The sequence below is a fragment of the Sphingomonas oleivorans genome (assembly GCF_003050615.1).
GTDB classification, from domain to species: Bacteria; Pseudomonadota; Alphaproteobacteria; order Sphingomonadales; family Sphingomonadaceae; genus Sphingomonas_H; species Sphingomonas_H oleivorans.
This window is the reverse complement of record NZ_NWBU01000010.1, coordinates 57,672-115,342: the sequence shown is the minus strand read 5'-3', so window position 1 is coordinate 115,342 and position 57,671 is coordinate 57,672. Positions and strand designations below refer to the sequence as shown.

Genomic DNA, 57,671 nt, shown 5'->3' with positions numbered 1-57,671 from the left:
GCTGGCCGATAATCTCCTCGCCATCGACCCGGATCGATCCCGCATCGGGCTGGATCAGGCCGAGTATGCATTTCAGCGTCACCGACTTGCCGCTGCCGGACTGGCCGATGATCGCGAGCGACTCGCCCGGATCGATCGAAAGATTCACGCCGTCGAGCACGCTGATCGGCCCGAAGCTCTTGGTCACACCGTCGAGGACGATCTTGGGGGCGGGGCTGGCCATCTGTCCCGCGCCTCAGCCGAATGCCATCACGGTGATGACGAGGTTCGCGATCAGGATCAGCACGAAGGCCGAAACGACCGCGTTGCGCGTGGCATTGCCCACGCCGGCTGCGCCCCCCTGCGTGTGATAGCCATGATAGCAGCCCATCAGCGCCATGAAGAAACCGAACACCCCCGCCTTCACCAGCGCCATCGCGAAATCGTCCGAATTGAGATAGCGCCGCGTCACGCCCAAATAGTTGGCCGCGTTGAAGCCCAGCTTATGCACCGAAATCAGATAGCCGCCGAAAATGCCGATCGCATTAGCGACCAGCACCATGATCGGCAGTGCGATCAACGAGGCGAACAGGCGCGGCGCGATCAGATAGCGGAAGGCATCGGTCCGGAGCGTCACCAGCGCATCGAGCTGCTCGGTCACGCGCATCGTGCCGATTTCCGCCGCCATGGCGGAGGAGACGCGGCCCGCCACCATCAGGCCGACGAGCACGGGCCCCAGCTCGCGCACCATGCCGATCACCACCACCGCCGGCACGGTCGATTGCGCGCTGAAGCGCGATCCGGCGACAAAGATCTGCTGCGCGAGCGCGGCGCCCGTGAAGATCGCGGTCAGGCCCACGACCGGCAGCGAGAACCAGCCGATATGGGCGAGCTGATCGAGCAGCCGCGCCGGATAATAAGGCGGCGTCAGCGCGCGCACGATCGTGCGGAAAGCAAAGATCGTCACCCGCCCCACCGCCGTCAGCGCAGCGAGAAAAGGCGTTCCGATCCAGACGAGCAGGCCGGCAATTGCGGCGGCGGGGCTTGAAACTGTCATGACCAGCAGCGCTGATAGCGGCGGCCGAGGCCGGTCAGCAACTCATATTGCGAGAGACCCGTTACGGCGGCGGCATGCGGCAGCTCGTAATCGACCGAAATGCGATCCCCCTCGCCGATCGGAAGCGCGCCGGGATCGACCGCGATCAGGTCCATCGAGATGCGGCCGACCAGCGGACGCGTCTCGCCCGCGATGCGCACGCTGCCCTGCTCCCCGAAGGCGCGCAGATAGCCATCCGCATAGCCGAGATTGAGGATCGCGAGGCGCATGTCGCGCTGCGCCGTGAAGCTCGCGCCATAGCCGACCGTGGCGCCCGCGGCCACGGTCCGCACCTGCAGCACCTGCGCCTCGATCATGGCGACCTGCGCCATCTCCACGCCCGGCGCAGGCGCGCCGCCATAGAGGGCAAGGCCCGGGCGCGTCAGATCATGGGCATAATCGCCGCCGAGGCAGATTCCCGCCGAATTTGCGAGGCTGTAGCGCTTCGCTGGAACCCGTGCGCGGACTGCGCGGAAGGCATCGCGCTGCCGGACGTTCAGCGGATGATCGGGCTCGTCGGCGCAGGCGAGATGGCTGAGCAGCGTCTCGACAACGAGCCCGTCGAACAGCCCCGACGCAGCTTCCTCCAGCGTCAGCCCCAGTCGGTTCATGCCCGTATCGACCATCACATCGCATGGCCGGCTCGACGCCTCCGCCTTCCAGCGCGCCACCTGCGTCGCGCTGTTGAGCACGGGTCGCGCGGGCGAGGCGAGCGCAGCCGCCATATCCTCCGCGCGCACACCATGGAATACGGAGAGCATAGCCCCTTCCGGCAGGGCGCCGAGCGCATCCGCCTCGGCCCATGTCGCGACGAAGAAATCCCGGCATCCCGCCTTGGCCAGCCGCGCCACCACCTCGCGCGCGCCCAGCCCATAGCCATCGGCCTTCACCGCCGCGCCGCAGGCCGCGGCTCCGCCCAGCCGCGCCAGATGGCGCCAGTTACGGATCAGCGCATCGCCATCGAGGAGCAGGCGCAGAGGCGGATCGGCGGGCAGCATCCGCGCCGCGATAGAGGGCGTAGCCCGTACAGGGCAAGAGGCGGACGCGCCTCCTCGCTCAATCCAGGTCGCGCCCGGCAGTCTCCGGCAGCCAGAAGAGCGTGACGAACAGCGCCATCACCACCACCCCCACCGTATACCAGAGCCCGGCAAAGGGATCGCCCGTGCGCGCCACTATATATTGGCTGATGAAGGGCAGGAATCCGCCGAAATAGCCCGTGCCGACATGATAGGGCACGGACATGGAGGTGTAGCGCACCCGTGCCGGGAAAAGCTCCACGAGCAGCGCCGCGACCGGCCCGTAGGTCAGCCCCGAAAGAAAGCCGATCACCACCAGCGCGAGCACGATGCGCGCCGCCTGGCCGAAGGAAGGCGTGCGTTTTTCAAGCGGATAGCCGGCCGCCTTCAGCGCCGTATCGAGCGCCACCGGATCGGCTGCGTCGACGGTACGCCCGCCGATCGTCACCACGGGCGCGCGCGCCTCCGGCCCCGCCACCTTGTTATAGGCGACGCCCTTCCGTGACAGCGCATCGAGCAGGCGCCCGCAGGCCGTTTCCTGCATCTTCGTCTCGAACGGATCATAGCGACATTCGCTGCCCGTCACGACCACCGGATTGCGCGCCATCGCGATCGCCAGCTCGGGATTGGCCGAGGCCGCCATCCAGTGGAACAGCGGGAACAACAGCAGGATCGTCAGCGCATAGCCGATCAGGATCGGCCTCTTGCGCCCCACCTTGTCGGACAGCCAGCCGAACAGGATGAACCAGAACAGGCTCACCACCGCGCCCGCGCCGACGATCAGCCGCGCCGAGACATCTTCGATCCTGAGCGCATTCTGGAGGAAATAGAGCGCCTGGAACTGCCCCGTATACCAGATCACGGTCAGCCCCGCCGCGATGCCGAACAGGGCGACGAACAGCAGCCGTACCTTGCCCCAGCTATCGAAGCTTTCCTTGAGCGGGTTGCGCGCCGTCTCGCCCGCTTCCTTGAGCGCCTTGAAGACCGGGCTTTCCTTCAGCTTCAGCCGGATCCACAGCGACACGCCAAGCAGTACGACCGAAAAGAGGAAGGGAATGCGCCAGCCCCATTCGGCGAAGGCCGCCTTGTCCACAAAGGCGTTGGCGACGAGCACGACGATCAGGCTGAGCAGGAAACCGCCAATCACGCCCGCCTGGATGAAGCTGGTGTAGAAACCCCGCCGCCCGCGCGGCGCATGTTCGGCGACATAGATGGCCGCCCCGCCATATTCGCCGCCGAGCGCGAGCCCCTGGAGCACGCGACACAGCACCAGCAATATCGGCGCCGCCACGCCGATCCGCTCATAGGTGGGCAGCAGGCCCACCGCGGCCGTCGCCCCGCCCATCAGCGCGATCGTCACCAGAAATGTATATTTGCGGCCCAACCTGTCGCCCAGCACGCCGAACAGCACGGCGCCGAGCGGGCGCATGCCGAAGCCCACGCCGAAACTCGCCAGGAAGATCAGCAGGCTGACGGCGGGATTGTCCGATGGGAAGAAATGGCTGGCGACGATGCTCGCCAGCGTGCCGTAGACGAAGAAATCATACCATTCGAAGATAGTGCCGAGCGTCGATGCGAGGATCACCAGCAGGTCGCGCCCCCGCCCGCCCGACTCGCCGCCGATCGCCACGATGCTTGCCATCCATCCTCTCCTGTTCTTTGGAGGGGATGTTACGCTTGGCCGCGCTCCGCCTGCAACCGCCTGGGCTACGGGATCAGAAAGGCAGCGGCGGCGCCTGGGCGGGCACGGCGACACCGCGCCAGCGCGCGACGGGGCGCACCGTCACGCCCTGCGCATCGCGCTGCCGCACGAGCAGGCTGGTGAGTTGCCGGCTGGTATCGCCGATCGTCACGCGGCTGCGCACCCAATAGATGTCGGAGGTGAAGCCCGCGATCGGCGGCAGCGGCGCCTGCTGTGCATCGAAATCGGCCTGGGTCAGCCAGCCGCGCCGCTTGCGCAGCTCGATCAGCCCATGCGCCGCCACCGGATTGTCAAGCATGATACCCAGCAGATCCTCGCTCACGCTGTTGACGTTGATCTTCGTGTCCCGATCCCGAGGCAGCGCGGTGACGAGGCCGGACAGGCGGGCGAGCAGCTCGGGCTTGAGCGCCGCCGCGCCACTCAGCGGGCCCAGATCGGAAATCGGACCGGACAGCCGAATATGAGTGATGGCCTGCGCGATCAGCTCGGGCTGGATGCCCAGCGCCGACCCGATCCGGCCGAACAGTTGCAACGCCGCCGGATCGTCCTTCATCAGCAGGTTCACGTTGAAGCGGCCCTGTGCATCGGCGATGGCGAGATCGAAGCTGCCGCCCTTGATCGGTGCCGCGCGCTCGGCAAGCGCGGCCCATGGCTCGCGGCTATTGTCGGTATCGAAGGCCACCAGCCCGTCGCGGCGCAGCGCCACGATCGCGGAAAGCTCGCCGCCATTCGCCGCCGCCTGCGCATGCGCCGCCTCGCTGAGCCGCGTCGCGCGCTGGAGCGCGCCATCCTCCGCCGTGATCATCAGCATCACGATCCCGCTCGCGATCGCGACGAACAGCAGCACATTGACGAGGATCATGCCGCGTTCGCCTTCCGGCCCGGCCGCTTTGCGCATGCCCCTCATGGCCGCGACGGCAAGGCAACGACACGGCGCAGCAGGCCGCTCGATCCCGGCCCGCCATCGAGCATGATGTCGACCGAGATGGCGGCGGGCCATGCCTGCGCCTGGTCCTGACCGGGCGGCCAGCGATCGAGCCAGCCCTGCCCCGGTTTATAATAGCGCCAATGCACCCCCGATACGTGCGTCAGCAGCCGCTGCGTGCCGCCCGTGCCGAGGCTGCGGCCGAGCGTGCCGCCGGCGAGCGCATAATGAACCGGCACGGGCAGGCCCGTCACCGACGCCATGTGCCGGCTGAAGGACAGCGTCTCGCTTGTCCCCACCACCGGCCCACGCGCGACCTGCTCGATATCGTTGGTCAGCACGAACATCGCCCGCTGCATGTCGCCCAGCCGTTCCAGCCGCCCGTCAGTGCGCGCACGGATGCCGAGCACGCTATCGACCAGCGCCACGCCTGCCAGCGCGATCAGGCCGAACAGGGCGAGCGAGATCATCAGTTCGATGAGCGTGAAGCCTGCCTCGCCCGCCCGCCTGCTCATGCCGAAGCACTGCGATCGACGGCGCTATAGCCCTCCGCGCCCGCAACGAGGATCGAAAGCTCGCGCACGCATGTCCCGTCCGCGCGGAAGCGCACCGCGCCCGTCACGCCCGGAAAGCCGGCACCGGCAAGCAGGCCCGCGCGATCGACCTGCCCTGCCGTCGCTAGCGACTTGGCGATGTTCGCCGCATCATAGGCAAGCGCCGCGATCGCGCCGGGCGCGCCGCCGTTGCGCGCCTGATGGTCGCGCGCGAACTGGGCGAAGGCGGCCGGATCGGGTGCCGCCAGCCATGCCCCCTCGATCGCGGCGAGCGATGCCGGCGCATGGTCCAGCGCCTGCATCGTGCCGAGCATCTGCACGCCGCTGCCCTTGAGCGCGCGGGCGGCGGCGATGAAGCCCGCCCCACCATCGGGCAGGAACAGCGCGTCGGGAAGCTCACCGCCATTGGCCTGGCTGAGCGCCGCCGCATCGGTCCCGGCGACGGTGATCAGGCTGATCCCGATCTCGCCCTGCAACCGCGTCGCCATTTCCGCCGCGGCGCGCGCCCAGTTCCCCTCGCCCGCCGGCATGGCGACGGTGCGGACACCGCGCTTGCGGGCATATTGGAGGATCGCGCCCGTCATCTGCGACGGCGTCAGCCCCAGCAGGAAGGCGCCGCTGTCGTGCAGCGAATCGTCATTGCTGAAGCTCAGCACGGGCACCCGCCCGCCGGCAGCGGCCAGCACCGGCCGCACTTCGGCAGCGAAGAGCGGCCCCAGGATCAGCTTCGCGCCGCGCCGGATCGCTTGCCGCGCGGCCGCCTGCGCGCCTTCCGCCGTGCCGCCCGTGTCAAACACGAAAAGCTGCGCGTCGCGCCCATCGATCGGTTGCGCAAGTGCGGCCGCCCGCTGCATGCTAAGGCCGAGTGCGGCGGATGCGCCGCTGAGCGGCACGAGCAAGGCAGCCGGCTGGCGCCGCTTCGACGCCGCCAAAGAGGGAACAGCGACGAGTGATGACATTGCGGACAGGAGAAGGCCCGACCCTGCAAGGCCCAGATATTGTCGCCGATCCATTTCCAATTCAGGCTCCTGTCGTCTCGCGCCGGCTGCAGCGCATCCTCATCTTCGCGTCGATCGGCCTCGGCACCTATCTGGCGGCGCTGGTCGCGACCGCGCCCGCCGCGCTCGTCCTGCCCCGCTCGGCCGGCTTCACCGATATTGGCGGCACGATCTGGAATGGCCAGGCCTCGGTGCCGGGCGGCGCCCGCCTCGGCTGGCGCTGGGCGCCGCTCCGCTCGATCGCCCGCCTCGGCTTCGCGCTCGATTGGCAGACAACCGGCCCCGGCAGCGATGTCGCGGGCCAGGCCCTTATCCGTGCCGATGGCGTGCTGCTCGAACAAGTGAGCGGCCAGGCCTCGGGCGCGCTGCTCGCCGCGATCGCGCCCGATCTGCCCTTCAGCTGCGATATGCCACTGAACATCGATCTGCGTCGCGCCGCGATCGGCGGTAAGGCGCAAGGCTTTACCGGCCAGATATTGAGCGATGCCGGCACTTGCGGGCTCAAGGCGGGCGGCGTCGCGACTGCGGTGGCGCCGCTCGTCGCGATCGCCGCGCAAGGGCCGGACCAAGGCAGCGAACTCACTCTCGCGCCGCAGGGCCAACGCCGGCGCAAGCTGATCGAGGGCAGCGTCTCGCCCGAAGGCCATCTCCGGCTGCGCGTCACGGCGGACGGCGCCGAAGCGCTGCCCTTCGCCTCCACGCCCGGCGGGCTGGTGCTGGAGACCAATCTGTAGGGCATCACATGCCCACCAGATTGTTGAGATTGATGATCGGCAGCAGGATGGCGAGCACCATCAGCAGCACCATGCCCCCCATCAGCAACAGCACCGCCGGCTCGACCAGCGAGACGAGCGTCGATACCAGCGCCTCCAGCTCGCGATCGAGCTCGGCGGCGGCGCGACCGAGCGCGGGGCCGAGCCGACCGCTGCTCTCCCCGCTCGCCACGATCGCGACCAACATCGACGGGAAGACCGCCGCCTCCGCCATCGCCGCCTGAAGACTGGCCCCTTCGCGCACGCGCATCGCCACCGTCTGCGCACGCGCGCGAATATGGCGGTTGGGGGTGACGGCGGCGGCGGCGTGGAGCGCATCCACCAGCGGCACGGAGCTTTGCACCAAAGTCGCGAGGCTGCTCGCGAAGCGCGCCGCATTATTCTGCCGGCTGAACCGCGCGATCGGCGGCGTGCGCGATAGGAAGGCATCCATCCTGAGGCGGTTGGCCGGCACGGCGAGCCAGCGTCCGCCGAAAAATCCACCGATGAACAGCAGGAGCAGGATGGCGAGGCCATAGCTTTGCGCGCCGGAGCTGAGCGCGATCAGCGCGCGCGTGAGGAAGGGCAGGTCCGCCCCGCGCGAAACGAACACCTTGACGATATCCGGCACCACATAGATCAGCAGCAGCACCATCATGCCCATCGAAACGACGCCCAGCAGCGCCGGATAGAGTAGAGCGAGCTGCACCTTCTGCTGGTTGCGATGCCGATTCTCGACGAAATCGGCGAGATGGGCGAGCACGTCCGCCAGCCTGCCCGAATGCTCGCCCGCCGCGACCGAGGCGCGGTAGAATTCGGGAAAGACCGAGGGATGATCGGCCAGCGCCCTCGCGAAGCTGCGCCCATCGAGAATCGCGCCCCGCACGTCGAGCAGCAGCGAATTGACCGCCGCCGCATCCGCCTGTGCCGCGACGAGACGCAACGCTTCCTCGATATTGATGTCGCTGCTCACCAGCGTCGAAATCTGCCGCGTCAGCGTCGCCAGCGCCCTGGCGCTCACCCTGGGACGGCGCAGCCTCGCCAGCGAGAAGGTCTTGCCAGTCGATACTGCCTTGCCCGCCGCCATCTCGACCGAGACGGGCAGCAGCGCGCGATCGCGGAGCGAGCGCCGCGCGGCGAGCGCGCTCGCCGCCTCGATCACGCCCTTGCGCTCGGCGCCCGCCGCATCGACCGCGCGATAGACAAAGGCGGGCATCAGCTATCGTCCCGCACGACGCGCGCCACTTCCTCGACCGAGCTGATCCCCTCGCGCAGCTTGGCGATGCCGTCATCGAGCAGGCTCGGTCCCAGTGCCCGCGCCGCCTGGGTCAGCGCCGCTTCGGACGCGCCGTCATGAATCAGTTCGCGGAAATGATCGTCGGCTGCGACCACCTCATAAAGCCCCGCGCGCCCGCGATAGCCCTCGCCATGGCAGGCCTCGCAGCCGACCGGCCGCCAGACCGGATCGCCCGCTGCCAGCGCGCGGCCGAGCAGCAGGCTGTCCGTCTCGCTCGCCCGGTCCGGCCGGCGGCAGGCGGGGCAGAGCCGGCGCACCAGCCGTTGCGCGATCAGCCCGACCACCATCGGCGCGAGCAGATAGCGTTCCACCCCCATGTCGATCAGCCGGGTGACGCTGCCGACCGCGCTGTTGGTGTGCAGCGTCGAAAGCACGAAATGGCCGGTCATGCTCGATCGGACGGCTACCTGCGCCGTCTCCTGATCGCGAATCTCGCCAACCATGATGACGTCCGGATCCTGGCGCAGGATCGCGCGCAGGCCGCGCGCGAAGGTGAGATCCGTCTTGGGATTGACCTGCGTCTGGCCGATCCCCTCCAGCTCATATTCGATCGGATCCTCGACCGTCATGATATTGCGCCGCCGGTCGTTCAGCCGGGTGAGCGCAGCATAGAGCGTCGTCGTCTTGCCCGATCCGGTGGGCCCGGTGACGAGCACGATGCCGTGCGGCCGTTCCAAAAGCTTGCCGAACAGCGCCACGTCGCGCGCCGACATGCCCAGACTCGAAAGGTCGAGCTGGGTCCCGCCTCGGTCGAGCAGGCGCAGCACGACGCGCTCGCCATATTGGGTCGGTATGGTGGAGACGCGCGCGTCGATATCATAGCCGCCGATGCGCAGCGTCACGCGCCCATCCTGCGGCACGCGCTTCTCGGCGATGTCGAGACGCGCCATCACCTTGATGCGGCTGACGAGCAGCGGCGCCAGCGCACGCCGGGGCTCCACCACGTCGCGCAGCACGCCATCGACGCGGAAGCGGACGATCAGCCGCTTCTCCTGCATCTCGACATGAATATCGGACGCGCCTTCCTTCACCGCCTCGAGCAGCAACGCGTTGATGAGGCGGATGACGGGCGAATCGTCGCGCTGGTCGAGCAGGTCGTCCACCTCCGCCACGCTGTCCGCCAGCGCCGCGAGATCGCTGTCGGCGGCGCCCGCAAGATCCGCCGCCTCGCTCGCGCTGTCGCGATATTCGGCGCGCAACGCCGCATCGAACGCCGCCTCGCCGACTTCCGCAAAGATCAGGCCCGGGCCGAACAGCCGCTGCACCTCCAGCATCGCCGGCAGCGCCATCGATGGCCTGTGCAGGCATTCATGCCCCCCGGCCACGGCCCGCACGACCAGCCCGTTCCGCTTGGCGAAACCATAAGGCAGCGTCGGCTGGGTGGCGGCGACGGCCGTGGCGTCCTCGATTACGTCCATTTCTTCCATCATTGGCTCAGCAGCAGTTCGGCGGTGACGAAGCCCGGCGCGGGCCGGCGATCGAGCCGCAGCGAGATCAGGCGCAGGCTGCTCGCCCGATCGAGCTCCGCCAGCCAGCGCATCAGCGACTCGTAGGAGGCATCGGCGATCACCAGCCGGGTCGCCCCATCCTCCTGCTCCATCTTCTGCACGGCAAGCCCGAACTGGCCGATGCTGGCATTGACGACGGTCGGAACGTCGCCCGTCAGCCGCCTGCCCTGATTTCCCAGATTGGGACCCGCGGCGCGCAGGCGGGTGGCGAGCGTCTCATAGGTGCGGATATCCGCCAGCGCCGTGGCGCGCGCCGCCAACACAGGGCGCACGACCAGTTGCATGATGAGGACGAGTGCTGCGACCGCACCGAGGATCGCCAGCAATCGCTGCTCGCGGCGGCTGCGTTCGCTCCACCACAAGGCGAGTCGCGCGAAATGGGGATCGAGCGCGGGCAGGCGCGGCGGCTTGAGCGGCTTCATCGCCCTGCTCCTTCCGGCTGGCGGACCATGATCCTGTCCCCCTCGCGCGTCGCGGCGAGGCCGGCTGCGGCGAGCGCCGCTTTCACCCGATCCGGATCCGCGCCCTCGCCTTCGGTCAGGTCCAGCATCAGCGAACCCTCGCTCTCGCCATAGGAAAGGCGGCGGACCGCTACCCCCCCGCCGACCGGTATAAGCGCCGCCGATGTCCGCGCGAGCAGCGGCAGGAAGCGCCCCGGCGCCGCCCCGCCCTCGGCCGGCAGCAAGTCGGTCGCGGCCGCGACCACATCCCCGTCGGGGGCAAGGCCGGGCGCCGCGGTCGCCAGCAGCGCGCGAACCTCCGCCTCGCGCTTCTGGGCGATATTAACGAGCGCGGCCGTATCGGCGGCCGCGATCGCGCCATGGGCGACCAGGCCGAGGGCCGCGACCGTGCCGATCCGCCGCCACGGTCCCTTCGCCCCGCCACGGCGCCGCGCATAGCCGCCCTGCCGCAGATCGAGCGGGAGATCGAGCGGCGACTCGGCCGGCCTCTCCGGCAGGGTGTCCGTTCCCTCGCCCATCATCTCCGGCGGCAGCGCCGCGCCATGCGCGATGCAGGTTGGGCGGCCGGCGGCGATCCATGCGGTCCTGAGCTGAGTCTCGGGCAGGGCAAAGCCGATGCCGTCGCCGGTGCGGACGCAGGCGCGCCCCTCGGCGAGGTCGACCAGCCACTGCCCCGCGCCGGGCCGTGGCAGGAGCAGCGCATCGGGCACCAGCGCGGCATGGCCAAGGCCCGCCGCCTCCAGCCGTTCCAGCCAGGCCGCCATCATCTCATGACGGATGATCCCCACCAGATAGCGCCGGGGCTCCAGCTCCGCGCCCATCGCGACATGCACCGCCTCGATCCGGTCGGCCAGCCTGTCCTCGATCGCGAAAGGCAGCGCCTCCACCCGCTTGCGCCGCGATACGATCGGCAGATCTACGGCCAGCATCAGCACATGTTCGGACGGGACGAGGACGGTCGGCCGCCCGCCCGGCGCCTCGCTTATGGCCACTATCCGCTCGCCCCGGAACGACCAGAGCCCGCCCGCGTTGCGCACCTTCGAGATTGTCGATGCGGCAAGGCGTGCATGCAATCGTGAATGCTGTAATATTAGTTTCATCGCAGCGCCCCAATAGCAGCCGTCATGATCATGTTTCGGAAACAATTTTGTGACAATTCCGTGAAAGAACGGCGTTCGCACCCGAATCGGGAGGCGGGCCTGACGCTCGTCGAAATGATCGTGGTGCTCGCGATCATCGCGCTCGTCGCCGCCCTGATCGTGCCCAACGTGATCGGCCGCCCGGACGAGGCGCGCGTCACCGTCGCCAACACGGATCTGCGCACCATCTCGGCCGCGCTGAAAATGTATCGCCTCGACAATGGCGACTATCCGACGACCGAGCAAGGGCTCGCCGCCTTGTCAGAAAAGCCGACCACCGGGCCGATCCCGTCCAACTGGTCGGCCGAAGGTTATCTGGCGCAGGTGCCGGTCGATCCCTGGGGCCGGCCCTATGTCTATAGCAGCCCGGGCAAGGAAGGTGGATTCGACCTTCTATCCTATGGCAAGGACGGCAAGCCCGGCGGAGAGGGACTCGACGCGGATCTGACGGACCGACGACGCTGATGCCTGCCAGGGGAGGCGAAACCGGCATGACGCTGGTCGAGATGCTGGTCGTTCTGGCCATCATCGGCGTTATGGCGAGCGCCACGGTGCTCGGCATGGGCGCCGCGTCACGCGGAGCAAACGTCGCCGCCGAGGCGCAGCGACTCGCCTCCCGGCTGCGGCTTGCGGCGGATGATGTGATGGTGAGCGACCGGCCGATCGCTTTGTCCTGGAATGCCAGGGGCTATGCCTTCCTTGCCTGGGACGGTCGCGGCTGGCGCCCCGGCTCGGGCGAAAGCTACGCGCCGCACCAGCTGCCCACCGGAATCTCGCTCGACATGGGCCAGCGGAGCGGGCCGCTTCCTATCGGCGTCGATGGCGCTGGCCTGCCCTTTGCGGCCCGACTGAAGGGCCCGAGAGAAAGCTGGACGGTCGCCTATGACGGGCTGAACGTCAGCGTCACGCCGGTGCCCGCGACATGAGCCGGGCGCCGCAGGAAGAGGGATTTTCGCTGGTCGAGGCGCTCGTCGCGCTGCTGATCCTGGCGATCGCGACCGTAGGTCTGGTGCGCGCGGCCGAGGCGCATATCGATTCGATCCGGGGACTGGAACGGCGCGCCGCCGCTTTGTGGGTGGCGGAGAACCGGCTGGTCGAGCTCGGCCTGCCCGGCGCGGCAGCACAGAATGGCGAGGTCGAGATGCTCGGCCGCAAATGGCAGGTCGTAGCCACGCGCAGCGGCACGGATGATCCCGATCTCGGCGCTGTCAGCGTCGCCGTCAGCCTCCCTGGTGAATCCAGCCCGGTCGTTACGCTCGACGGCTTCGTCGATGCCGGCAGCACCACGCCATGACGCCGCGCCGGGCAGAGCTTGCCGCAAATCTCTTCACGGGCGCGGTGATCGCCTCCGTCGCCGTGGCGCTTGCCGGGCTCAGCTGGCGGCTGACGACGGGCGCCAGCCCGGCATCGGACGCAACCGCCCCGCTCGCCGCCGCGCCCGCCCGCCCGCCGGTCGATGCGGCGCCGATCATAGCGCTCGCCCCCTTCGGCCGGCCCTCGGTCGCCGCACAGCCGACCAGCCTGCCGCTCGCGCTGCGCGGGATATTGCTCGCCGCACCACGCAGCGCCTCCACCGCGCTGATCGCGCCCAGCGGCGGCGGCACGTCGATTGCCTATAGGGTCGGCCAGGCCGTGCCGGGCGGTGCCACGGTGGAGGCGATCGCGATCGATCATGTCATATTGGCGATAGGCGGCCGGCGCGAGCTGCTCGCCCTCCCCAAGCCCTCGGGCGGAACGAGGACGGCCGCCGCTACGGCTGCCGCTACGACCGCCCCCACCCCGCCGCCGCCGTCCGCAAGCCCGCCTCCGCCGCCTTCCTCCCGGCCGCCCCTCGAAAGTCCGGGCTATCGCGTCGGCGAGGATCTTCCACCCGCCCTGCGTCAGGCCGGGCTGCAACCCGGCGACGTGATCGAGCGGGTCAATGGCACGCTGCTGAGCAATGCCGCGCGCGACAGGGAGCTTCTCGTCGCCGCCGCGCTGGCCGGCAGCGCGCGGATCGACCTGCTGCGCGACGGCAAACGCATCACCCTGTCCCTTTCGCTGCGCTGAGGATCCAAAGTGCGCCGCATCTCCCGTTTCTGCACCCTCGCCCTGATGGCTTCGACCATCCTCGCCGTACCCGCCCAGGCCCAGGCGCCCGTCGCCGACGTCGTGGTCAATATGCGCGCGGTGGAGATTGCCGACGTCGCCGAACAGATTTCGCGCATCACCGGGCGCACGCTGATCCTCGATCCGGGGGTGAAGGGCGTGGTCAACGTCACCTCCGCCGAGCCGCTCAGCGTCGATGGCGTATGGGATCTGTTCCAGTCGGTGCTGCGCGTCCATGGCTTCGCCGCGGTCAAGAGCGGCCGCGCCTGGCGGATCATCCCCCAGGCATCGGCGATCCGCGATGCCGGCTCGGGTGGCGGCCGCCTCGGTGGCCAGGACGTGGTCACGCGCCTCATTCGGCTGCGCAATGTGCCGGCGGACGCGGCGGCGCGCATGTTCCGCCCGCTGGTCGCCTCCTTCGGCAATATCGAATCGATGCCCAGCCCCAATGCCATCGTCGTCACCGATTTCGCCGAGAATGTGCGGCGGATCGAGCGGCTCGCTTTGTCGCTCGACAGCGGCGGCGGGGCAGCCTTCGACAGCATCAGCCTGCGCCATGCCAATGCGCGCGACGTCGCGACCGCGATCCAGGGCGTGATGGGCGAGGGCAATGCACCGGGCAGCGCGCGCGTCGTGGCGGACGAGCGCAGCAATATCGTCCTCGTCCGCGGCGAGCCCGCCATGCTCGCCGAGGCGCGCCGCCTCGCCCGCATGCTGGACCAGCCCGGCGGCGCCACGCCCATCACGCGCATGTTCCGCCTCAGCAATGGTGATGCCGAAGCCGTGACGGAGGTGCTTCGCGGGATCATGGGCGAGACGGGTGGTGCCACCAATCCGGTCGCGCGCAGCCTGGCCGGCGGGCGCGCCACGCTCGGCAAGCGCCCGCTCCCCGATAATGCGCAGGCTAGCGCGCTCGCGGCTGCGGGCGCGCCCGAGACCGCCGCCGCCCCGGCCGTCGCGGCCGCATCCGCTTCGGCCGATCGCGGTGCGAACGGCTTTTCGACGCCCGACCTCACCGTCCAGCCCGCGCCCGAGCTCAACGCGATCGTTGTGCGCGGTACGCCGGCGGCAATCGCCGCGATCGAGCCGCTGATCGCCGACCTCGACGTGCGCCGCCCGCAGGTGATGATCGAGGCGGCAATCGTCGAGATCACCGGCGACGAGGCGGAGGCGCTGGGCATCCAGCTCGGCCTCGGCGGCGCGGCGCTCGATCAGGCGGATGGCGCGGCTACCTCCTTCAGCAATCTCGGCCTGCCGCTGCGCAACATCCTCGCCGCGATCGGCGCGCCCGCTGCGGCCGCGCTGCTGCCGGACGGGCTGTCCGCCAATGTCGGCGTGACGAATGATTTCAGCATCCTCGTCCAGGCGCTCGGCCAGTCGACCAAGGCGAACCTGCTTTCGACGCCGAGCCTGACGACGCTCGACAATGAGCCCGCCGAGATCGTCGTCGGCCAGAATGTGCCCTTCCGCACCGGCAGCTTCACGACCGAGGGCAATACCACCAATCCCTTCACCACGATCGAGCGCGAGGATGTCGGCATCACGCTGCGCGTCGTGCCGCGCGTGCATCAGGGCGATGTGGTGCGGCTGGAGGTGGCGCAGGAAGTCTCCTCGCTGGTCAACACCACCGTCGCCGGCGCGGCGGACCTCATCACCAACCGCCGCAGCATCCAGACGACCGTACTCGCGGACAATGGCGAGACGATCGTGCTCGGCGGCCTCATCACCGATGATCGCGCGACCACCAGGAGCCAGGTCCCCGTGCTCGGCAATGTCCCGCTGGTGGGCGAGCTCTTCAAGAGCCGGCGCGAGAGCCAGACCAAGCGCACGCTGTTCGTCTTCCTGCGCCCGACCATCCTGCGCGATCGCGCGGCCGCGGCCGCGGCGACGCAGGGCAAATATGCCCGGCTGCGCAGCGACGAGGCCGATCTTGGCAAGCGCAGCACCCTGCTGCTCGAGCCCCCCGGCCCCCGCCTGACGGTGGAGCTGCCCGGCATCTATTGAGACTGGGGCATGGGCGGGCGCAGTCGGCGCCCGCCCATGCCCGCAGCGCCGCCAAAGCGTTTTCCCCCAATCGCGCTCACCCTGAGCTTGTCGAAGGGTGCATCCCGAGCGCGGCGGTTCAATCCAGGCGGACATGCTCCAGCAGCCAGACCGGCCAGGCCGCGAGCGCGAGGAACAGGCCGAAGGGCAGCCGCGATGTCGCCTCCACCTTGCGCCCGCGGAGCATGAGCAGCAGCACGACGGCAATTCCCATCAGGCTCGCCACGAGCAGCACCGAAGGCAGCGCCCGCCATCCGAGCCATGCGCCGATCGCGGCGAACAGCTTGGGATCGCCCCCGCCCAGCCCCGTCCGCCCGCGCAGTAGCCGATAGCCGGCGGCGATCCACCGCAGCAGCAGGAAGCCGCCCGCCGCACCGATCACGCGCTCCGTCAGCGCCGGCTCCGCGCCCGCCAGCCCCGCCGCCAGCCCCAGCCCCACCAGCGGCAAGGTCAGCTTGTCCGGCAGCCACAGATGCTCGAAATCGAGCACCGCGAGCGCGAGCAGCACCCATCCGAAGAGCGCGCCCGCCAGCCCCGCCCAGCCCGGCAGCGCTACCAGTGCCGCCGCGCCGATCAGGCCGGATGCGAGCTCGATCGCAGGATGGCGTCGGTCGATCCGCCGGCCGCAGCGGCGGCAGCGCCCAGCCTGCATCACATAGCTCAAAAGCGGCACCAGCTCATGCGCCCTGAGCGGCGCCGCACATCCGTCGCATTGCGAGCGGCCCTGCGCGATCGAGCGGCCGGCGGGCCAGCGGACGACGATCGTCGCCAGGAACGAACCCGCAATCGCGCCGAGCAGCAGCCCGATCAGGCCCCGCAGCCAGGGCGCGGCGAGGATCAGCGGATCAGCCATCCACCGCCGCGGCCGGTGGCGCGATCTCCTCGACCGACAGCGCATAGCCCCAGGATCTGACGGTGCGGATCAGGTCGCGTGCGCCCGCCGCGGCCAGTGCCGCGCGCAGCGTGCGGACATGCGAGTCGATCGACCTGTCCGATCCCTCGCCCGCCGGCCAGCCGGCATGCGCCCTGATGTCGGCGCGCGACAGGATCGTCTCGGGCCGTTCGAGGAAGACGCGCAGCAGCTGGAACACCATCGGCCTGAGCGGGACCATCCGGCCCTGGTGGAACAGCTTGATCTGGTCCACATCCATTTCCAGGCCGGCATAGCGCAAGCGGGCATCTTCCTTCGGCATATGGTAGCGGCGCAGCAATGTGCGGATGCGTAGCGCGAGCGCGTGCGCGGTAAAAGGCTCGACGATGCAATCGTCCGCCCCCTCCTCGATACAGGCGATGCGCAGCAGCTCCAGCTCGCGCGCGAGGACGACGATGATCGCCATTTCCGGCCCCGGCACCAGCATGCGTAGCGCGCGGCAGAAATCGAGCCGCCCGAGCGAGGAGGACATACGACCCACCACCACGGCCGCCGGCCGGCCGGTCGCGACCGCCTCATAGGCGGCATGGCCGTCATCCACCATGTCGACCGCAAATCCCTCGCGCGCCAGATCGGGCGCGAGATAGGAGAGGATCGATGCGTCACGCTCTACAAGCAAGATCTTATTGCGCATATCCGGAGACGAGACCTGTTCTTGCCATCGGGATCGCCGCTGGCGGCAGGCATCAGTCTTCGTCCGCAGGCATGACCTTCACGGAAACGAAATAGAACTGCAATCCCCCCTTAGCGGCTTCGTCATTGTTAAATTGGGTAGATTACAATTCTGCGACTGGCGCGGAACGACATGCGATAAATTGCGTCTTGTGAAAGACTTCGTGGCGATGGAGAGATCGGCCGCATTTGCGGGAGCCCCGCTGCCGTCGCCGCGCGTTGCCACGAGCGCAGAGGGCAACGGCCATGTTGCTGTGACGGCTTCGTAATAACTCATATATGGACGCAGCCAGCTTGCCTGAGCATCGCGCCGAAGTCGGATCGCTCTGGACTTCTGCATGAAGCGGATATCCAGCAAATATCTACCAAATCGATTTACGACGCATTGCACTATCGCACCCTGTGCAACAGCGGACAATCGACGTGGCCTAATAGCCATAATGCAGCATGACCGCTTGCGACGCGATCGCCAGCGCGACTTCTACCTCTATATTGAACGAAAACTTATCCCATGCGTTACAACGAAATAATGCGCATCTTCAGAATTTTTTCCGCTTGCATGATTGCAATGCTGGCCGTTTTGACAACGGCTTGTGCTCCGACATCCGAAGCGCCGCGCGAAGGCGGTCCAGGCACACCGCAGTGGCGATCAGCGATTCACTACACGCCGCAACGCAACTGGATGAACGACCCCAACGGACTGGTCTACCATCAAGGCCTGTACCATCTGTTCTACCAGTTCAACCCGAATGCCAATATGTGGGGCGATATGTCGTGGGGACACGCCACCAGCCGCGATCTGATCCACTGGATGGAACAGCCGGTCGCGATGCGCGTGAACCCGGCCGAGGAGATATTTTCCGGCTCGATCGTCGTCGATGCGCACAACACATCCGGACTGGGCGACGCGCGTTCGGCGCCGCTCGTCGCGCTTTACACGAGCGCGTACAAGGCCGGCTCCGGCCATGAGCCCGGCACCCAGGCGCAGTCGCTTGCCTACAGCACCGATGATGGCCGGACATGGCGGCAATATGCGCGCAATCCGGTGCTCACCCTCAACCCGGAATCGAAACATTTTCGCGACCCAAAAGTATCCTGGTACGCACCGGGCGGCCACTGGCTGATGACCACCGTCGTCGCCGACGCGCACGTCGTGAAGATGTACCGCTCGCACAACCTGATCGACTGGGAATTCCTCAGCGATTTCACGCTGCCCGGCATCCCCCATCAAGGCGCGCTCTGGGAAATGCCGGATCTGTTTCCGCTGCCACTCGACGGCGATAGCCGCAAGCAGAAGTGGGTGATGATCGTCAGTGTCAATCCATGGTCGATCGCGGGCGGCTCCGGCGTGATGTATTTCGTCGGCCACTTCGACGGCCGCACGTTCACGCCGGACCATGTGGCGCCGGCCGGCTCGGATCCTGCCGCGTACCAGTGGCTCGACCATGGCGCCGACTATTATGCGGCCAGCACGTTCGCCAATGCGCCGGACGGCCAGGCGATCACGATCGGCTGGATGAGCAACTGGGACTATGCGGCGCAAATCCCGACCTCGCCATGGCGGGGCGCCATGGCGCTGCCCCGCCTGCTCGCGCTGAAGACCATTGACGGAATGCCGCGGCTCACATCCGCGCCGGTCGCGCAATATAGGTCCTTCGTGCGCGGCCATGCGGCGACGCATGTGAACGCTCTGACAGTATCGTCGGCAACCCGCGAACTCGCTCCGGCCACGCGCGGCATCGTGCAGAACATCGACGTGACGATCAGCCCGCATTCGGCCCAGCGTGCCGGTCTCATCGTGCGCGGCTCGGCCGATGGCGAGACGGGCACGCGGATCTTCTACGACACCGCGAACCGGACCTTGACGCTCGATCGTTCGAGGTCCGGCCACACCGAGTTCTCGAACAAGTTCAGCAAGCAGCACATCGTCAATATACCGCTGGAGAATGGGAAGCTGCACCTTACCGTGGTGGTCGACCGGAATTCGGTGGAAGTATTTACGGGCAGCGGCACCGCCATCACGGATCTTATCTTTCCGACACCCGACGACGATCGCGTTTCGGTCTTCGCCGACAATGGCGAGGCGACGTTCATCGATATGACGATCACCCGCCTCGCTGATCCGCACGGTTCGAAACAGTAGCGCCAAACGCTGGCACGAAAGCGGGACTCCACCCAACGCATCGCATGCGGGATCTACGGCAAGACCGTGCCCGGTTCTCTCTACGCTCAATGCCCTCCGATCAGGCAGGCAGCGTTGCGAGCGCTCAGTATATCGCGAACGTCAAGCTGTACGGGATGACAGCCGCGACTCGATAAATGGGCGCGATTTCAAACTATGCGCGCAATTCGACCGATGCCGGCAATCCGGCAAATCGCCCAAAGTCTATCCCGCCACAATTAATCGATTAACACATGCGAGTTTGCATCATTTACTTGCATTATTCACTGTACGTGCTTCGCGTAAACTTACGGATCACCACACCTCATTTTATAGGGGGTAAATGACGCTATAAGGACGCCAGATCTTGTCTGAAAGGCAAGATCTTATCTGGGAGACAAAAACCTTATCCAGGAGACAAAGGATGTTATATCGCCGCTCTCCACCAACCCGAGCCGCGCATTCCCATCTGCTGACCAGCGCGGCTTCCATCGCACTTCTCGCCATCGTCGCGACACCCGCCCAGGCGCAAGTCCCGGCACCGACGCCGCATTCCCAGCAGGCCTTCGATCCGGCCGCCAACTTCACCGCCCGATGGACGCGGGCCGATGCCCGCCAGATCGAGGCCATATCCCGGCCGACCCCGGTGGGAGGGAATTCGCTGCCGCCGGAACTCACCATGCCGAACATCCCTGCGGACTTCCCTGAGACCAATCCCGATGTCTGGGTCTGGGATAGCTGGCCGCTCGCCGACATGCAGGCGGAGCAGCTCAGCTTCCAGGGCTGGGAGGTGATTTTCGCGCTCACCGCCGACCGCCACGCCGGCTATACGTTCGATGAGCGGCACTTGAATGCCNCCACGCCGGCTATACGTTCGATGAGCGGCACTTGAATGCCCGCCTCGGCTTCTTCTACCGCAAGGCCGGCATTCCTGCGTCGCAGCGGCCCGCCAACGGCGGATGGATCTATGGCGGCCATCTGTTCCCGGACGGCGCGAGCGCCAGGATCTTCCGCCCCGACGTGCCGGTCAGGCAAAATCCCGAATGGTCCGGCTCGACCCGGCTGACCAGGGGCAATAATGTCAGCGTCTATTACTCAGCGCTGGCGTTCAACAGAGAGACCCCGACCAGCCCGGATATTACACCAGCGGTTGCGATCATCGCACGCGCGGACGGCCATATCCACGCGGACGCCAACCGGGTGTGGTTCACCGGCTTCGACAAGCATCTGCCCCTTCTGGAGCCCGACGGCGTCTGGTATCAGACTGGCCAGCAAAATTTTTTCTACAATTTCCGCGATCCCTATGTGTTCGTCGATCCGGCGCGTCCGAACGAGACCTATATGGTGTTCGAGGGCAATACCGCCGGCCCGCGCGGGGCGCCCACATGTACGGCCGAAGATCTCGGCTATGCCCCCGGCGACCCGTCCGCGGAGTCTGTGGAGGCGGTGAATGCTTCAAGCGCGGTAGTGCATAAGGCGAATGTCGGCCTCGCGATCGCGACGAACCGTCAGCTCACCGAATGGAAGTTCCTCCCGCCGATCCTGTCCGCGAACTGCGTGAACGATCAGACCGAGCGGCCACAAATCTATCTGGCCAACGGCAAGTACTATCTGTTCACGATCACCCATCGTCATACCTATGCGACCGGCGTCGACGGGCCGGACGGGGTGCTGGGCTTCGTCGGCAACGGCATTCGCAGCGACTTCCTGCCGATGAACCATGGAAGCGGCCTGGTGCTCGGCAACCCGACCGACCTCACCCAGCCGGTCGGCACTCCGGCTGCGCTGCACCCGAACCAGAATCCGCGGACATTCCAGTCCTATTCGCATTATGTGATGCCGGGCGGCCTGGTCACCTCCTTCATCGACGCGATCGGCCCGCGGCGCGGCGGATCGGAGGCGCCGACCGTGAAGATCAATATCGGCCTCACGGAGACTGCGATTGACCGGACCTATGGCAATAACGGCCTGGGCGGCTACGGCGATATCCCAGCCACCCAGCCGGCTCGCGGCCCAGCCGGTCCTCGGCCAGAGCGTGGGCAATGAAGGAGGCAGGGCACCATAAGCTGGCCTGATTTTTACAGGGTGAGCGGCATAGCCCTACGCCACCCGTCTCGATCCGGGTGCGGCCTCATGGCCGCACCTGTCATGCCTTGCGACTGGCGCGGAACGACATGCGATAAATTGCTTCTTGTGAAAGACTTCGCGCCGATGCATCGCCCCCCTGTCATCCGGGAGGGCATTCGATGAACGGCACCGCGATGGAGCGATCGGCCGCCTTCGCGGGGGCACAGCGCCTGCCCTCTTCCAAGCTCGAACTGTTCATCCGGCGCGATTTCCTGACGCCCGACGAATGTGCCGGGCTGATCGATGCGATCGACGCGGGGCGGCGGCCTTCGCTGATCGCGGACGATCAGGGTGATGCGCTGTTCCGTACCAGCGAGACCTGCGATCTCGATCCGGCCGCGCCGCTCATCGCCACGATCGATGCGCGCATCGCCGCATTCGCCGGGCTCGATCCTCTGCATGGCGAGCCGATGCAGGGCCAGCGCTATGCGGTCGGCCAGGAATTCAAGCTCCATACCGACTATTTCGAGCCGACCGGCCTCGATTATGCGCGTTTCTGCGCGGAGACTGGGCAGCGCACCTGGACGGTGATGATCTATCTGAACCAACCCGATGCGGGCGGCGCCACCCGCTTCAAGGTGCCGGACAAGATCGTCCAGCCGGAAACGGGCAAGCTCCTATGCTGGAACAATCTGCTCCCCGATGGGCGGCCCAATCCGGCGACTTTGCATCAGGGAATGAAGGTGCGCCGCGGCGTCAAATATATCGTCACCAAATGGTATCGCGAACGCCCGCGGCCGAAATGACGACGGCGCGGCCCCCGTGAAGGAGCCGCGCCGCCCATCTTTAATCTCGAACCTTAGAGCTTGATGCCCAGGCCGAAGGAGACGCTGGTGCCGATATCATAGCGGTTGATATCGATCCGCCGCGCGCCGGCCTGCTGGAACTCGCGATAGCGCTGGCCGGTGATGTTGCGCACCTCCGCCTTGAACTCCAGCTCGCTGCCGAGGATCGTCACCCCCTGCCGCGCGACGAAGTCGAGCCGGATGCCGGGCCGCTCGACGATATCGGGCTGCTGCGCATCGCCCTGGCGCGGGCCGCGATTGGTGACGCGATCGCTGGCATAGGTCAGCATCAGCGTCTGCTGCGACAGCTTCTCCTTATCCTCCAGGCCGATCTGAACATTCACCAGATGGTCCGACTGGCCGGTCAGCGGATCGCCGTCGTTGAAGAACAGGTTGGCCGCCGTCACCGCGCCGAACGGATCGGTCACGGTGTCGTTCGCGCCGACCTTCAGCTCGGACTTGCTATAGGTATAATTGCCGATCAGCACGAGACGGCGCGTCTCGAAGAAGGAGCCCGAAAGCCCGTCCAGCGGGATATATTTCTGGACCTCGACCTCGGCGCCGTAAAGATCGGCCGAAGGCGCGTTGGCGAAGCTGGTCTGGAGCGTGGCGCCGCCCGCCAGGAAGCCGAACGCCTCGATCGGCTTGTCGATCTTCTTGTAGAAGCCGGCGAGCGTGAGGCGCTGATCCCGCCCGAAGAAATATTCGTAGCGCGCCTCGGCATTGGTCAGCTTGCTGTCCTGCAGGAAGGGGTTGCCGAAGAACTGGCGATCCGCCTCATGATCCTGATAGAGCTGCAGCGCGAGCTCGCGGAACTGCGGACGGGCGATCGTCTTCGATCCGGCGAGGCGAAGCTGCATGTCCGGCGCGAAATTCCACGTCACCGTAGCGGCCGGCAGCCAATAGTCATTCTTGATCGTCGTCGGCGGAACGGGGTTCGCGCCCGTGCCGAACAGGTCGATCGGCAGCACGGTCTGGACGCCGTCCTCATAGCGCACGCCCGCGGTCAGGCGCACCGACGGCACCAGCTCCGCCTCCATTTGGCCATAGCCCGCATGAACGCGCAGCCGCGCGTCGAAGGCTGCGGCGCCGGTCTGGCCCGACGTCTCGGTCAGCAGGATATTGTAGGTGTAGACATTGTAATCGGACAGCAGATAGTCCGGCCGCTCCTGCGCCACCGCATCGGGAAGCTGGTCCTGCGGCTGGAACTGGAAATCGCGCCGGCTCGAGCTGCGCTCGGTCTTGTTATAGGCGTAGCCGGCCGAAAGCGTGACGGGCATTGCAGTCGGCAGACGGTAGGAAAGGTCGATTCCCGCGCCATAGACATCTTCGTTCAGGTCGCTGAACGAGATGCGCGCATTCTGGCCGCCGCTGCGCAGATTGTTCACATAGTCGCCGACCGCCGGGTCATAGACATAGCTGAAGCTGCGCTCATAAGGGGATTCGCGCTGCGAATTGGCGTAGCTGCCGCGCAGGTCCACGCTCAGCGCGTCGAACTTGAACTCGCCGACGAGCTGCGTGTCGATCAACTGCCGCTCGAACCAGTTGCTGTTCTGACTGATGATCGAGTCCGGCAGGTTCGGGTTCTGATCCTGGACGGAGCGGTCATAGCCCGCGGAGAGACGCGCCTGCTTCAGCGTGTCGCGGATATAGAGGTTGGTCCAGCGGATCTTGTGATCGCCAAATTCGGCGCCCACGCCCAGCAGGCCGTTCACGATCGCGCGATTGTCGGTCACGACCGCGCGGAAGCTGCGCTGCGGGATCCCCTCCAGATTGGGGTCATTCGAGGTCTGCTGCACGGCGTCGCGCACGCGCCAGCTATTGTCGAGCCCCGCGGCCGCGATGATGCCGATCCGGCCATCGGGCAGCGGCAGCGAGACGCCGCCGCTCAGATTGGCCGAGAAGTTGAGCGGAAGATCATTGTTGAGCTGGAGCAGCGAAGTTTCGGCATTGGTGAGGCTGGCGGTGATCGCCTGCACCTCGCTGCGCGAGATGCCGCCGCCATTGGCGTTGATGAAGGTGCTCCGGCCCGGCCGCGCCTTCAGCGCGTTCGGCGTGTCGCGGATACCGTCATCGAAGCCCAGGAAATCGAGATCGCCGCCATCATAGGTATAGCCGCGATTGAGGCTGCTCTCGCTGTTGCCGCTCACCCCGAGATCGATGTCGAGGAAGGATTCGGTCGGGATGGCCTTGGTCGTGAGGTTGATCACGCCGCCGCCGAACTCACCGGGATAGTTGGCGGAATAGCTTTTCTGGACGAGCGCGCTGGCGAGCACGCTGGTCGGGAAGATGTCGAGCGGCACGACGCGGCGCAGCGGCTCGGGCGAAGGCAAAGGCGAGCCGTTGAGCAGCGCCAGCGAATAGCGATCGCCAAGACCGCGCACATAGACGAAGCCGTTGCCCACCACGCTGAGGCCGGTCACGCGCTGCAGCGCGCCCGCAATATCGCCTTCGCCGGTGCGCGCGATGTCCGCGCTGGACAGGACGGACACCACCTCGGGGGTCGCGCGGACGGCATCGGGAATGTAGCGCCCGGTGACGACGATGTCGCCTTCCTGGGCACCGCCGCCGGGCGCGGAAATATCGACCTGCTCCTCCGGCGGAGCGCTGTCGGGCGTTGCCGTCGCAGGCGGCGCGCCTTCCGGCGGCGCGGTCTGCGCGATCGCGGCAGGCGCGATCAGCGCGGTGGAAAGCAGGAGCATGGCCCCGAGCGAGAACGGCTTTGTCATGGATATCCCCGTAAAAACACCAAAGAGGGGCGGCGGCCGCAGGCCGCCACCCCCCTCGATTCCTCGATCAGGATCAGTTGCCGGTGTCGGCCGGAGCGGCCGCGCACGCAGCGCTCGTCGCGCCGAAGGATGCGTAGCTGGAGTTGCAGGTCCAGCCCGCATACCAGGTGTCGTTCGCATCCCGGACCGCGCCGATATAGCTGGTCCTGGTGAAGAAGGAGTTGATCGTCGAGACGTCGAACGCCGGCACCGCGGCCTCGTTCGCGCCGTTGACGTACAGGCTGGCCAGCGACGAGGTGCCCGCCGGATTGTTGTTCGTGCCACCCGTGAAGATGGTGCGGATCTGGTCGACGGTGATGTTGCCGTCATCCTGATAGGGCGTGCCGCAGGTCATGAAGACCGACTGGAACACCGGCGGGCCGGCCTCGTCCTTCGTCGCGTCGGCAGCCTGCACAGTCGCCGCACCATCGATGTCGAGGCAGGCGCGGGTCGTGGTGACGACGCCGTTATACATATTATAGTCGGTGCCGCCGCGCAGCAGCATGGCGTTGATGGCCGCCGAGCCCGTGCTGCGGTGGATGAAGGTGAAGTTGGCGAGGCGGACGTTCTGGCGCGGCGTCGCATCCTCGTTGCCGTTCGAGTCCGCCTCGATCATCGCATCGCCCGAAGCGCCGCCGCGCTGCGCCGCGATCACGAACTGGATGTTGCCCTTATAGCCGAGGTCGGTGTCGAGGCTGTCGTCATCGGAGCCGGTGACGACCAGATATTTCACATTCTGGCGGCCACCGAAAAATTCGACGCCGTCATCCGAGCTGTTGTGCGTCTGAATATATTCGATCGTCGTGCCCGAGCCCACGCCGCCGGTGGTGAGCGCCTGAAGCTCGTTGCCCGGCGCGATCTCGAAGCCCGAATAGCGGATCTGCACATAGCGCATGATGCCGCTATTGTCGGCGGCCACATTGCCGCCATAGAGCGCGTTGGTCGTGCCTTCGATCTGCTGCTGGCAATTGGCGGCGCCGCCCGTCGCGCCGGCAAGGCAGTCGCTGATCGGCGCGCGGCCGAGCAGCACGATGCCGCCCCACTGGCCCTGGCTCGTGTCGGTCGTGGTGCCTTCCATATTGGCGCGGCTGGTAAAGACGATCGGCTTGGTCGGGGTGCCTTCGGCGAAGATCTGCGAGCCGCGGTTCACGACCAGGAAGTCGAGGCCCGAGGAAGCGAAGACCACGGTGCCGGGCTCGATCGTCAGCACGCCCTTGGTGCCGCCGGCAGCCGCGCCGTCGCCGCCCACATCGACGCCGACATCAGTGCGGCCGGACAGCGAATAGACCACGCCGCGCAGGTTGCGCAGCACGAGATTGCCGTTGATACGGTTGGGAAGCTGGCAGTTGCGACGATTGGCGACCACGCCCGCATTGGTGAAGCCGGCCGGGCAGTCGGCCGCCGGACCCGTCGGGGTCGGCGTGGGGGTCGGCGTCGGCGTGGGGGTCGGCGTGGGGGTCGGCGTCGGGGTCGGCGTAACGATCACGCCTTCACCCGGCGAAGCCACGTCGTCGGCGCCGCAGGCGGTGAGCGCGAGCGCGCTGCCCAGCATCAGGATCGTGCGGAACTGCTTCATGAAATCTGCCCCTTTTTTTTCGTGACACCAGGTGCCGGTGCGAACCGGACATATCCCGATGCCCTCTGTCACGGGGCCGCAAGTAGATCTGGTTGATGATAGAAATGTTACATTCAGTAAAGATTCCCGAACTGCCGTTTCTCGGGCAAAATACCGCGACCCGTAATATTACCGTAACCGTTTTGTCACCGTTTTCGCACGGTTCTGCTTAAGCCCTTCTATGCTCATCCTCTTTCATTTCGATGAAACAGGATCGCCGCAGATCCGTAATGTCCCATGGCTAATCCTGCGGCGGAATCGGGGGAAATATGGTCAAATCACTGTTGCCGGGTTCGTCGATCCCGGGTCCGTCATTCGTGGCCGGCGGGAGTGTCAGGCTGTGAGGATGCTGCGCCGTGTACGGACGGTCGCCGCGATCTTCACCGCCGTGGTAGCCTCCGCCGCCCCGTCCGAGCCCTATACCAAGGCCGCGCGACGCTGGCGGCTTCGGTAAGCGCGCCGCCGGGCGGCAGCATATAATAAAAGAGAGTCCAGCTTTGGCGTGAATGGCGGTAGGGGTGCGCCACCATGACCAACAAGCTGACCGAAATCTGCGACGCGAAACGCGCCCATGTCGCTGCCCGCAAGGCCGAACATAGCTTCGCCGCGCTGGAGGCGCTCGCTGCCGGGCAGACACCGCCGCGCGGCTTCCGCGCCGCGCTGGACGCGAAGGTCGCGGCCGGCGGCTATGGGCTGATCGCCGAAATCAAGAAAGCATCGCCTTCCAAGGGGCTGATCCGCGCCGATTTCGATCCGCCGGCCCATGCCCGCGCCTATGAAGCCGCCGGCGCCGCCTGCCTCTCCGTGCTGACCGACATTCCCTATTTCCAGGGCGACGACCACTATCTTTCCGCTGCCCGCGCAGCCGTATCGCTGCCCTGTCTGCGCAAGGACTTCATGGTCGATCCCTGGCAGGTGGCCGAAGCGCGCGCGCTCGGCGCGGATGCTATCCTCATCATCGTCGCGGCGCTCGACGATATTCTGATGGCCGAGATAGAGGGTGCCGCGATCGATCATGGCATGGACGTGCTGGTCGAGGTGCATGACGGCGCTGAATTCGATCGGGCACTGCGCCTCAAATCGCGGCTGATCGGGGTGAATAATCGCGATCTCCGGAATTTCACGGTCGATTTCGCGCGGACCTATGAACTTGCCGATCGCGCGCCTCCGGGCTGCACCTTCGTTGCCGAAAGCGGCCTTGGCTCGAAGGCCGATCTCGATGCAATGGCCGAACATGGCGTGCGCTGCTTCCTCGTCGGCGAATCGCTGATGCGCCAGCCGGACGTGGAATCCGCCACCCGCAGGCTGCTGACCGGCGCATGAGCGGCGGGCTCACCCATCTCGACGAGGAGGGATCGGCCCGGATGGTCGATGTCTCGGCCAAGGCGGTCACGCAGCGCACCGCCACCGCCGAGGGCCGCATCCACATGTCGGCCGAAGCGCTCGACGCGATCCGCGCCGGCAGCGTCAAGAAGGGCGATGTGCTCGCTGTCGCCCGCGTCGCCGGCATCATGGCCGCGAAAAAGACGGCGGATCTCATCCCGCTCTGCCATCCCCTTCCGATTTCAGCGGTTTCGCTCGACCTGCTGTTCGAATCGGATGGCATCCGATGCACCGCACAGGTGGTAACGAGCTACTCGACCGGCATCGAGATGGAGGCGCTTACCGCCGTCTCGGTCGCGCTCCTCACCATCTACGATATGGCCAAGGCGCTCGATCGCGCCATGCGGATCGAAGGCATCCGCCTGCTCGCCAAGACGGGCGGCCGATCGGGCGACTGGAGCGCCAGTTGAGCCTGCTCTCCGTCGCCGAGGCGCAGGCCCGCATCCTCGCGCTCGGCGGCGAACCCGAGATCGAGTCCGTCCCGCTGGTTGAGGCCGCTGGCCGCTGGGCTGCCGCGGATGTGCTCGCGCGCCGCACCCAACCCGCCGCCGATCTTTCCGCGATGGATGGCTATGCCATACGCTTCGCCGAGCTGCCCGGTCCCTGGCGGGTGGTGGGCGAAAGCGCCGCCGGCGCCGGCCTCGGCTGCCAGCTCGCCCCCGGCGAGGCCGCGCGCATCTTCACCGGCGCTCCCCTGCCCGAGGGTGCCGACACCATCCTCGTCCAGGAGGAAGCCGCGCGCGACGGCGATCTGCTCCGCCTTTCGGGCGAAGGCCCGCCGCGCACCGGCGCGCATGTCCGGCGCGCCGGATCGGATTTCGCGGCAGGCAGGACGCTGATCGGCAAGGGCGATCCGCTCACTCCCGCCCGCATCGCGCTCGCCGCGATCGGTGGCCATGGCATGCTCCCCGTCCGCCGCCGGCTGCGGATCGCGCTCATCTCCACCGGTGACGAGCTGGTTCCGCCCGGCGCTCCGGCAGAAGGCGTCCGCCTGCCCGCCTCCAACGGCGCGATGCTCGCCGCGCTGCTCGGCCGGCTGCCGGTCGCGATCGACGATCGCGGCATCGTTCCGGACGATCTCGCCGCGCTCACCCGCGCCTTCGCTGCGGCAGCCGAAGCGGCGGACATCGTCGTCACTACCGGCGGCGCATCGGTCGGCGAGCATGATCTGGTGCGGCCCGCATTGCAGGCGGCCGGCGCTTCGCTCGATTTCTGGCGTGTCGCGATGAAGCCGGGCAAGCCGCTGATGGCGGGGCGGCTGGGCAGGGCGGCGATCGTCGGCCTGCCGGGCAATCCGGTTTCCGCCTTCGTTACCGCACGCCTGTTCCTGCTGCCGCTGGTGGCGCATATGGCGGGCGATCCGGCGCCGCTTCCTTCCAGCCGATCCATGCCGCTCGCCCGGCCGGTTCCAGCCACGGCCATGCGTGCGGAATATCTGCGCGCCCGCCGCACGGCCGAAGGTGCCCTGCCGCTGGACGAGCAGGACAGCGCGGCGCTGCTCGCGCTGGCAAGTGCGGAACTGCTGATCGTCCGTCCGCCGCAATCCCCCGCCCTTCCGGCGGGAAACATGGTGGAAACCATCGCGCTCGCTTGACAGCCGATTCGGTGTTGCCTACACGTTCTCCGTTCGTTCCTTGATGGAAATTGCCATGCTGACGCGCAAGCAACATGAGCTGCTCTGCTTCATCCACGAACGGCTGGGCGAGACGGGCGTCTCCCCTTCCTTCGAGGAAATGAAGGACGCGCTCGACCTGAAATCCAAGTCCGGCGTGCACCGGCTGATCAGCGCGCTGGAGGAACGCAATTTCATCCGCCGCCTGCCCAACCGTGCGCGCGCGCTCGAAATATTGCGCATGCCCGAAACGATGAAGCAGGCCTCCGCCAAGGCCGAAGCGGTGAAGCCGATCGAGCGCCCGCTGCTCGTCGCCGCCAATGACGTGATGGAACTGCCGCTGCACGGCCGGATCGCGGCGGGCGTGCCGATCGAGGCGCTGGAGGGGCAGAGCTCGCTTTCCGTGCCCGCAGCATTGCTCGGGCCGGGCGAACATTATGCGCTGGAGGTGGCGGGCGACTCGATGGTCGAGGCCGGCATTCTCGACGGCGACTATGCGCTGATCCGCCGCACCGACATGGCGCGCGAGGGCGAAATCGTCGTCGCGCTGATCGAGGATCATGAGGCGACGCTCAAATATTTCCGGCGCGAAGGATCGATGGTCCGTCTCGATCCGGCCAACCGCCTCTATGATCCGCAGCGCTACGCGCCCGATCAGGTCCGCATCCAGGGCCGCCTCGCGGGGTTGCTCCGGCGATATTGAATATGCGGAGCTGCTTGCGGTCTCCGTGGCAGCAGCCGGCGATCGACTCTCCGGAAGAGAGGGAATTCAGGATCTTTCGCCCGGCAGCGCTCACCCTGAGTAGGGTGGTTTAATCAGTCCAGCGCCACGGATGCCGGCCGATTGTCCCGGCAGCAGTCCGGACCTGCCCGCTCGTCAGATTGATGGCCAGCCCGCCAGTCCTAGCCAGAAAAGGCCGGTCCGCCTTCAGCCAGCGGGGCCGGCAGCCGCGCGGCAGGCGCCGGTCGCTGACGACGATGTCGGCGGCCGCGCAGGCGCGGTTCATCGCCCCAATATCGACCAGATAGGAGCTGCGCGTCGCGAGCAGGCGCCAGCGCCGTCCGTCCCGAAAAATATCGACCGCGCACAGATCGGGGCCGCAGCGCGCATCCGGCGCCCCGTCGAGCGCCAGCGCTTCCTCCTCGACGCCAGCGGACTCGCCGAGCAGGTCGCGCACATAATCGCCCGCGCGGGGCCGCAGCAGGGCGAGCCTGCCCTCCCCGGATCGCAAGGCGAGATGGCGGCCATCGCCGGTGACGAGAATATCGGGCGGCGGCGTCAACAGCGCCCATAGCATACCGAGCGCCACGGGCAGCAGGCCGATCCGGCGCATGCGCGTGCGCCACAAAGCAAGCCACAGCCCGCCCGTCACCATCAGCGCGAAGGCACCATAAGGCATGGAGGGCAATGCCGCGACCGCGCCCGGCGCATCCGCCACATGGTGCGCGAGCCATAGCAGCAGCGCCAGCGACTTGGCCGTGAGCCACCATAAGGGCGCGCCCAATCCGACTGCATCGAGCAGCAATGCGCCCGCCTCCAGCGGCATCAGGATGAAGGTGGTGAGCGGGATCGCGATGATATTGGCGAATGCGCCATAGAGCCCCGCGCGGTGGAAATGGAACAAGGCAATCGGCGCCAGCGCCGCTTCCACGACGATGCCCGTCAGCATCAGCGACAGGAACGATCGGCCGATCCGCCCGCCCCATCCCTCCTCCCGCCGCGCGAGAAAGGCACGGAGCCCCGGATGCTCATGCAGCGCGACGATCGCCGTGACGGCGGCGAAGCTGAGCTGGAAGCTGGGGCCGGCCAGCGCTTCGGGCCGGGCGAGCAGCAGGATGAGCGCGCCCGTCGCGACCAGCCGGAGCGTGATCGCCTCGCGCCCCATCGCCATGCCGGCGAGCACCAGCAGCGCTGCGATGCAGGATCGGATCGTCGGCACCTCGGCACCGGCGATGAGCGTATAGCCGATGCCCATCAGTGCGCCCCCCGCTGCCGCGATCGTCAGCAGCGGCGCACCGAGCGCGAGGCGCGGGCTCAAGGCCAGCAGCCGCATCAGCACGAACATGGTCGCCGCGATCACCGCGGTGACATGCAGGCCGCTGATCGATAGCAGATGGGCGAGGCCCGAACGGCGCATCGCTTCGGCATCCTCCTCCGCGATCGCCCCCTGATCGCCCGTCACGAAGGCGGCGGCGATTCCGCCCTCCGCGCCGCCTGCCTGCTCACGAATATGCGCGGACAGCCGCATGCGCAGATCGGCCAGCCAGGCGCTCCAGCCGGCCCGGCCCGCCGGCGCCGCCAGCGTGACCGGTCCCAATGTCCGTCCAGTCGCGCCGAGTCCCTGGAACCAGGCGGTCCGCGCGAAATCATAGGCGCCTGGCACCGCCGCCGGAGGCGGTGGCATAAGCCTCGCCCGGAGCGACAGGCGTGCGCCGGCGCCGAGGCCCGCCGGCACGTCGCCAAGGCCCGCATTGACGCGAATGCGCGGTGGCAGGCCGGCAGCCGCGTCGGGCAGGAGCGTCAGCCGGACCACATCCCGCGCGGGGCTCGGCTGAAGCGCCTCGACCGTCGCGGAGAAGGTCACGACCAGTGGCCGTTCAAGCCTCGGCGCGGCGACATGCTCCGCCCGCCCCCAGACGATCGCGCAACCGATCGCCGCCGCCAGCGCGAACAGGCCGGTCGCGTGGCCCAGCCGCCCGCCCCGCGCCAGAACGAAGCCGAGTCCCGAAATTCCCGCCGCCACGAGCAGGAAGGCCAGCCAGCCTGCCGCGTCGGGAAGAATGAACCAGGCAGCGATGCCGAGGCCCAGCCCCACGGGCAGCCACAGGGCAAGCTGATCCCGCTCCGCCTCCAGCCATGTCTCGATCGCCTCGCCCGCCCATGCGCGCAAGCTGGCCGCATCCGGCCAGCCGCCCCTTTGAAGCCGCCGGAACGCTATGCTAGGGCCGCTGCGATATTCACTGGCCATCGCCGCCGATCTTGGAGAAAGCCCGCGTGGGCGCAAGCACCGAAGCCGAATCCGGGCCCCTGCACGTCGTAACCCGTTTCGCCCCCTCCCCCACGGGGTTCCTGCATATTGGCGGTGCGCGCACCGCTTTGTTCAACTGGCTGTTCGCCCGCCACCATGGCGGCAAGTTCCTGCTGCGCATCGAGGATACGGATCGGGTGCGCTCCACCCAACCCGCAATCGAGGCGATTCTCGACGGGATGCGCTGGCTCGGCCTCGATTGGGATGGCGAGGCCGTCTATCAGTTCGCCCGCGCCGCGCGCCATGCCGAGGTGGCGCAGGAATTGCTCGCGAACGGCCATGCCTATCGCTGCTATGCCACCGCCGAGGAGCTGGAGGCGATGCGCGCCGAGCAGCGCGCCAACAAGCAGCCGCTGCGCTATGACGGCCGCTGGCGCGACCGCGATCCTTCCGAAGCGCCCGAAGGCGCGCCCTATGTGATCCGGCTCAAGGCCCCGCGCGAGGGCGAGACGACGATCGAGGATCGTGTGCAGGGCAAGGTGACGGTCAAGAATGCCGAGCTGGACGACATGGTCCTGCTCCGTTCGGACGGCACGCCCACTTATATGCTCGCCGTCGTCGTCGACGATCATGACATGGGCGTCACCCATGTGATCCGCGGCGACGATCATCTCAACAATGCCTTCCGCCAGCTCGCCATCATCCGCGCAATGGGCTGGCCCGAACCGATCTACGCGCATGTACCGCTGATCCACGGCAGCGACGGGGCAAAGCTTTCCAAGCGGCATGGTGCGCTCGGCGTCGAGGCCTATCGCGACGAGCTCGGCATCCTGCCCGAAGCGCTTTCCAACTATCTGCTGCGCCTCGGCTGGGGGCATGGCGATGCGGAGATCATCAGCCGGGATCAGGCGATCGAATGGTTCGATCTGGCGGGCGTCGGCCGCTCGCCCTCGCGGTTCGATACCAAGAAGCTCGAAAATCTGAACGGCCATTATATCCGCGAGGCCGATGATGCCCGGCTGGCCGAGCTGATCGCGCCGGTCGTCGCCGCCATTGCCGGCCGCGATCTGGGCGATGAGGGCGTGGCGTTGCTGCAGCGCGCCATGCCGCTGCTCAAGGTGCGAGCCAAGGATCTGCACGATCTGGCGGAGGGCGCGTCCTTTCTGTTTCGCACCCGCCCACTGGACATGGACGAGCGCGCCCGCACCCTGCTAGACGGTCCCGCGATCGCGCTGCTGGATCAGGCCCGTCGCGCGATTTCGACCGTCGAGGACTGGAGCGCGCCTGCGCTCGAGGCCGCGGTACGGCCGGTCGCGGAAGCGGCGGGGATCGGCCTGGGCAAGGTGGCGCAGCCGCTCCGGGCCGCGTTGACCGGCCGGACGACCTCGCCGGGGATTTTTGACGTGCTGGCGCTCCTCGGCAAGGAGGAGAGCCTGGCACGGCTGGACGATCGCATCGGCCAGCCAGCGATTTGATAATGAAGGAGATTACAGGATGGGGGACAAAGCCGCCAAACTCGAGGTCGAAGGCAAGGACCTTGAACTAGACGTCCTATCCGGCACCACCGGACCAGACGTGATCGATATCCGCAAGCTCTACGGCCAGACGGGCAAGTTCACCTACGATCCGGGTTTCACCTCGACGGCGAGCTGCGAATCCAAGCTCACCTATATCGACGGCGATGCCGGCGTGCTCCTCCATCGCGGCTATCCGATCGACCAGCTCGCCGAGCAGTCGAACTTCATGGAAGTCGCCTATCTGCTGCTCAACGGCGAGCTGCCGGACCGCAAGTCGCTGGACAGCTTCAACAACACCATCACGCGCCACACTATGGTGCATGAGCAGCTCGCGACCTTCTATCGCGGCTTCCGGCGCGATGCGCATCCGATGGCGATCCTGTGCGGCGTCGTCGGCGCGCTTTCCGCTTTCTATCATGATTCGACGGACATCACCGATCCGCACCAGCGGATGATCGCCTCGCACCGGCTGATCGCGAAGATGCCGACGATCGCAGCGATGGCCTATAAATATTCGATCGGCCAGCCCTTCCTCTATCCGAAGAACGATCTGAGCTACACCGCCAACTTCCTGCGGATGACGTTCGGCGTTCCGGCCGAGGAATATGTGGTCGATCCCGTCGTCGAAGCCGCGATGGACCGGATCTTCATCCTCCATGCCGATCATGAGCAGAATGCATCGACCTCCACCGTCCGCCTCGCAGGCTCGTCGGGCGCCAATCCCTTCGCCTGCATCGCGGCGGGCATCGCCTGCCTGTGGGGCCCGGCGCATGGCGGCGCGAACGAGGCCGCGCTCAACATGCTGCGCGAGATCGGCACGCCCGATCGCATTTCCGAATATATCGCGCGCGCGAAGGACAAGGACGATCCGTTCCGCCTGATGGGCTTCGGCCACCGCGTGTATAAGAATTACGATCCGCGCGCGAAGGTGATGCAGAAGACCGCGAACGAGGTGCTGGACAAGCTCGGCGTCGACGATCCGATCTTCGACGTCGCCCGCGAGCTGGAGCAGATCGCGCTCAGCGATCCCTATTTCGTCGACAAGAAGCTCTATCCCAATGTGGACTTCTATTCGGGCGTGATCCTCTCTGCGATCGGCTTCCCGACGACGATGTTCACCGTTCTCTTCGCGCTCGCCCGCACGGTCGGCTGGGTCGCGCAGTGGAACGAGATGATCGCGGACCCCGCGCAGAAGATCGGCCGCCCGCGCCAGCTCTATACGGGCCCGACGGAGCGCGATTACGTCCCCGTCGATCAGCGTTGATCCACGGCCAGGACAGGATGAAGGGGCCGCTCCGGACGAACCGGAGCGGCCCTTTTTCTTTGCTTGCTCGTCAGGCGACCGAAAAGGCCAGCTCCGACGACATCCGCAACCGGGCGGCATCGCGCACTGGCGGCGCGCCGAACAGGCGCCGATATTCGCGGCTGAACTGCGACGGGCTTTCATAGCCCACCGCAAATCCGGCGGTGGCCGCATCCGCACGCTCGGCCAGAATCAGCCGGCGCGCCTCCTGCAGCCTGACCTGCTTCTGATATTGCAGCGGGCTCATCGCCGTCACCGCCTTGAAATGATGATGAAGGGACGACGGGCTCATATTCGCCTCCCGCGCCACCGTCTCGATGCGGAAGGGCGCGGCATAGTTGCGCTTGATCCAGCCGATCGCCCGATTGATCTGCGACAGCCGACTGTCCGCCAGCGCGATCTGGCGCAGCAGCGCGCCCTGCTCGCACAGCAGCAGGCGATAGAGTATCTCGCGCTCGGCGAGCGGCGCCAGGATGGGAATATCGGCCGGCCGCTCGAGCAGCCGCATCAGCCTGATCACCGGATCGAGCAGATCGGGCGTGATCGCGTTCACCGCCAACCCGGCCGAATCGCCCGATCCGGCGTCGCGTGGCATTTCCAGCAGCAGCGCTGCGAGCGCCGGAACGTCCAGTTCGAGCCTGAAGCAGAGAAAGGGCTCCGCCTCGCTCGCCTCCACCACCTGCCCCACGATCGGCAGATCGACCGAGACCACCAAATATTTGGCAGGATCATAGTCGAATATCGTCGCACCCAGCATCGCCCGCTTTCGGCCTTGCGCGACGATGCACAATGCGGGCTCGTAGACGGTCGCCCTCGGCTCGGTCGGCTGGCTCGCACGGATCAGCGAAAGGCGCGGCACCACCGTAGGGCATATCCCTTCCCCGTCGCAGTATCGTCCAATCAGCGTACGTAATTCGATCAGCGGGTCCATCGGTCACCTCCGCCAAAATCCTTTCATTGCATGGCCATGTCCGCAAGCCCATCCCCACGGCCAAGCAATCATTTCGTAGGATCGTGCAATAAGTCCGGAGCATCCGGCTACCGCCCGATGGACCGGGCGGTGCATTAACATGGCCGACGGAACAGGCCGACGCGCGACCGCCCCGATCGGTCCACGGCCATCCACGACATCGCATATGCCCATCGATCAGCAGCGGAGGTAAAGATGGCTTACCGTCAGTTCGACGACGCCTGGGCGATCCCGGCCTTGGACGACCCGCCGGTCGCGCCTGCCGCCCGGCCGCAGTGCCGCTTCTCGGAGACGGAACTGCGCGTGCTTCATCTGTCGCGGCGGGACCCGCTGACCAGCATCATGCCGGCCGGACCGGTCCGGCGAATGATCGGCCGGCTTCTCGGCCTTGCCCAGGCCGCTCCGCTCGCCGATCCGCGCCTCGAAAGCCTGCGCCGGCTGGGCATACTGCTCCGCGAGCGAGGCTATGCGATCGCGCCGTCCGAAATCGACCGCTTCGTCGCGGCGGGCTTTCCGCTGGCACTCGTCGACGAAGCCTATCGGCTGATCGGCCACGGCCGCCGCCGATTCTGATTCCCTTATCGATGGAGACCCTGATGGTTCCGCTCACGCACATTGCCTTCATCCGCGCGCGTCCCGGCTGTTCGCAGGCGCTCGGCCGGCGCCTCGCCGGGCTGATCGCGCCCAGCCGGGCCGAGCCGGGCTGCATCGCCTATGACGTCCACCAGTCGAACGAGGATCCGGACCTGTGGTTCGTCCATGAAAATTGGCGCTCGCCCGAGGAACTGGCCGCGCATCTCGAGCGCCCGCACATGCAGCATTTCGCGAACGAGCTGCCCGCGCTGATCAAGGGCGACCTCACGCTCGGCAGCTTCACCCGGACATCCGCGCCCGCTCTGCACCCCCATGCCTGAGCAGCGCCTTCCCTTGCTCTCGGGCTTTGCCATCACGCTCTGCCGGCCCGTGAGCAGCTATCTGGTGCACAGTTTCGGCTAACGGATGGCGGGAACGGTGCCGACGCCGCCCGCACGTGTCCGGTTTCTCTGCTATAGGGAAGGCGTCATCGCAGTGAGGAGCATTCATGCCGCCGATCCTATCGGCTTCCGCCGTCACTAAAAGATACAAGTCCGGCCTCACTGCCCTGGATGCAGTCGATCTCCAAATCAACAGGGGCGAGATCTTCGCGCTGCTTGGTCCCAACGGCGCCGGCAAGACGACGCTGATCAGCATCATCTGCGGCACCGTCACCATGACGTCGGGGCAGGTGCTTGTCGACGGCCACGATATCGCTGGAGAATATCGTGGCGCCCGCGCGAAGATCGGGCTCGTGCCGCAGGAGATCGCGATCGATATCTTCGCGACGGTCTGGAATACCGTCTGCTTCAGCCGGGGCCTTTTCGGGCGACGACCGGATCCCGCCTATATCGAGCGCCTGCTGCGCGACCTCTCGCTATGGGAAAAGCGCAAGAGCCGGATCATCGAGCTTTCCGGCGGCATGAAGCGGCGCGTGATGATCGCGAAGGCGCTCAGCCATGAACCCGAATTGCTGTTCCTCGACGAGCCGACGGCGGGCGTCGACGTCAATCTGCGACGTGACATGTGGGCGCTGGTCCGCAGCCTGCGGACGCGAGGCGTCACCGTGATCCTGACTACCCATTATATCGAGGAGGCCGAGGAGATGGCCGATCGGGTCGGCGTCATAAATAAGGGCCGCATCATCCTGGTCGACGAGAAGGCAGCCCTCATGCGAAAGCTCGGCAAGCGGCGGCTGACGCTCGCGCTCCAGGAGCCGATGGATGTCATCCCGGCAGATCTTGCCGACTGGCGGCTCGAACTCGATGACGATGGCCGGCGGCTCACCTACAGCTTCGATGCCAATGCGGAGGATACGGGCATTCCCTCGTTGCTGCGGCGGATGGACGATCTCGGCATCGATTTCCACGATCTCGAGACGACGAAAAGCTCGCTGGAAGACATTTTCGTCAGGCTGGTGGAAGGTGCGGCATGAGCGTGTCCCTATCCTTGAACGCGGGCGGCATCTGGACAATCTACCGCGCGGAAATGGCGCGGACGCTGCGCACGATCTGGCAGAGCGTGGCAACGCCGGTGATCACGACGGCGCTCTACTTCGTCGTGTTCGGCGGGGCGATCGGATCGCGCATTCAGCAGGTCGGCGGCGTCGACTATGGCGCGTTCATCGTTCCCGGCCTGATCATGCTCTCATTGCTGACGCAGAGCATCGCGAACGCCTCTATCGGGATCTATTTTCCGAAATTCACCGGAACGATCTTCGAGATCCTGTCGGCGCCGCTTTCGTCCGGCGAGGCTGTGATCGCCTATGTGGGGGCGGCGGCGACCAAGTCGGTCGTGATCGGGCTCATCATCCTCGTGACGGCGACTTTCTTCGTGCCGGTGCGTATCCTGCATCCCGGCTGGATGGTGGCATTCCTGCTGCTGACCTCGGTCGCATTCAGCCTGTTCGGCTTCATCATCGGGATATGGGCCAGGAATTTCGAGCAGCTCACGATCATACCCGCGCTCGTCGTGACCCCGCTCACTTTTCTTGGCGGCGCCTTCTACTCGATCGACATGCTGCCGCCCTTGTGGCGGACGATCAGCCTCTTCAATCCGGTCGTCTACCTGGTCAGCGGCTTCCGTTGGAGCTTCTATGGTCTCGGCGACGTGAGCGTTGGCATCAGCCTCGCCGTCACCACGATCTTCATGGCGGCCTGCCTGATCCTGCTCTGGTGGATATTCCGGACGGGCTATCGGCTCAAACCCTGATCCGCCCGGCCTCGCGACGAATCCGGGCCAGAACAACTGGCCGTGAGCCCCCATCGCAATAAGCCGCCGCTGTTGATGGAGTGGACGCCCCCGACGGTATCGATATGCCAAAATGAGGTGTGGCCCATCATTTGAGGGACGCATCCATGAGGAAAGCCGGCATGGTCGGGCCGGGGCATTGCAGTTTCCTTTCGGGTGGAAGCAGGGCCTCTTTGGAGAAGAATGACGATGAAAAGCAGCAGGCTCGAAGCGTTCACGGACGGTGTCATAGCGATCATCATCACGATCATGGTTCTGGAGCTGAAAGTGCCCGATGGCGCGAGCTTCGCTGCATTGTCGGCGAGCGCGCCGATCTTCTTCGCCTATGCGTTGAGCTTCGTGAATGTCGGGCTTTACTGGAACAACCATCATCATCTGTTCCAGGCCACGGACCGGATCGACGGCCGGGTCCTCTGGGCCAACCTGTTCCTGCTGTTCTGGCTATCGCTGGTGCCGTTCGTCATTCGCTGGCTGGATGCGGCTTCCTTCGCCGCCGCGCCCACCGCGGCCTATGGCGTGGTGCTGGGCATGGCGGCGATCGGCTATGAGCTGACCGAACGCGCGATCATCGCCGCCAACGGCCCGGACTCGAAACTCGCCCGCGCAATCGGCAGCGACTGGAAAGGCAAGATCAGCCTCGCCCTCTATATCGTGGCCGTGCCGCTTGCGTTCGTCAGCCAGACGCTGGCGATCATCCTCTACGCCGCAGTGGTTCTCCTATGGCTCGTGCCCGACCGCAGGTTGGAGCGAATGATCGAGCATTGATCAATGCGCCTGCGGGGCCTCGTTGCGAACGAGCAGGAAAGTCGCGCCGAAGTCGGCGGCGGCCGCCAGTAGCAGCGGCGCGACCAGCCCTCCCCAACGCAGCAGCAGCGCGCCGATCAATGCCCCTGCCAGGATGGCAAGAATGGCGGCAACGCGGCGACCGAGGTTCGGATTGGCCCCGCCAGCCAGCGAGGAGTCCGCGGCGATGCCGGTGACGGTCAGCGTCAGCACGGTCGTCGTGAGGTCGGGCACCTTGAGCTGGCGGATCGTAGCGTTGCGGCTGCCCATGGCGGCGGCCGTGAGCGCGATCATCGCGCATAGCGCCCATGAGGGCGTCGCCGAACGATAGTCGTAATCCAAGGCACAGGCCGCCGCGATCAAGAGCAGCCCCGCTTCCAACGTCGCCATGACAAGCAGCCAATGCCGGTGCCCGCGACCTTCATGCGCCTTGCAGATCCGCCCCGCGATAGCGGCGCCCGCCGCGAAGAAGCCGAGCGCGGTCAGGTAAAGCGGCCAAGCGAAGCCAGGCACGCCCGCCAGGGCGAAGCCGAGGAAGACGACATTGCCGGTCATGTTGGCGGTGAAGACCTTGCCGAGGCCGAGCACGCTCACCGCGTCGATCAAGCCCGTGGTAGCGGACAGGAGGATCAGCAGCGGGACGAGAGGGTCACGCCGTACGGGTGCGGGGGGCGCCATGGGGGAATTCCTCTTCAGAAGCGATAATTGGCCTCGAGGCCGAGCATGCGGATCGTGCGTGCCGGCCCCGTGTCACGGATGAAGGCACCGGGGGCGAACAGGGAAACGGATCCCGACAGCTCCAGTTCGGGGCTTGCCTGCCAGCTCAGGCTCGCCTCCGCCTGCTTGCCGATGAAGCGAGCCGTGCTGCCGCGGCCGCTGCGCAGCAGCTGGCCGGGCACGTCATAGACGCCATCACCGCGGCTCTCGCGCCAATAGAAGATGCCGACGAGGCCGAGTTCGACGCCGCGGCCGAGATCGAGCGCCACGCCGGGATGGATGTTGACGATGTTGTACGGGCCGACCGGCGACAGCTCGCCGAAATATTTCCCCTTCGGGAAGAGCGCGTTGAAGGTCTGGAGATGGCCATCGGCCGGATCATGATCCCCGCTGACGATATTCATGCGGACCGTGACGTCAGGGGCGAACGGCGCGTCGGCAAATTGGCGGCCGACCTCCGTCGCGACCGACCAGGCACGGATCGGCGCACCCGCGAAGCGCCCGAACTGGTAGACGCCTTCAAGATTCCAGTGCCAATCCTGCTTCGTTCCGAAGGCGCGAAGCCCGAGCGTATGGCGCAGCTCGCGCCCCTGCCCCTGGTCGAAATTCGCTCGGTCGTTGCGATAGCCGAGATAATAGAGGTCGAAGCCTTGTGCGGTCCCAAGGCCATATGTCGCATAGCCGCCCCAGAGCGCGCGCCTGTCCGACGTGCGGTCGTCGAAGCTGCCCGCCTGCGCTTCCACCGGCCGGACATAGAATAGATTCAGCGTCGCGCGGCCCCGATGGAGGATGGCACGGCCGCCATCGAAGGCGAGCGGCACGTTGGGGCCATAGCGCGTGCCGACGAGGCGTTCCGATCCGAGCCCGATCAGCTCCCGTCCGGCGCGAAGCCGGAGCGTCGCGCCCGATCCAAGATCAGCTTCGATGTCGGCAAAACCCTGCAGGAGATCGACACGCGTCTGGTCGATCGGACCCGCAGAGGGTCGGACGCCCGCAGCATAAGCGATGATCGGCTGGACGAAGGCGCGCGCCTTGCCGACATGGAGATCGGCATAGGGCAGCGCGCGCGTCCAGAGATAGCCATCGTCGGGCGCTTCGGCGGAGCCCCAGAGATTATCGTCATAGCTCTCTTGGCGCAGCCGGACCTCGACGCCGGTTGTCAGATAGGCGGTCTCGTCGGCATCGAGCGGGATATATTTGAACCGCTCCGTCCAGCGGCCGCGGCTGTTCGCGGGATCGGCCAGCGTCGACCAATCCTCATTATAACGCTCGGTCGTGAGCGTCGGCGGCTTCCAGGCTTCGCCCGCCTGCGCCCGCACCGCCGACGGTGCGCATAGCAGCGTCGCTGCCGCGATCACGCCCCCCACCCCGCGCATCATCCACCCCGCGCACCATTTACGAGCAAGGCGGCGGCGGCGAAGCCGCCGAGGATGGCGAGATGCTCGAAGAAGGTCGCCATCTGGTGCGCCCGTTCGGGGCCTTGCGCCTGCCAGAAGGCATGGGCGATCAGCGTCGCGATCATGGTGAAGACCGCGAGCATGCCTGCGCCCAGCCAGCACAAGCGGCGGGTGAGGAACAGCGCCGAGCCGAGAAGCTGGGTCGCGATCGTCGCGGCTGCGACCAGCGCGGGGGGCGACAGGCCGAGCGCGCCGGCCTCGGCCACCGCGCCCGGCCAGTCGGCGAGCTTCATGAGCCCGCTGATCGCGAAGGGCGACGCCAGCGCCAGGCGCGCGGCAAAGCCGGTTGCGGGCGAGGCGAGCAGCGCGGCGACGGGGGCGGGCGTCGCCATGCTCATACCGCCCAGCAGCCGCAGCCGATCGCGCCCCAGAAGCTCTGGACGTCGGCGGCGGGGACATTGGCGCCCAGCGCTGCGGCATGGTCATGGCCATGGACCGAACAGGCGCTGGCGCAGCCGCAGGCATTGGCGAGCTTGGCCTTGGCCTCGGGCGCGCGCCAATAGCCGCCGAAGGTCGCGACCGGCGACCAGTCGGGCATCGGCTTGGGCAAGTCGGGCGCGAGCGGCGCATAGTCGCCCTCGCCATGCACCACCTTGCCGCCGAGCAGCGTCAGGACGGCGCGGAGGTGCACGATCTCGTCCTCGGGCACGGAGAAATAATCGTCCGACAGCAGCGCCAGGTCGGCAAGCTGGCCCGCCTTGATCTGGCCCTTCTTGCCCTGCTCGTTGGAGAACCAGGTGTTCGCCTCGGTCCAGAGCCTCAGCGCGGTCTCGCGGTCGAGCCGGTTGGCGACGGGGTAGAGGCGATAGCCGCCGACCGTCCTGCCGGTGGTGAGCCAGCTGAGCGACACCCAGGGATTGTAGCTCGCCACCCGCGTCGCGTCCGTCCCGGCGCCAACCGGTAGCCCGGCCGCCATCATCCGCTTGATCGGCGGGGTCGTCTCGGCGGCCTTGGCGCCATAGCGCTCGACGAAATATTCGCCCTGATAGGCCATGCGGTGCTGGACCGCGATGCCGCCGCCCAAAGCCGCGATACGGTCGATATTGCGCTCCGAGATCGTCTCGGCATGGTCGAAGAACCAGTTGAGCCCCTGGAGCGGAATATCCTTGTCGACCTTCTCGAACACGTCGAGCGCGCGGGAGATGGTCTGGTCATAGGTGGCATGCAGCCGCCACGGCCAGCGCCGCTCGGCAAGCAGGCGGATGACGGGTTCGAGATCGGCCTCCATGTTCGGCGGCATGTCGGGCCGCGCGACGCGGAAATCCTCGAAATCGGCGGCGGAATAGACGAGCATCTCGCCCGCGCCATTGTGGCGATATGTATCGTCGCCGTCGCCCGGCTTCACCTTGGTCGACCAGGTCGCGAAGTCCTTCAACTCCTCCTTGGGCTTCTGGGTGAAGAGGTTGTAGGCGATGCGCAGGCTCAGCTCGCCGTCCTGATGCAGCTTCTCGATGATCGCATAATCGTCGGGATAGTTTTGATAGCCGCCGCCCGCGTCGATCACGCTGGTGACGCCCAGCCCATTCAGCTCGCGCATGAAATGCCTGGTCGAGTTGAGCTGATAGTCGGGCGGCAGCTTGGGCCCCTTGGCGAGCGTCGCATAGAGGATCGTCGCATTAGGCTGGGCGAGCAGCAGCCCGGTGGGATTGCCGGCCGCGTCGCGCACGATCTCGCCGCCCGGCGGGTTGGGCGTGTCCTTGGTATAGCCCACCGCCCGCAGCGCCGCCGCGTTGAGCAGCGCGCGGTCATAGAGGTGGAGGATGAACACCGGCGTGTCGGGCGCGGCGGCGTTGATCTCGGCGATGGTCGGCAGCCGCTTCTCGGCGAACTGATGCTCGGTGAAGCCGCCGACGACGCGCACCCATTGCGGCGGCGGCGTGTTCTCGGCCTGGCGCTTGAGCATCGCCATCGCCTCGGCGAGGCTCGGCACACCCTCCCAGCGCAGCTCCATATTATAATTGAGGCCGCCGCGGATGACATGGATATGGCTGTCGATCAGCCCCGGGATCAGCCGGCGCCCCTCCGCATCGATCACCGTCGCATCGGGCGCGGCGGCGCGGACCTCCTGCTCGGATCCGACCGCGAGGAAGCGGCCGTCGCGGATCGCGACCGCCTCCGCCTGCGGGTTGCTGCGATCCAGCGTGGTCACCTTGGCATTGATGAGAATCAGGTCGGAGGACGGCATGGACGATCTCCCGGCGCGCGCGAGGGCAATGGAGGGAAAGAGGCTGGCGACCGCCGCGGCGGCGAGAGTCTGGCGACGGTTGGGCCCGGTCATGCCCGCGACCCGTTCGTGTCACGCTTCACGGCCTGCGGACCCAGCACATGCGCCGCGCAGTCCGTCCGGACATAGGCCATGACCGGACGGCCGGCGAGCAGCCGCTTGGCGATGGGCACCGCCTGCTCGCCGAGCAGGATACCGAGCAGGCCGATCAGCGCGATCGTCGGCGGCGCCGGCGACTTCACGTTCAGCAAGGCATAGATGATGCCGACCAGCATGCCGGCGGCGAGCGAGAGGAGATAGGGTTTCATCGCGCGGGGCTCCTCGGCGCGGGCGTAAGCGGGGAAGGAGCAGGCCGGCCCGGGGAGGGGTTTCGGGCGGCCGGCCTGCTCCAGCCGGTCAGGCGGCCTGGGCGTGGCCGCCCTCGGAGGCGCCGAACATGGTCTTGGCGTAGATGATGCCAAGGCCATAGGCGCCGCCATATTTTTTGGCGATGCCGGTGGTCAGCTCATAGGTCTCGGTGCGCGCCCAGTCGCGCTGCAGCTCGAGCATATATTGGAGCGAGGTTATCGGCCGGACGCCGGCCTGGATCATGCGCTCCATCGCACGCGCATGCGCCTCGCTCGACACGTCGCCGCACGCATCGGCGATGACATAGACTTCATAGCCCTGGTCGAGCGCAGACAGCGTCGGGCCGACGATGCACACGGAGGTCCACAGCCCCGCGAAGACCAGCCGATCCTTGCCGATCGCATTGACGCGCTTGATGACGTTCGCATCTTCCCAGGTGTTCATCGAGGTGCGGTCGGTCACTTCGGTATCGGGGAAGGCTTCGGTGATCTCGTCGAAGATGGGCCCCGAAAAGCTCTTCTCGGCAACCGTCGTCAGGATCGTCGAGACGCCGAAGCCCGCCGCCGCATGGGCGACCAGCGCGGTGTTGGTCCTGAGCGTCGTCGCATCGATCGAGTGCGTCGCAAACGACATTTGCGACTGATGGTCGATCAGGATCAGCGTGTGATCCTTCGGCGAAAGCAGCGTCTTGCCCGGCGTCGGAGTGGCAGTGATCGGCATCGTGAAAGTCTCCCTTGTAGCTGGTGGTCCACTGTGGCGGCGCTGCTTATGCGGGCAGTTCCGCAACCTGGTAATCCTGGTCTAAACAAAGCCGCATCCATCTGCGGAGCAGGAAAATCTCGGCGAATCTGTTCAACTTTTTAGAATAGTTCAGCATTTCGCCTTATGGCTTGAGCAACCCCCGCCATGCTCGGCAAAGCTGGCATGTACGGTCTCCCAGCTTTCGCGCCGCGTCCAGTCGTGCTGAAATTCCAGCAGCACCTGCAGCCAGCCGCCTCGGCATGGACAATGCTGAATGGATCATAAGACATCGACTTCTCCTCGGCATCGACGCTGAGGAGCACAGGGTAGGAGGAAAGCCGTACTTCACCTACCGCACGGAGGTTCGATCGCCCTACTGACTAGGTCTTCCGACCCCCATACTTAAGTATGGGAAGGTGGACGCACCGCATGGCGCGCGGACGTTCAAGCGCGCGGGACAGAGAAGCGGAAAGCGGCGCCGGGGACATCACGCGCAACCGAGCAGAGCTGCCCGCCATGCGCCTTGATGATCGACTGGCAGATGGAAAGTCCCATGCCCATGCCATCCGATTTGGTTGTCATCATCGGTTCGAAGACACGGTCTGCGATGGCGGAATCCAATCCCGGCCCCGTATCCTCGACCAGGAATTCGATGCGGCCCCGATCAGGAATCGTGACTGAAATCCTGATCATCCGGGGGCGATCATCCACGTGACGCATGGCATCGATGCCGTTGCGGACCAGATTCACTATCACGATCTGGAGCTGCACGCGGTCCGCGCGGACGATTGGTGGTTCGACCGGAAGGAAGATATCGAGACTGGCATCGCCGCGCTGCAATTCCGACGTCACCAGCGATCGGACATCATCCAGAAGGTCCTTGACGGAGACCTCCGAGATATCCGGTCCAGTCTTGCGTGCGATGGCCCTTACGCCTCTGACGACATCCTCGGCGCGTTTCACGCCACATAATATACGATCGAAGGCATCGCGTGCTTCACCTATATCGGCTTCGGCTCGGCCGAGCCATCTCAGACCCGCTTCGGCATTCGTCGTGATCGCAGACAAAGGCTGATTGACCTCATGTGCGATCGATGCGGCGAACTGCCCGATCGCGGTCAGGCGGGAGGCGCGCGCCGCCTCGAACTGAAGGGCGCGAAGCGCCGCCTCGGCGCGTCTTTGCTCGGTGACATCCATGACGAAGCCAATGACTTCCGTAACCTTTGAGCCGGTGAGCTTGGGCGCGGCGGTCGCCCATAGATGCTTGACCGACCCGTCATCGAGAATGATGCGGTAATCATGTTCGACGGGAAGGCATTGTTGAATGACCTCGAAGGTCGAGCGCTTCACCGATTCCAAGTCATCTGGATGGACTCTGTTGAGCAGAAATGAATAATCCGGCCGCACGCCATCAGGATCGATGCCGTGGATGCGGAAAACACCATCGGACCAATGGAGTTCGCCCGTTTCCACATTCCATCGCCAATCACCGGATTTGCTGAGCCGTTGACCTTCGGATCGGGAATATTCGCTCAGGCGCAGGGCGTCCATGACACGTTTACGTTCCAGATTTTCGTCGGTGAGCTCGGAATATAGCCGGGCATTTTCCAGGGAGATGGCCGCCTGAGATGCCAGAATTTCAAGAACGGCCATGCGCGCGGCGGTGAATGCAGCAGGCGCCAGTCGGTTCTCGATATAGAGCATGCCCACAAGTTCGGATTGCTTTACGAGCGCCAGGCACGCGGCGGCATAGGGCCGATGCTCTAGCAAATATTGATCTTGAGCGGCCAAAGCTGCCTGCCCGATATCCTTCAGGACAATAGTTTCCCGGCTATCGAGCACTTCTTGAATGAGACTTTCTGGAATGTCCGTCGTTTTGGCTGATCTCTGATCGAAAGTGACATGAACGAGATTGCTGGCAGGCTCCGCCTCGGCTTCGGCTGCAGTCACATAATGGCCATCACGGACGAGCAGAAGCTTTCCGCGCTCTGCGCCCGCATGGACGAGAACCATTTTAAGCAGCTCTTCGATCAGCCTGGTAAGATCGATCTCGCGCGAGAGGGTCTGGGATGCGTTGATGACCGTGCTTATATCGAGCGAGGCGAGAGGCGTCTCGACGGTCGAGTAGCTGGACGGGGAAGGTAGGATCTTGCCCAATATCGATGGATATTGCCGCTCCAGATGCCGAACTTTCCCTATGGCTCCCCAGGCTGCATAAGCATCATAGGCGGCGCGCAGATAGGTCTCGGCAATGGTTTCAAAGCCTTGCCCGATATAAAAACGCGCCGCCATTTCATTCGAAAGTGCTGCATTCTGAATGAAGCCATGGCGATGCGCCGCCCGGACGGCATCGTCATAGAGCCGCATCGCGTCGACAGTTCGGCCTTCTATTCTCGCCAGTTCGGCGGCAGCCAGGGCTCGGCGATTTTCGAAATTGGTTGGGCACTGGCTTGCCCACAATTCTATATTTGAAAGATGTTCTTTAATATCCTCAACGATACGCGCATTTTCATGCCACGATCCCGCTGCCACGATGGTGCTCCTGGCGAGCGCGGCGTAAAAATGATATTCGGCACTTTCAAAGAAGGCTGGAGACGTCCAGAGCAAGCCCTTGGCGACTGCCGCTGCATCCAGGGCCGCCGCGCCATCCTGCGCGAAAACACCCGCTTGCAGCTTGCGAATCCAGTAACGGAACTTCGCCATTGCAAGGCCGGGATCTTCAAGCCGTCGTTCAAGTGCGGCTGCGTCCAATTCGTCATTATCGAACACCCCGAACTGGACGCTATTCCCGCGCAGCATGCGGACAAGGCCGAGCTTCGCTTCGGCGAAGCCTACGACGAGGAAGATTCCTGCCTTGCGTGCCCGCTCGAGGACAGAGACGGTCCTTGCTTCGACGATCTCAAGGGATTCTCCGGACACGAGCATGTTCGCGGTGATCATTTCGCGACCATATGCCGCAAAAATGACGTCGCCTGCTTCATCAGCCCAGTCCGTCGCCTGCTCGAGCAAGGCGCGTTCCGTCGCGATATGATTGATCCAGGGATTGACCATGCAGGCAAAGCACATGGCAACGCGCCAGCCTAACCGGTCGAGCCCATGCTTCTCCGAAAGGGCGAGCGCAAGTTTGCCGAAGCGATAGCCTGTCGGATAATCCCCGAACCGGGCCCCGGCGACCATATTGAAACAGACATAGGCAAAGGATGCGCCCGGGCTGTTGCCCCATTTCATGCTGAGGCGCGCAATGCATATGAGGACCTGGCCGAGCAGGTTCTGGTCGACATAGGAAGCAGGAGCAATGAGTTCGGACAATACGTCCATTGTCGCGAGCCAGGCCGGATCGACCATTTCGGGCAGGCTGTTCAGATCTTCGATCGAACGCGTGCCCAGCTCATCCCACATCGCTTGATATTGGTGTGCAATCTCGTCGTCGCTGGGGGCAGCCGACCACATGATGCCGGCCTCGCGAAGATATTCGAGACCGATCGCCACTGCCCGATCATTACGATCCGTAGCAGTATAGAGTCTCAACAATATCGTGGTGGCTTCCGCCTTTTCGATGCTGCTTGATGCTGCATTGCAAAGCTCGAGCAAATGCGCCTCGGCTTCGACGATTGCGCCGGTCAGGAACTCGCATTCCGCCTGTCCGAGCATCAACGCGAATTGGAGCGCATCATCGCTCGCGGCCCAGGCCTGATCCAGCAGGCTTGCGCCCACATGGAAGAATGTGAAGGCGGACGCATAAGCGGTGGCCCCCTTGGCCTTGCGCCCCGCCACCAGATTATATTCCGCGATACGCCGTATTTCGGCTTGTTCCGAGACGGCCCCGATTCCGCGATTGGATTGATCGACGACCTCGAAGACAAGATCTGCCGGGCTGTCGGCCGTCAGGTGCCTGGCCAGGCACCTGCCGATAGCGGCATGGGTTACGGAACGATCCGCCTCCGAGATCAAGCTGTAAGCCGCCTCCTGGATACGATCATGGGGGAAAGTATAGACGTCGTCCCGACGGTTGAGCAGGCCGGCATCGACTGCTGGGGAGAGCGCTCCATCGACAGTGTCGACTGGCTTATCGCCCAATGCGCTCAATATTCCTGCTCTTGCCTGACGTCCGACACAGGCACAGCTTTTCAGCATATCGAGAGTAGTCGATGGGAGCCGGGTCAATTTCGAAACGAGAAGATCGACAACGTCGTCCGTGTAAATCCTTTGGCCAATCCGCTCGAGGCTCCAAAACCAGCTCTGAATCCGGGTATCGAACCAGATCAGCCCCTCATCGGCGAGTTGGGACAGGAATTGGTGTATGAAAAGAGGATTCCCCCCCGTCTGCCTTTCAATGAAGTCGGAAAGAGGGTGTATTTGGTTACTATTATGCTCGCTGCCCAACGTCTCGCGAATGAGTTGCTCCACATCCGCCCCGGTGAGAGGGGATAGGTGAATCCTTTCCACGGAGGCGCGAGCGCTATCGAGAATATCCAGAAGCGATGAAAGCGGATGCTCGAGGCCGACTTCGTCGTCGCGATATGTGCCGATGAGCAGCAGATGGTCCTGACCTTCGAGAATCAGCTCACGGACGAAGGCGAGTGTTGCCGGGTCGGCCCATTGGAGGTCGTCGAAGACAAGGATGAGAGGTTGGCCGCCCATCGTGAATGCACCGAGGAAACGGCGCATGGTGGCATGCAATCGCCTGCGGGCGTCTTCCGCCGGGAGCGGTGGGATCGCCGGCTGGTCTCCCACAAGCAATGCAAGTTCAGGGACCAGATCGACAATCAGCCCCCCATTCTGGCCAAGGGCATCCTGTATCTTTTGCCGCCAGAATTGGAGCTTGGCTCCGTCCTGCCCCAAAATGGGACGAACCAGTTGTTCGAAGGCATCAGCTATGATCACATAAGGGCGATCTTGCTTATATTGCTCGAACTTACCGGCAACGAACAACTGCCCAGCAGGATCACCTGCTTTTTTGAGGACGTCGGCGAGGGCTGACTTGCCAGTACCGGATGGGCCGGAAATCAAGACGAATTCCAAGCCGCTACCGATCTGGTCGAAGGCCGAAACGAGCCTGGCTTGCTCATGCGCCCGGCCATAAAGTCTATCGGGAAGCCTGAGCGTCTGCGGGATATCGAGAAGGCCTAGTTCAAATCTTCCCAGCTTCCCGGTCTGCGTCCATCCGTCGAGGCATTTTGTAAGATCTGCAACGAGGCCCTTCGCGCTCTGATAACGATCCTCCGGCGTCTTCGAGAGAAGCTTCATGATGATCAGTGACAGCTGCTCATCAATGCTATCGAGGCGCTCGTGCGGCGGTATCGGCGCGCGGGCGATATGACTATATATCCAGCCCGCTGCATCGGATGCGGAGAATGGGAGCGTCCCCGTCAGCATCTGATAGAAAATTATCCCGATCGCATAGAGGTCGCATCGATTGTCGATCGGCCGATTCATGCGGCCGGTCTGTTCGGGCGCCATATATTGCGGGGTGCCGACAATTATCTCGACAGGCTCGAGGGATGTCCGCTCTGAAGGCACGACGCTCGCGACGCCAAAGCCGGTGAGCCAGGCCTCGTTGCTGGCTGGTTTGACGAGGATATGGGCAGGGCTGAGATTTCTGTGAACTATTCCCCGCGCGTGCATCTCGCGCACGGCTTGCGCGATCGACCGCGCGATCGGCAGAAATGTGGTGACATCCATGGGGATCGGGGCTTGGTCGGCTTCATTGTGCAGCAGCCGTTCAAGCAGCTCACCACCGGGGTCGGCCAGGACAAGCGCAGCCCGGCTTGCGCGTCGTGTCAGTGCGAGAGGACGCGCTGCCCACGCCGCATCCAGATATTCGCGCAGTGCGAACTCATGCTGCAGGACCTTGGGGGTCTGGACACCGGCATCTTCGCAGGAAGGTTCGATGAGCAGAATGGGATCATGGTCGCCCGACGATCCACGATAGCAGAACATCTCTCCTTCTCGAAGCAAGGAGAGGGTGTAGCCGGTCACGTCTATCATAGCGCTTCGCTTGATGCGGAATGAAGGCGCTCGAGGCGCAGCGCGGAGGGCAATGCGACGGACAGCGCAAAAGGATGGAGTTTCGCGCCGTTGCGGACTGGATCATGCCGCATATTGGGCACGGCCTGACATTGCTGTGCGCAGAGAAATCGCAGGACAACTTTCCGGCAAACCGCAAGGAATGCTGACCTTCACCGTTCCCCCATTGGTGCACGAACTCACCGGACCTGGGCCCCGACCAATGCAAGATTGACCTAGGCCTGGGGCAGCCCCCGCACTTCTAGAGTGCGTTGGTTGATTCCGTCAATGAAGCATAATTTGGGCCGCGGTCATGGGCAGCCATTATCCGATAGCATCGGATGTAATTTGCGGCGAGCGGCTCCTTCAACCTAAACCTCAGTATAGTTTCAATCTTTCTTCGGCTTTCCTATTTTTTCGCCATTGAGATACCCGGCACGGTCGAGACCCCCCGGAGTCTATGCGGGAGAAACGCGTGGCCGATGCAATGGTCATAGCAATTGTTGATGACGACAAGGCGGTCCTTGATGCAATGTCGAGCTTCATTCGCTCCCTCGGCTATCGCGTGCGAACCTTCCAGTCCGGAAAAGCATTTCTCGATCATGAAGGCATTGGCGAAATAGCCTGCCTGTTCACCGACATTCAAATGCCTGGACTGAGCGGATTTGAGCTGCACGATATCGTGCGGCTCAACCGACCGGCTATACCGGTCGTGCTGATGACGGCGCTTGCCGATGCTTCGGTCAGGGCGCGCGCGCTATCGTCCGGCGCACGATGCTTCTTGGAAAAGCCTATCGCAGGGCGCGAGATCATGAATTGTCTCTCCGGAATATTTGACGCATAAAAGGAAACGCGCGCTCGCTGGGCCATGGTCAAGGCCGGATTGACCTTCATGCCGTTGGATATCGCAGTGGTCGCCATTGAGAATGCTGGGATTGGATGGGGATTTCTGGACGGATAGCGGCCGGCCGCCAGCGTAAATCCGCGCTGATCGCCGGCGTCTGCAAATCGTCGAGACCAGCAGTTATCAGGCTTCGCTATGCTGCCTCATATCCAACGGCCCTTGCCGTCTTGTCGGCATATGTGGTTGCTGGCTGATGGAAAGCGCGAAAAGAAGGACATTCGGTGCCAGAGGAGTCTAAGACATTGAATTCCCGTTCTGGCCCGAAGGCGGAAGGCGCCGCCCAATATGTGGAAAGCGAGCCACCGACAATCCTTATCATCGATGACGATAAACTCGTCCGGGATGCACTTGACAGCCTTTTCCGCTCGACGGGCTTGAAGACAATATTGTTCGAGTCCGCGCAGGCCCTTCTTGATGCCTCTTTCCCGGACTGCGTATGCTGTATTGTCACAGACGTTCGCATGCCTCAGATGAGTGGGCTGGAATTCCAGAACGTCCTGATCGAGCGCGGTGACCGAATGCCCCTTATTTTCATGACCGGGCATGGCGATATCCCGATGTCCGTGCAGGCGATGAAAGCCGGAGCGGTTGATTTTCTTGCCAAGCCATTTCGTGACCAGGACATGCTCGATGCGGTAAATTCAGCACTCGCCAAGCATCGCCAACAGCGTCGAGCCAGTGAAAATCTGATCTCCATCAAGGCGCGTCGTGCATCGCTCACACCGCGGGAAAGGGAAGTCATGGATCTCGTCGTGACGGGCATGATGAACAAACAGGTGGCCGGAGAACTCGGTCTGAGCGAGATTACTATAAAGTTACACCGCGCAAACCTCATGAAGAAAATGGCCGTGCGGACATTAGCGGAACTCGTACGCGTGGCCGAAGCGATTGAGAGAGAAAGCTGACCGAAGAGAAGAGCGAAGTGGGTCTTGGCCTCGAACCACTCGCGCGGCGGCCGCTTCCATTCCTCGGCCGTATGATTGAGGAGGAGGTAAAGGCTTCGCGGTTGGAAATACGCACCGCGCAGATCAACTCCTTGCGAGAAGCTCGGCCGCCAGATGCATTTCGTCGATACTGTTATAGAGATGCGGCGAAAATCGGATCAGCGGCTGGTTGTTCGCCATGGCAGACGCAGTCGCCACTCTTCCCTCGCGCCACAGCCGGCTGCGCATGGCAAGAACATCCCTGCCTTCGAAAGCCAGGCCGATCACGGGGCCCGACAGGGCCGGATCGGCAGTGCCGATCAGGCGCGCGCCCGGCACTTTCGCCAGGATGCCGCGCATTTCCGTCGCCAGCGCGCGCACCCTGGTTTCGATCGCCGCCTCGCCTATGCCGTCCATCAGGTCGAGCGTGGCGTTGATGGCATCCAGCTTCGGATCGTCTCTCTGGCCAAGGATCTCGAACTTCTGAGCGGTTTCGAGATCCTTGCTGTCCGTCAGCCAATAGCCATGGCTCAGCATCAGGGGATGGAGATCGTCCAGCCGGTCCCGGCGCACATAGAGGACGCCCCCTTCCAGAGGCCCCATCAGCCATTTGTGCGTGCTCCCCGAATAGGAATCGCAGCCCAGCGCCGTCAGGTCGATCTTCATCCAGCCAAAGCTCTGGGCACCATCGACATGGAGCCAGAACCCCTGTCTGCGGGACAGTTCCGAGATGGCGGCGACCGGATAGACGAGGCCTGTCACATTCGTCATGTGCGACAGGAAAATCGCACGCGTGCGCGGCGTGATCGCCGCTGCGATCGCATCGACAACCTCCTGGGGTGATCGCGCCGAAATCGGGGTCGGCACGATTTTCAGGTCCAGCCCCTCGCGTTCCGCCCTGAGGCGCCACGTGTCCATGGTGGACTGATGATTATGCTCGGTCAGGATGATCCGGTCGCCCGCCCGCAGATCGAGGCCGCGCAGGACGACCGTATTGGCTTCGCTCGCGTTGCGGACAAGCGCGATCTCCTCGGGGCGTGCGTTGAGGCGCGCGGCGAGCCTCGCGCGCAACCGCGTGGCCATGGCGGGATATTTTTCCCGAAATTCACGCGAGGGGTTGTTGTGGAACTCCATCGTGCCGCGCTGCTGGGCCGTCACGACGGCACGGAATGTCGGGCCGATATTGGCAGCGTTGAAATAGCGGATGTCCGGCGCCAGCAGCAGTTCATCTCTCAAGGAGGGCTTGTCCGACTGAGCGGGTGCGGCCACCGGACGTGTCAGGGATGCGATGGCGGCCGTCTGCAGCAGACCCCGCCTCGAAATCCCGGACACGCCTGGCGAGGCCTCACCCCTTCGATCTATGCCATTTGTATCGGGATGCAGCATGGCATGGCTCCTTGATCGATGGGCAAGCGTTAGACGCTATATCCGAACAGATTTGCTGGATAGGACCCGTCATTGCCGTTCTTGCTCTGGGCGGCGCAGATGCTGCTGATGCCGCGCGTCGCCTGCTTCATCAAGACGCATCCATCCGTCAGGTAGGAATCAGCGTCCAGGGCGCGCTGGTCGATGTCGTCGGGGCGGGCGTCGATGCCGGCGTGCGGGTGGGCGAAATGGTCGCCGCCGGGCGGCTGGTACGCATCTCCAATCAGGCGGCCAGCGCCTAGGAAACCGCCATCGCGAGCGGCGTGGTCGGGCGGCCGATCAGCGTCGAAAGCTGGCGGCCGCCCTCGAACAGCGCGCCCTGCGACGCGCCGACATCCCATCGGGCGATCGCCCCGGCCAGATCCTGCGGCAGGCCGAAGCCGACGAGCGCCGCCGCATAATCCGCCTCGGCAAGATTATGGTAGGGGATGGTCCTGCCCGTCTGGCGGGAAATCTCGGCGGCCAGCTCGGCGAGCGTATAGGGTTCGTCGCCGGCCAGCTCATAGATCTTGCCGGCATGCCCCTCGCCGGTCAGCACCGCGACCGCCGCCTCGGCATAGTCGCTGCGCGGCGCGGAGGAGATCTTCCCCTCGCCCGCGCTGCCGATGAACGCCCCGCCCGCCAGCGCGCCCGGAATGGAGGCGGTGTAATTTTCCGTGTACCAGCCGTTGCGCAGGATCAGATGGGGAATGCCGGCCGCCTTGAGGTCGGCCTCCGTCTGCCGATGCTCCTCGGCGAGGTCGAGCGGCGAGCGGTCGGCATGAAGCAGGCTGGTATAGGCGATCAGCTGCACGCCCGCCTTGCTGGCCGCATCGATGACATTGCGGTGCTGCGCCGCGCGCTGGCCGATTTCGCTCGAGGAGATCAGCAGCAGCCTGTCGACGCCGACAAGCGCCTGCTCCAAGGTCGCGGGCTTCGCATAGTCGGCCTCCCGCACCGGCACGCCGAGCCCGGCCGCCTTGGCCGGATTGCGCGCCAGCGCGACGATGTGGGTGGCGGGATATTGCTCCTTGAGCTTCGCGACAACCAGGCGGCCGAGCTGGCCGGTGGCGCCGGTGATGGCGATCGTCATGGTGGAACTCCTTGCTTCCCATGGTGACGGGCGCCATCTGGAGACCACACAGATTTTTCGTAAGTACGGATGGAAATGTAAGTATGAAGAAATCTTCTCCGCCATCCGGACAGGAGGACATCAGCCTTTCCGCCAGACTGCAGCGCGGCGACCTGATGTCGGCCGCCTGCCCCTCGCGCGACATCCTCCGGCACCTGACCAGCCGCTGGGGCGTCCTTGTGCTGATCAGCCTGCAATCGGGCACGCATCGCTTCAGCGACCTGCGCCGGAAGATCGGCGGGGTGAGCGAGCGCATGCTGGCCCAGACGCTGCAAGCGCTGGAACGGGACGGCATGGTCCACCGCAGGGCCTATGAGGTCGTGCCGCCGCATGTGGAATATAGGCTGACGCCCCTGGGGGCGGAAGCGGCGGGCAAAGTCCGGGAATTGGCCGACTGGGTTGAGCTCAGCCTGCCGCAGGTGATGGAAAAATGGCATGCGGCCCGAGCGGAGCGGCGCTGCTAGCTTCTTCTTCGCAACGCGGCTTGCCGTCCGTCGCGGCTCAATCAGCTCGCTTCATTCGTCGCGGTCGGCCGATGCCGGACAGGCAGTTCTGGAGCGACGAGGTCAGGAAAGCCGCCGTTCGCGCCGTTCCCCAGTCGTTGGGTGGATGGCCTCTCACTGCCGTCTATAGCAGTGCGCTACCTTGTCCCAAGCGCCCCTCCCGCGGAGTCGGTTCGTACATGGGCGCATTCACGCCCCGTCGGGAACCGAGTAATTAGGTATCAGACACGCTCACCATCGTGGCTGCCGACGATCAGAAGAGTGGGCGCGCACCTCCTCCGGCACCGCCCCGCCAGAGACGGAAGACTCCGACGCCGGTGCTCGCGCCGAATAGGCCGACAGCGACGCGATCGAGACGGGGCTGGCGAGACGGGGCTGGTCCTTTTGTCCAACCGATTGCGGTCTGAGGTGTTCGGCAAGCGATGGTCGTGATCCTGAACAGCGGTGTGGGCGCTGGTTTGCGCGCGCAGGCAAACTATATTGGAATCAGTGCTCCGCTTGCAGAGGAGTGGATGTGGCGGTCAACGATCTGTTTTCCGAATATGTTCGGACCTACGAGGCACGTCGCCAGTCGGAGATGACGATCGAGGAGTATCTGCGCGGTTGCCGCGCGGATCCCTTGATGTATGCGAGCGCGCCCGAACGATTGCTGGCGGCGATCGGCGAACCCCAGATTGTCGATACCGCCCGGGACCAGCGGCTCGGCCGGATATTCATGAACCGGACGATCCGTACCTATCCGAGCTTCGCCGAATTTTATGGGATGGAAGACACGATCGAGCAGATCGTGAGCTTCTTGCGGCACGCTTCGCAGGGGCTCGAGGAGCGCAAGCAGATCCTATATCTGCTGGGGCCGGTTGGCGGCGGCAAATCCTCGCTCGCCGAGCGCCTGAAGGCGCTGATGGAGGTGCATCCGATTTATGCGCTGAAGGCCGGCGACGATGTGAGCCCGGTATTCGAGAGCCCGCTCGCACTGTTCGACCCCGAAACCAACGGTCCGATGATCGAGGACAGATACGGTATTCCGCGCCGCCGCCTCTCCGGCCTGGTGAGCCCATGGTGCCGCAAGCGGCTCGACGAGTTCGGTGGCGATGTCTCGCGCTTCAACGTCGTCCGCCTGATGCCGTCGCGCATCCACCAGATCGCCATCTCCAAGACCGAGCCGGGCGACGAGAACAACCAGGACATTTCCTCGTTGGTCGGCAAGGTCGACATCCGCAAGCTCGAGCTGCTGTCGCAGCACGATCCCGACGCCTATAGCTATTCGGGCGGACTCAACCGCGCCAACCAGGGCATTCTCGAGTTCGTCGAGATGTTCAAGGCGCCCATCAAGAT

53 protein-coding genes (2 of these 53 cut by a window edge) are annotated in these 57,671 nt (G+C 65.4%); 27 read left to right on the top strand and 26 right to left on the bottom strand.

Annotation, left to right across the window (positions count from 1 at the left end; all coding sequences use genetic code 11):
• The 7 genes from CLG96_RS11930 to CLG96_RS11900 form a co-directional block, all read right to left on the bottom strand.
• On the bottom strand, positions 1-223 hold the 5' end (the start) of the coding sequence (locus CLG96_RS11930; protein ID WP_107968215.1) for an ABC transporter ATP-binding protein. It extends 539 nt beyond the left edge of the window; 223 of the gene's 762 nt are visible here — the first part of the coding sequence; the start codon lies at positions 221-223; its stop codon lies beyond the left edge, outside the window.
• Between the two features lie 12 nt (positions 224-235).
• Positions 236-1,036: an MlaE family ABC transporter permease gene (locus CLG96_RS11925; RefSeq protein ID WP_107968214.1), complete on the bottom strand. Its 801-nt coding sequence runs from the start codon at positions 1,034-1,036 to the stop codon at positions 236-238.
• The gene (alr, locus tag CLG96_RS11920) at positions 1,033-2,073 is read right to left on the bottom strand and encodes an alanine racemase (protein ID WP_107968213.1); all 1,041 of its coding nucleotides are present in this window, start codon (positions 2,071-2,073) and stop codon (positions 1,033-1,035) included. Before alr ends, CLG96_RS11925 begins: the two co-directional genes overlap by 4 nt.
• A gap of 58 nt (positions 2,074-2,131) precedes the next feature.
• Positions 2,132-3,733, bottom strand: a complete 1,602-nt coding sequence (locus CLG96_RS11915; protein ID WP_107968212.1) for an MFS transporter — start codon at positions 3,731-3,733, stop codon at positions 2,132-2,134.
• A 73-nt stretch (positions 3,734-3,806) separates the two neighbouring features.
• Positions 3,807-4,691, bottom strand: a complete 885-nt coding sequence (locus CLG96_RS11910; protein ID WP_107968211.1) for a type II secretion system minor pseudopilin — start codon at positions 4,689-4,691, stop codon at positions 3,807-3,809.
• A 5-nt stretch (positions 4,692-4,696) separates the two neighbouring features.
• Positions 4,697-5,233, bottom strand: a complete 537-nt coding sequence (locus CLG96_RS11905; protein WP_107968210.1) for a type II secretion system protein GspJ — start codon at positions 5,231-5,233, stop codon at positions 4,697-4,699.
• A complete protein-coding gene (locus CLG96_RS11900) occupies positions 5,230-6,165 on the bottom strand; it encodes an ABC transporter substrate-binding protein (RefSeq protein ID WP_243395789.1) in 936 nt (311 codons plus the stop codon). Before CLG96_RS11900 ends, CLG96_RS11905 begins: the two co-directional genes overlap by 4 nt.
• A 59-nt stretch (positions 6,166-6,224) precedes the next feature.
• Here CLG96_RS11900 and CLG96_RS11895 point away from each other — a divergent pair, with 59 nt between their 5' ends.
• Positions 6,225-7,004, top strand: a complete 780-nt coding sequence (locus tag CLG96_RS11895; RefSeq protein ID WP_133175395.1) for a hypothetical protein — start codon at positions 6,225-6,227, stop codon at positions 7,002-7,004.
• A 4-nt stretch (positions 7,005-7,008) separates the two neighbouring features.
• Here CLG96_RS11895 and CLG96_RS11890 read toward each other — a convergent pair whose 3' ends face one another.
• The 4 genes from CLG96_RS11890 to gspL are packed head-to-tail and all read right to left on the bottom strand — an operon-like array spanning position 7,009 to position 11,361.
• Entirely contained in the window at positions 7,009-8,238 is a 1,230-nt protein-coding gene (locus tag CLG96_RS11890; protein ID WP_107968207.1) for a type II secretion system F family protein, read from the bottom strand.
• Positions 8,238-9,746 carry a type II secretion system ATPase GspE gene (gene gspE / locus CLG96_RS11885; protein ID WP_423828205.1) on the bottom strand — a complete coding sequence of 503 codons (1,509 nt, stop codon included), beginning with the start codon at positions 9,744-9,746 and terminating at the stop codon, positions 8,238-8,240. The genes CLG96_RS11890 and gspE overlap by 1 nt, the downstream gene beginning before the upstream one ends.
• Entirely contained in the window at positions 9,746-10,249 is a 504-nt protein-coding gene (locus CLG96_RS11880) for a type II secretion system protein M (protein ID WP_107968206.1), read from the bottom strand. Before CLG96_RS11880 ends, gspE begins: the two co-directional genes overlap by 1 nt.
• A complete protein-coding gene (gspL, locus tag CLG96_RS11875) occupies positions 10,246-11,361 on the bottom strand; it encodes a type II secretion system protein GspL (protein WP_165799636.1) in 1,116 nt (371 codons plus the stop codon). The genes CLG96_RS11880 and gspL overlap by 4 nt, the downstream gene beginning before the upstream one ends.
• Positions 11,362-11,448: 87 nt before the next feature.
• On the opposite strand from gspL, the gene gspG reads away from it, so the two are divergent.
• The 5 genes from gspG to gspD are packed head-to-tail and all read left to right on the top strand — an operon-like array spanning position 11,449 to position 15,519.
• Complete coding sequence (gspG, locus tag CLG96_RS11870; RefSeq protein ID WP_279330659.1) at positions 11,449-11,892, top strand: type II secretion system major pseudopilin GspG; 444 nt, start codon at positions 11,449-11,451, stop codon at positions 11,890-11,892.
• Positions 11,892-12,353, top strand: coding sequence for a prepilin-type N-terminal cleavage/methylation domain-containing protein (locus CLG96_RS11865; protein ID WP_107968203.1), 462 nt, complete (start codon positions 11,892-11,894; stop codon positions 12,351-12,353). The genes gspG and CLG96_RS11865 overlap by 1 nt, the downstream gene beginning before the upstream one ends.
• Entirely contained in the window at positions 12,350-12,721 is a 372-nt protein-coding gene (gspI, locus tag CLG96_RS11860; protein WP_107968202.1) for a type II secretion system minor pseudopilin GspI, read from the top strand. The genes CLG96_RS11865 and gspI overlap by 4 nt, the downstream gene beginning before the upstream one ends.
• The gene (locus tag CLG96_RS11855; protein ID WP_107968201.1) at positions 12,718-13,476 is read left to right on the top strand and encodes a type II secretion system protein N; all 759 of its coding nucleotides are present in this window, start codon (positions 12,718-12,720) and stop codon (positions 13,474-13,476) included. Before gspI ends, CLG96_RS11855 begins: the two co-directional genes overlap by 4 nt.
• Positions 13,477-13,485: 9 nt before the next feature.
• The gene (gspD, locus tag CLG96_RS11850) at positions 13,486-15,519 is read left to right on the top strand and encodes a type II secretion system secretin GspD (protein ID WP_243395756.1); all 2,034 of its coding nucleotides are present in this window, start codon (positions 13,486-13,488) and stop codon (positions 15,517-15,519) included.
• A gap of 118 nt (positions 15,520-15,637) precedes the next feature.
• Here gspD and CLG96_RS11845 read toward each other — a convergent pair whose 3' ends face one another.
• Complete coding sequence (locus CLG96_RS11845) at positions 15,638-16,411, bottom strand: prepilin peptidase (protein ID WP_107968199.1); 774 nt, start codon at positions 16,409-16,411, stop codon at positions 15,638-15,640.
• Positions 16,404-17,108, bottom strand: coding sequence for a response regulator transcription factor (locus tag CLG96_RS11840; protein WP_165799635.1), 705 nt, complete (start codon positions 17,106-17,108; stop codon positions 16,404-16,406). Before CLG96_RS11840 ends, CLG96_RS11845 begins: the two co-directional genes overlap by 8 nt.
• Positions 17,109-17,672: 564 nt before the next feature.
• Between CLG96_RS11840 and CLG96_RS11835 the strand changes: the two genes are divergently transcribed.
• From CLG96_RS11835 to CLG96_RS11825, 4 genes are all read left to right on the top strand, one after another.
• A complete protein-coding gene (locus tag CLG96_RS11835) occupies positions 17,673-19,304 on the top strand; it encodes a glycoside hydrolase family 32 protein (protein ID WP_107968197.1) in 1,632 nt (543 codons plus the stop codon).
• Positions 19,305-19,746: 442 nt separating this feature from the next.
• Complete coding sequence (locus tag CLG96_RS18995) at positions 19,747-20,214, top strand: glycoside hydrolase family 68 protein (RefSeq protein WP_207796679.1); 468 nt, start codon at positions 19,747-19,749, stop codon at positions 20,212-20,214.
• Positions 20,211-21,368 carry a glycoside hydrolase family 68 protein gene (locus CLG96_RS11830; protein ID WP_207796678.1) on the top strand — a complete coding sequence of 386 codons (1,158 nt, stop codon included), beginning with the start codon at positions 20,211-20,213 and terminating at the stop codon, positions 21,366-21,368. Before CLG96_RS18995 ends, CLG96_RS11830 begins: the two co-directional genes overlap by 4 nt.
• Positions 21,369-21,568: 200 nt before the next feature.
• Positions 21,569-22,195: a prolyl hydroxylase family protein gene (locus CLG96_RS11825; protein ID WP_107968196.1), complete on the top strand. Its 627-nt coding sequence runs from the start codon at positions 21,569-21,571 to the stop codon at positions 22,193-22,195.
• A 53-nt stretch (positions 22,196-22,248) separates the two neighbouring features.
• Here CLG96_RS11825 and CLG96_RS11820 read toward each other — a convergent pair whose 3' ends face one another.
• Positions 22,249-24,963 carry a TonB-dependent receptor domain-containing protein gene (locus CLG96_RS11820; RefSeq protein ID WP_107968195.1) on the bottom strand — a complete coding sequence of 905 codons (2,715 nt, stop codon included), beginning with the start codon at positions 24,961-24,963 and terminating at the stop codon, positions 22,249-22,251.
• A 73-nt stretch (positions 24,964-25,036) separates the two neighbouring features.
• Positions 25,037-26,578, bottom strand: a complete 1,542-nt coding sequence (locus CLG96_RS11815) for a hypothetical protein (protein WP_107968194.1) — start codon at positions 26,576-26,578, stop codon at positions 25,037-25,039.
• A 567-nt stretch (positions 26,579-27,145) separates the two neighbouring features.
• On the opposite strand from CLG96_RS11815, the gene trpC reads away from it, so the two are divergent.
• The 4 genes from trpC to lexA are packed head-to-tail and all read left to right on the top strand — an operon-like array spanning position 27,146 to position 30,315.
• Positions 27,146-27,940: an indole-3-glycerol phosphate synthase TrpC gene (gene trpC, locus CLG96_RS11810; RefSeq protein ID WP_107968193.1), complete on the top strand. Its 795-nt coding sequence runs from the start codon at positions 27,146-27,148 to the stop codon at positions 27,938-27,940.
• Positions 27,937-28,410: a cyclic pyranopterin monophosphate synthase MoaC gene (moaC, locus tag CLG96_RS11805; RefSeq protein WP_107968192.1), complete on the top strand. Its 474-nt coding sequence runs from the start codon at positions 27,937-27,939 to the stop codon at positions 28,408-28,410. The genes trpC and moaC overlap by 4 nt, the downstream gene beginning before the upstream one ends.
• Entirely contained in the window at positions 28,407-29,594 is a 1,188-nt protein-coding gene (locus CLG96_RS11800) for a molybdopterin molybdotransferase MoeA (protein WP_107968191.1), read from the top strand. Before moaC ends, CLG96_RS11800 begins: the two co-directional genes overlap by 4 nt.
• Before the next feature lie 55 nt (positions 29,595-29,649).
• Positions 29,650-30,315, top strand: coding sequence for a transcriptional repressor LexA (gene lexA, locus CLG96_RS11795; RefSeq protein WP_107968695.1), 666 nt, complete (start codon positions 29,650-29,652; stop codon positions 30,313-30,315).
• A gap of 109 nt (positions 30,316-30,424) precedes the next feature.
• Here the strand turns inward: lexA and CLG96_RS11790 are convergent, their stop codons facing one another.
• Positions 30,425-32,581, bottom strand: a complete 2,157-nt coding sequence (locus tag CLG96_RS11790) for a ComEC/Rec2 family competence protein (protein WP_207796677.1) — start codon at positions 32,579-32,581, stop codon at positions 30,425-30,427.
• A gap of 26 nt (positions 32,582-32,607) precedes the next feature.
• Between CLG96_RS11790 and gltX the strand changes: the two genes are divergently transcribed.
• Together gltX and CLG96_RS11780 are read left to right on the top strand one after the other, a co-directional pair.
• Positions 32,608-34,056 carry a glutamate--tRNA ligase gene (gltX, locus tag CLG96_RS11785; RefSeq protein WP_107968690.1) on the top strand — a complete coding sequence of 483 codons (1,449 nt, stop codon included), beginning with the start codon at positions 32,608-32,610 and terminating at the stop codon, positions 34,054-34,056.
• Between the two features lie 19 nt (positions 34,057-34,075).
• Entirely contained in the window at positions 34,076-35,362 is a 1,287-nt protein-coding gene (locus tag CLG96_RS11780; protein ID WP_107968190.1) for a citrate synthase, read from the top strand.
• Between the two features lie 70 nt (positions 35,363-35,432).
• On the opposite strand, the gene CLG96_RS11775 is transcribed toward CLG96_RS11780, so the two are convergent.
• Complete coding sequence (locus CLG96_RS11775) at positions 35,433-36,263, bottom strand: AraC family transcriptional regulator (RefSeq protein WP_341476952.1); 831 nt, start codon at positions 36,261-36,263, stop codon at positions 35,433-35,435.
• 303 nt (positions 36,264-36,566) lie between these two features.
• Here CLG96_RS11775 and CLG96_RS11770 point away from each other — a divergent pair, with 303 nt between their 5' ends.
• From CLG96_RS11770 to CLG96_RS11750, 5 genes are all read left to right on the top strand, one after another.
• Positions 36,567-36,944 carry a hypothetical protein gene (locus CLG96_RS11770; RefSeq protein ID WP_107968188.1) on the top strand — a complete coding sequence of 126 codons (378 nt, stop codon included), beginning with the start codon at positions 36,567-36,569 and terminating at the stop codon, positions 36,942-36,944.
• A gap of 23 nt (positions 36,945-36,967) precedes the next feature.
• Positions 36,968-37,285, top strand: coding sequence for a putative quinol monooxygenase (locus tag CLG96_RS11765; protein ID WP_207796675.1), 318 nt, complete (start codon positions 36,968-36,970; stop codon positions 37,283-37,285).
• Between the two features lie 167 nt (positions 37,286-37,452).
• Positions 37,453-38,379, top strand: a complete 927-nt coding sequence (locus CLG96_RS11760; RefSeq protein ID WP_107968186.1) for an ABC transporter ATP-binding protein — start codon at positions 37,453-37,455, stop codon at positions 38,377-38,379.
• Entirely contained in the window at positions 38,376-39,155 is a 780-nt protein-coding gene (locus CLG96_RS11755; RefSeq protein WP_107968185.1) for an ABC transporter permease, read from the top strand. The genes CLG96_RS11760 and CLG96_RS11755 overlap by 4 nt, the downstream gene beginning before the upstream one ends.
• A gap of 228 nt (positions 39,156-39,383) precedes the next feature.
• Positions 39,384-39,959 carry a TMEM175 family protein gene (locus CLG96_RS11750; protein WP_107968688.1) on the top strand — a complete coding sequence of 192 codons (576 nt, stop codon included), beginning with the start codon at positions 39,384-39,386 and terminating at the stop codon, positions 39,957-39,959.
• On the opposite strand, the gene CLG96_RS11745 is transcribed toward CLG96_RS11750, so the two are convergent.
• The 7 genes from CLG96_RS11745 to CLG96_RS11715 form a co-directional block, all read right to left on the bottom strand.
• On the bottom strand, positions 39,960-40,655 hold the full coding sequence (locus CLG96_RS11745) for a YoaK family protein (protein ID WP_107968184.1): 696 nt from the start codon (positions 40,653-40,655) through the stop codon (positions 39,960-39,962). It abuts the gene before it with no gap.
• Between the two features lie 14 nt (positions 40,656-40,669).
• Positions 40,670-42,070, bottom strand: a complete 1,401-nt coding sequence (locus CLG96_RS11740; RefSeq protein WP_423828204.1) for an alginate export family protein — start codon at positions 42,068-42,070, stop codon at positions 40,670-40,672.
• Positions 42,070-42,483 carry a DoxX family protein gene (locus tag CLG96_RS11735; RefSeq protein ID WP_341476951.1) on the bottom strand — a complete coding sequence of 138 codons (414 nt, stop codon included), beginning with the start codon at positions 42,481-42,483 and terminating at the stop codon, positions 42,070-42,072. The genes CLG96_RS11740 and CLG96_RS11735 overlap by 1 nt, the downstream gene beginning before the upstream one ends.
• Positions 42,484-42,485: 2 nt before the next feature.
• Complete coding sequence (locus CLG96_RS11730; protein WP_107968181.1) at positions 42,486-44,429, bottom strand: amidohydrolase; 1,944 nt, start codon at positions 44,427-44,429, stop codon at positions 42,486-42,488.
• Complete coding sequence (locus CLG96_RS11725) at positions 44,426-44,683, bottom strand: DUF1427 family protein (RefSeq protein WP_107968180.1); 258 nt, start codon at positions 44,681-44,683, stop codon at positions 44,426-44,428. Before CLG96_RS11725 ends, CLG96_RS11730 begins: the two co-directional genes overlap by 4 nt.
• Before the next feature lie 88 nt (positions 44,684-44,771).
• Positions 44,772-45,443 (bottom strand): hydrolase, encoded by a 672-nt coding sequence (locus CLG96_RS11720; protein WP_107968179.1) that lies wholly within the window; start codon positions 45,441-45,443, stop codon positions 44,772-44,774.
• A 465-nt stretch (positions 45,444-45,908) separates the two neighbouring features.
• Positions 45,909-51,452 (bottom strand): ATP-binding sensor histidine kinase, encoded by a 5,544-nt coding sequence (locus CLG96_RS11715; protein ID WP_107968178.1) that lies wholly within the window; start codon positions 51,450-51,452, stop codon positions 45,909-45,911.
• Positions 51,453-51,472: 20 nt separating this feature from the next.
• Here CLG96_RS11715 and CLG96_RS18795 point away from each other — a divergent pair, with 20 nt between their 5' ends.
• The 3 genes from CLG96_RS18795 to CLG96_RS11705 all read left to right on the top strand — a co-directional run bounded on the left by CLG96_RS18795 (position 51,473) and on the right by CLG96_RS11705 (position 53,279).
• Positions 51,473-51,640 carry a hypothetical protein gene (locus CLG96_RS18795; protein ID WP_165799634.1) on the top strand — a complete coding sequence of 56 codons (168 nt, stop codon included), beginning with the start codon at positions 51,473-51,475 and terminating at the stop codon, positions 51,638-51,640.
• 305 nt (positions 51,641-51,945) lie between these two features.
• Positions 51,946-52,314 carry a response regulator transcription factor gene (locus CLG96_RS11710; RefSeq protein ID WP_207796674.1) on the top strand — a complete coding sequence of 123 codons (369 nt, stop codon included), beginning with the start codon at positions 51,946-51,948 and terminating at the stop codon, positions 52,312-52,314.
• A 302-nt stretch (positions 52,315-52,616) separates the two neighbouring features.
• On the top strand, positions 52,617-53,279 hold the full coding sequence (locus CLG96_RS11705; RefSeq protein WP_243395754.1) for a response regulator transcription factor: 663 nt from the start codon (positions 52,617-52,619) through the stop codon (positions 53,277-53,279).
• A 123-nt stretch (positions 53,280-53,402) separates the two neighbouring features.
• On the opposite strand, the gene CLG96_RS11700 is transcribed toward CLG96_RS11705, so the two are convergent.
• Complete coding sequence (locus CLG96_RS11700; protein WP_243395753.1) at positions 53,403-54,533, bottom strand: aminotransferase class V-fold PLP-dependent enzyme; 1,131 nt, start codon at positions 54,531-54,533, stop codon at positions 53,403-53,405.
• Between the two features lie 161 nt (positions 54,534-54,694).
• On the opposite strand from CLG96_RS11700, the gene CLG96_RS11695 reads away from it, so the two are divergent.
• Positions 54,695-54,964, top strand: a complete 270-nt coding sequence (locus CLG96_RS11695; RefSeq protein WP_107968176.1) for a hypothetical protein — start codon at positions 54,695-54,697, stop codon at positions 54,962-54,964.
• Here the strand turns inward: CLG96_RS11695 and CLG96_RS11690 are convergent.
• Positions 54,961-55,794 (bottom strand): SDR family oxidoreductase, encoded by an 834-nt coding sequence (locus CLG96_RS11690; RefSeq protein WP_107968175.1) that lies wholly within the window; start codon positions 55,792-55,794, stop codon positions 54,961-54,963. The genes CLG96_RS11695 and CLG96_RS11690 overlap by 4 nt on opposite strands.
• 83 nt (positions 55,795-55,877) lie before the next feature.
• Here CLG96_RS11690 and CLG96_RS11685 point away from each other — a divergent pair, with 83 nt between their 5' ends.
• On the top strand, positions 55,878-56,297 hold the full coding sequence (locus tag CLG96_RS11685; protein ID WP_107968174.1) for a winged helix-turn-helix transcriptional regulator: 420 nt from the start codon (positions 55,878-55,880) through the stop codon (positions 56,295-56,297).
• 553 nt (positions 56,298-56,850) lie between these two features.
• Positions 56,851-57,671, top strand: the start of a protein-coding gene (locus tag CLG96_RS11680; protein WP_207796673.1) for a PrkA family serine protein kinase. 1,123 nt of this gene lie beyond the right edge of the window; the window shows 821 of its 1,944 coding nt (coding positions 1-821); the start codon lies at positions 56,851-56,853; its stop codon lies off the right edge, out of view.

Bases quoted from the DNA above. Each gene is read 5' to 3' on its own strand.
- CLG96_RS11925 (WP_107968214.1), bottom strand. From the start codon at position 1,036: ATGACAGTTTCAAGCCCCGCCGCCGCAATTGCCGGCCTGCTCGTCTGG.
- alr (WP_107968213.1), bottom strand. From the start codon at position 2,073: ATGCTGCCCGCCGATCCGCCTCTGCGCCTGCTCCTCGATGGCGATGCG.
- CLG96_RS11915 (WP_107968212.1), bottom strand. From the start codon at position 3,733: ATGGCAAGCATCGTGGCGATCGGCGGCGAGTCGGGCGGGCGGGGGCGC.
- CLG96_RS11910 (WP_107968211.1), bottom strand. From the start codon at position 4,691: ATGCGCAAAGCGGCCGGGCCGGAAGGCGAACGCGGCATGATCCTCGTC.
- CLG96_RS11905 (WP_107968210.1), bottom strand. From the start codon at position 5,233: ATGAGCAGGCGGGCGGGCGAGGCAGGCTTCACGCTCATCGAACTGATG.
- CLG96_RS11895 (WP_133175395.1), top strand. From the start codon at position 6,225: ATGACATTGCGGACAGGAGAAGGCCCGACCCTGCAAGGCCCAGATATT.
- CLG96_RS11890 (WP_107968207.1), bottom strand. From the start codon at position 8,238: ATGCCCGCCTTTGTCTATCGCGCGGTCGATGCGGCGGGCGCCGAGCGC.
- gspE (WP_423828205.1), bottom strand. From the start codon at position 9,746: ATGGAAGAAATGGACGTAATCGAGGACGCCACGGCCGTCGCCGCCACC.
- CLG96_RS11880 (WP_107968206.1), bottom strand. From the start codon at position 10,249: ATGAAGCCGCTCAAGCCGCCGCGCCTGCCCGCGCTCGATCCCCATTTC.
- CLG96_RS11865 (WP_107968203.1), top strand. From the start codon at position 11,892: ATGCCTGCCAGGGGAGGCGAAACCGGCATGACGCTGGTCGAGATGCTG.
- gspI (WP_107968202.1), top strand. From the start codon at position 12,350: ATGAGCCGGGCGCCGCAGGAAGAGGGATTTTCGCTGGTCGAGGCGCTC.
- CLG96_RS11855 (WP_107968201.1), top strand. From the start codon at position 12,718: ATGACGCCGCGCCGGGCAGAGCTTGCCGCAAATCTCTTCACGGGCGCG.
- CLG96_RS11845 (WP_107968199.1), bottom strand. From the start codon at position 16,411: ATGGCTGATCCGCTGATCCTCGCCGCGCCCTGGCTGCGGGGCCTGATC.
- CLG96_RS11835 (WP_107968197.1), top strand. From the start codon at position 17,673: ATGCGTTACAACGAAATAATGCGCATCTTCAGAATTTTTTCCGCTTGC.
- CLG96_RS11825 (WP_107968196.1), top strand. From the start codon at position 21,569: ATGAACGGCACCGCGATGGAGCGATCGGCCGCCTTCGCGGGGGCACAG.
- CLG96_RS11820 (WP_107968195.1), bottom strand. From the start codon at position 24,963: ATGACAAAGCCGTTCTCGCTCGGGGCCATGCTCCTGCTTTCCACCGCG.
- CLG96_RS11815 (WP_107968194.1), bottom strand. From the start codon at position 26,578: ATGAAGCAGTTCCGCACGATCCTGATGCTGGGCAGCGCGCTCGCGCTC.
- trpC (WP_107968193.1), top strand. From the start codon at position 27,146: ATGACCAACAAGCTGACCGAAATCTGCGACGCGAAACGCGCCCATGTC.
- moaC (WP_107968192.1), top strand. From the start codon at position 27,937: ATGAGCGGCGGGCTCACCCATCTCGACGAGGAGGGATCGGCCCGGATG.
- lexA (WP_107968695.1), top strand. From the start codon at position 29,650: ATGCTGACGCGCAAGCAACATGAGCTGCTCTGCTTCATCCACGAACGG.
- CLG96_RS11790 (WP_207796677.1), bottom strand. From the start codon at position 32,581: ATGGCCAGTGAATATCGCAGCGGCCCTAGCATAGCGTTCCGGCGGCTT.
- CLG96_RS11780 (WP_107968190.1), top strand. From the start codon at position 34,076: ATGGGGGACAAAGCCGCCAAACTCGAGGTCGAAGGCAAGGACCTTGAA.
- CLG96_RS11770 (WP_107968188.1), top strand. From the start codon at position 36,567: ATGGCTTACCGTCAGTTCGACGACGCCTGGGCGATCCCGGCCTTGGAC.
- CLG96_RS11765 (WP_207796675.1), top strand. From the start codon at position 36,968: ATGGTTCCGCTCACGCACATTGCCTTCATCCGCGCGCGTCCCGGCTGT.
- CLG96_RS11760 (WP_107968186.1), top strand. From the start codon at position 37,453: ATGCCGCCGATCCTATCGGCTTCCGCCGTCACTAAAAGATACAAGTCC.
- CLG96_RS11755 (WP_107968185.1), top strand. From the start codon at position 38,376: ATGAGCGTGTCCCTATCCTTGAACGCGGGCGGCATCTGGACAATCTAC.
- CLG96_RS11750 (WP_107968688.1), top strand. From the start codon at position 39,384: ATGAAAAGCAGCAGGCTCGAAGCGTTCACGGACGGTGTCATAGCGATC.
- CLG96_RS11745 (WP_107968184.1), bottom strand. From the start codon at position 40,655: ATGGCGCCCCCCGCACCCGTACGGCGTGACCCTCTCGTCCCGCTGCTG.
- CLG96_RS11740 (WP_423828204.1), bottom strand. From the start codon at position 42,070: ATGCGCGGGGTGGGGGGCGTGATCGCGGCAGCGACGCTGCTATGCGCA.
- CLG96_RS11735 (WP_341476951.1), bottom strand. From the start codon at position 42,483: ATGGCGACGCCCGCCCCCGTCGCCGCGCTGCTCGCCTCGCCCGCAACC.
- CLG96_RS11730 (WP_107968181.1), bottom strand. From the start codon at position 44,429: ATGACCGGGCCCAACCGTCGCCAGACTCTCGCCGCCGCGGCGGTCGCC.
- CLG96_RS11725 (WP_107968180.1), bottom strand. From the start codon at position 44,683: ATGAAACCCTATCTCCTCTCGCTCGCCGCCGGCATGCTGGTCGGCATC.
- CLG96_RS11720 (WP_107968179.1), bottom strand. From the start codon at position 45,443: ATGCCGATCACTGCCACTCCGACGCCGGGCAAGACGCTGCTTTCGCCG.
- CLG96_RS11715 (WP_107968178.1), bottom strand. From the start codon at position 51,452: ATGATAGACGTGACCGGCTACACCCTCTCCTTGCTTCGAGAAGGAGAG.
- CLG96_RS18795 (WP_165799634.1), top strand. From the start codon at position 51,473: ATGAAGGCGCTCGAGGCGCAGCGCGGAGGGCAATGCGACGGACAGCGC.
- CLG96_RS11690 (WP_107968175.1), bottom strand. From the start codon at position 55,794: ATGACGATCGCCATCACCGGCGCCACCGGCCAGCTCGGCCGCCTGGTT.
- CLG96_RS11685 (WP_107968174.1), top strand. From the start codon at position 55,878: ATGAAGAAATCTTCTCCGCCATCCGGACAGGAGGACATCAGCCTTTCC.